This is a genomic window from Melghirimyces thermohalophilus, from assembly GCF_900102685.1.
Taxonomy (GTDB): Bacteria; Bacillota; Bacilli; order Thermoactinomycetales; family DSM-45169; genus Melghirimyces; species Melghirimyces thermohalophilus.
This window is the reverse complement of sequence record NZ_FMZA01000014.1, coordinates 1-57149: the sequence shown is the minus strand read 5'-3', so window position 1 is coordinate 57149 and position 57149 is coordinate 1. Positions and strand designations below refer to the sequence as shown.

60 protein-coding genes and 1 pseudogene (1 of these 61 running past the window's edge) are annotated in these 57149 nt (G+C 52.4%); 45 read left to right on the top strand and 16 right to left on the bottom strand.

Features of this window, described 5'->3' with window-relative positions:
- A protein-coding gene (gene shc / locus BLP91_RS11275; RefSeq protein ID WP_245662242.1) for a squalene--hopene cyclase crosses the window boundary here: on the top strand, positions 1-1910 show its 3' portion. Its footprint begins 4 nt before the window's first position; 1910 of the gene's 1914 nt are visible here — the last part of the coding sequence; its start codon lies beyond the left edge, outside the window; it ends in the stop codon at positions 1908-1910.
- A 146-nt stretch (positions 1911-2056) separates the two neighbouring features.
- Here shc and BLP91_RS11270 read toward each other — a convergent pair whose 3' ends face one another.
- Positions 2057-2401 (bottom strand): catalase-related domain-containing protein, encoded by a 345-nt coding sequence (locus BLP91_RS11270; protein ID WP_176757948.1) that lies wholly within the window; start codon positions 2399-2401, stop codon positions 2057-2059.
- A 487-nt stretch (positions 2402-2888) separates the two neighbouring features.
- Here BLP91_RS11270 and BLP91_RS11265 point away from each other — a divergent pair, with 487 nt between their 5' ends.
- The 5 genes and pseudogenes from BLP91_RS11265 (at position 2889) to BLP91_RS11250 (ending at position 6505) form a co-directional block, all read left to right on the top strand.
- Positions 2889-4013 (top strand): zinc-dependent alcohol dehydrogenase family protein, encoded by a 1125-nt coding sequence (locus tag BLP91_RS11265; RefSeq protein ID WP_091570991.1) that lies wholly within the window; start codon positions 2889-2891, stop codon positions 4011-4013.
- Between the two features lie 190 nt (positions 4014-4203).
- Positions 4204-4665, top strand: coding sequence for a hypothetical protein (locus BLP91_RS11260; RefSeq protein WP_091570989.1), 462 nt, complete (start codon positions 4204-4206; stop codon positions 4663-4665).
- 216 nt (positions 4666-4881) lie between these two features.
- Positions 4882-5007, top strand: a pseudogene (locus tag BLP91_RS17300) (mandelate racemase/muconate lactonizing enzyme family protein); the annotation flags it as partial.
- Between the two features lie 98 nt (positions 5008-5105).
- Positions 5106-5291, top strand: coding sequence for a type Z 30S ribosomal protein S14 (locus BLP91_RS11255; protein WP_091570986.1), 186 nt, complete (start codon positions 5106-5108; stop codon positions 5289-5291).
- Positions 5292-5437: 146 nt separating this feature from the next.
- Complete coding sequence (locus tag BLP91_RS11250; RefSeq protein WP_091570983.1) at positions 5438-6505, top strand: class I SAM-dependent methyltransferase; 1068 nt, start codon at positions 5438-5440, stop codon at positions 6503-6505.
- Between the two features lie 300 nt (positions 6506-6805).
- Here BLP91_RS11250 and BLP91_RS11245 read toward each other — a convergent pair whose 3' ends face one another.
- The 9 genes from BLP91_RS11245 to BLP91_RS11205 all read right to left on the bottom strand — a co-directional run bounded on the left by BLP91_RS11245 (position 6806) and on the right by BLP91_RS11205 (position 15801).
- The gene (locus BLP91_RS11245) at positions 6806-8263 is read right to left on the bottom strand and encodes a serine hydrolase domain-containing protein (RefSeq protein WP_091570980.1); all 1458 of its coding nucleotides are present in this window, start codon (positions 8261-8263) and stop codon (positions 6806-6808) included.
- 294 nt (positions 8264-8557) lie between these two features.
- Complete coding sequence (gene hxlB / locus BLP91_RS11240; RefSeq protein WP_091570978.1) at positions 8558-9115, bottom strand: 6-phospho-3-hexuloisomerase; 558 nt, start codon at positions 9113-9115, stop codon at positions 8558-8560.
- The gene (gene hxlA, locus BLP91_RS11235; RefSeq protein ID WP_245662241.1) at positions 9099-9758 is read right to left on the bottom strand and encodes a 3-hexulose-6-phosphate synthase; all 660 of its coding nucleotides are present in this window, start codon (positions 9756-9758) and stop codon (positions 9099-9101) included. Before hxlA ends, hxlB begins: the two co-directional genes overlap by 17 nt.
- Positions 9755-10705 carry a sugar kinase gene (locus tag BLP91_RS11230; protein WP_091570975.1) on the bottom strand — a complete coding sequence of 317 codons (951 nt, stop codon included), beginning with the start codon at positions 10703-10705 and terminating at the stop codon, positions 9755-9757. The genes hxlA and BLP91_RS11230 overlap by 4 nt, the downstream gene beginning before the upstream one ends.
- Before the next feature lie 27 nt (positions 10706-10732).
- Entirely contained in the window at positions 10733-12025 is a 1293-nt protein-coding gene (locus BLP91_RS11225) for a TRAP transporter large permease (protein ID WP_342670296.1), read from the bottom strand.
- Positions 12022-12516, bottom strand: a complete 495-nt coding sequence (locus tag BLP91_RS11220; protein ID WP_091570972.1) for a TRAP transporter small permease — start codon at positions 12514-12516, stop codon at positions 12022-12024. Before BLP91_RS11220 ends, BLP91_RS11225 begins: the two co-directional genes overlap by 4 nt.
- A gap of 40 nt (positions 12517-12556) precedes the next feature.
- Positions 12557-13552: a TRAP transporter substrate-binding protein gene (locus BLP91_RS11215; RefSeq protein ID WP_245662246.1), complete on the bottom strand. Its 996-nt coding sequence runs from the start codon at positions 13550-13552 to the stop codon at positions 12557-12559.
- A 5-nt stretch (positions 13553-13557) separates the two neighbouring features.
- Entirely contained in the window at positions 13558-14553 is a 996-nt protein-coding gene (locus tag BLP91_RS11210; protein ID WP_091570967.1) for a LacI family DNA-binding transcriptional regulator, read from the bottom strand.
- A gap of 366 nt (positions 14554-14919) precedes the next feature.
- Positions 14920-15801: a LysR family transcriptional regulator gene (locus BLP91_RS11205; protein ID WP_091570965.1), complete on the bottom strand. Its 882-nt coding sequence runs from the start codon at positions 15799-15801 to the stop codon at positions 14920-14922.
- Positions 15802-15975: 174 nt separating this feature from the next.
- Between BLP91_RS11205 and BLP91_RS17385 the strand changes: the two genes are divergently transcribed.
- The 21 genes from BLP91_RS17385 (at position 15976) to BLP91_RS11105 (ending at position 38047) form a co-directional block, all read left to right on the top strand.
- On the top strand, positions 15976-16095 hold the full coding sequence (locus tag BLP91_RS17385) for a symporter small accessory protein (protein ID WP_342670295.1): 120 nt from the start codon (positions 15976-15978) through the stop codon (positions 16093-16095).
- Positions 16092-17666: a sodium:solute symporter family protein gene (locus BLP91_RS11200; RefSeq protein ID WP_091570962.1), complete on the top strand. Its 1575-nt coding sequence runs from the start codon at positions 16092-16094 to the stop codon at positions 17664-17666. Before BLP91_RS17385 ends, BLP91_RS11200 begins: the two co-directional genes overlap by 4 nt.
- 110 nt (positions 17667-17776) lie before the next feature.
- Positions 17777-18697 (top strand): 2,4-dihydroxyhept-2-ene-1,7-dioic acid aldolase, encoded by a 921-nt coding sequence (gene hpaI, locus BLP91_RS11195; protein WP_091570959.1) that lies wholly within the window; start codon positions 17777-17779, stop codon positions 18695-18697.
- Between the two features lie 280 nt (positions 18698-18977).
- Positions 18978-20495 (top strand): 5-carboxymethyl-2-hydroxymuconate semialdehyde dehydrogenase, encoded by a 1518-nt coding sequence (hpaE, locus tag BLP91_RS11190; protein ID WP_425412216.1) that lies wholly within the window; start codon positions 18978-18980, stop codon positions 20493-20495.
- A gap of 24 nt (positions 20496-20519) precedes the next feature.
- Positions 20520-21995 (top strand): 4-hydroxyphenylacetate 3-monooxygenase, oxygenase component, encoded by a 1476-nt coding sequence (gene hpaB / locus BLP91_RS11185; protein WP_091570953.1) that lies wholly within the window; start codon positions 20520-20522, stop codon positions 21993-21995.
- A 12-nt stretch (positions 21996-22007) separates the two neighbouring features.
- Positions 22008-22994: a 3,4-dihydroxyphenylacetate 2,3-dioxygenase gene (hpaD, locus tag BLP91_RS11180; RefSeq protein ID WP_091570951.1), complete on the top strand. Its 987-nt coding sequence runs from the start codon at positions 22008-22010 to the stop codon at positions 22992-22994.
- A 78-nt stretch (positions 22995-23072) separates the two neighbouring features.
- Positions 23073-23252 carry a hypothetical protein gene (locus BLP91_RS11175; RefSeq protein WP_091570948.1) on the top strand — a complete coding sequence of 60 codons (180 nt, stop codon included), beginning with the start codon at positions 23073-23075 and terminating at the stop codon, positions 23250-23252.
- A gap of 184 nt (positions 23253-23436) precedes the next feature.
- Positions 23437-23907, top strand: coding sequence for a flavin reductase family protein (locus BLP91_RS11170; RefSeq protein WP_091570945.1), 471 nt, complete (start codon positions 23437-23439; stop codon positions 23905-23907).
- Positions 23908-23944: 37 nt separating this feature from the next.
- A complete protein-coding gene (locus BLP91_RS11165) occupies positions 23945-24736 on the top strand; it encodes a fumarylacetoacetate hydrolase family protein (protein WP_091570943.1) in 792 nt (263 codons plus the stop codon).
- A complete protein-coding gene (locus BLP91_RS11160) occupies positions 24736-25497 on the top strand; it encodes a fumarylacetoacetate hydrolase family protein (protein WP_091571090.1) in 762 nt (253 codons plus the stop codon). The genes BLP91_RS11165 and BLP91_RS11160 overlap by 1 nt, the downstream gene beginning before the upstream one ends.
- A gap of 20 nt (positions 25498-25517) precedes the next feature.
- Positions 25518-25901, top strand: a complete 384-nt coding sequence (locus BLP91_RS11155; RefSeq protein WP_091570940.1) for a 5-carboxymethyl-2-hydroxymuconate Delta-isomerase — start codon at positions 25518-25520, stop codon at positions 25899-25901.
- 14 nt (positions 25902-25915) lie between these two features.
- On the top strand, positions 25916-27346 hold the full coding sequence (locus BLP91_RS11150) for an NAD-dependent succinate-semialdehyde dehydrogenase (protein ID WP_091570937.1): 1431 nt from the start codon (positions 25916-25918) through the stop codon (positions 27344-27346).
- A gap of 373 nt (positions 27347-27719) precedes the next feature.
- A complete protein-coding gene (locus BLP91_RS11145) occupies positions 27720-28856 on the top strand; it encodes a glycerate kinase (protein ID WP_091570935.1) in 1137 nt (378 codons plus the stop codon).
- Positions 28857-28876: 20 nt separating this feature from the next.
- A complete protein-coding gene (locus BLP91_RS11140; RefSeq protein WP_091570932.1) occupies positions 28877-30223 on the top strand; it encodes a GntP family permease in 1347 nt (448 codons plus the stop codon).
- A 207-nt stretch (positions 30224-30430) separates the two neighbouring features.
- Positions 30431-32104, top strand: a complete 1674-nt coding sequence (locus BLP91_RS11135) for a spore germination protein (protein WP_091570929.1) — start codon at positions 30431-30433, stop codon at positions 32102-32104.
- On the top strand, positions 32101-33222 hold the full coding sequence (locus tag BLP91_RS11130; RefSeq protein ID WP_091570925.1) for a GerAB/ArcD/ProY family transporter: 1122 nt from the start codon (positions 32101-32103) through the stop codon (positions 33220-33222). Before BLP91_RS11135 ends, BLP91_RS11130 begins: the two co-directional genes overlap by 4 nt.
- Complete coding sequence (locus BLP91_RS11125; RefSeq protein ID WP_091570922.1) at positions 33191-34462, top strand: Ger(x)C family spore germination protein; 1272 nt, start codon at positions 33191-33193, stop codon at positions 34460-34462. Before BLP91_RS11130 ends, BLP91_RS11125 begins: the two co-directional genes overlap by 32 nt.
- 27 nt (positions 34463-34489) lie before the next feature.
- A complete protein-coding gene (locus BLP91_RS11120; RefSeq protein WP_091570919.1) occupies positions 34490-35743 on the top strand; it encodes a Ger(x)C family spore germination protein in 1254 nt (417 codons plus the stop codon).
- A 10-nt stretch (positions 35744-35753) separates the two neighbouring features.
- Entirely contained in the window at positions 35754-35969 is a 216-nt protein-coding gene (locus BLP91_RS11115) for a CLC_0170 family protein (RefSeq protein ID WP_091570917.1), read from the top strand.
- Between the two features lie 157 nt (positions 35970-36126).
- A complete protein-coding gene (locus tag BLP91_RS11110; protein WP_091570914.1) occupies positions 36127-36609 on the top strand; it encodes a hypothetical protein in 483 nt (160 codons plus the stop codon).
- A gap of 118 nt (positions 36610-36727) precedes the next feature.
- A complete protein-coding gene (locus BLP91_RS11105; RefSeq protein WP_342670294.1) occupies positions 36728-38047 on the top strand; it encodes a dicarboxylate/amino acid:cation symporter in 1320 nt (439 codons plus the stop codon).
- A gap of 47 nt (positions 38048-38094) precedes the next feature.
- Here BLP91_RS11105 and BLP91_RS11100 read toward each other — a convergent pair whose 3' ends face one another.
- Entirely contained in the window at positions 38095-38658 is a 564-nt protein-coding gene (locus BLP91_RS11100) for a C40 family peptidase (RefSeq protein ID WP_245662240.1), read from the bottom strand.
- 158 nt (positions 38659-38816) lie between these two features.
- Between BLP91_RS11100 and BLP91_RS11095 the strand changes: the two genes are divergently transcribed.
- The 4 genes from BLP91_RS11095 (at position 38817) to BLP91_RS11080 (ending at position 42255) form a co-directional block, all read left to right on the top strand.
- Positions 38817-39080, top strand: coding sequence for a hypothetical protein (locus tag BLP91_RS11095; protein ID WP_091570912.1), 264 nt, complete (start codon positions 38817-38819; stop codon positions 39078-39080).
- A 141-nt stretch (positions 39081-39221) separates the two neighbouring features.
- A complete protein-coding gene (locus BLP91_RS11090; RefSeq protein ID WP_245662239.1) occupies positions 39222-40919 on the top strand; it encodes a carbon starvation CstA family protein in 1698 nt (565 codons plus the stop codon).
- Between the two features lie 68 nt (positions 40920-40987).
- Positions 40988-41266 carry a cory-CC-star protein gene (locus BLP91_RS11085; RefSeq protein ID WP_176757947.1) on the top strand — a complete coding sequence of 93 codons (279 nt, stop codon included), beginning with the start codon at positions 40988-40990 and terminating at the stop codon, positions 41264-41266.
- Entirely contained in the window at positions 41257-42255 is a 999-nt protein-coding gene (locus BLP91_RS11080; RefSeq protein WP_091570909.1) for an ArsA family ATPase, read from the top strand. Before BLP91_RS11085 ends, BLP91_RS11080 begins: the two co-directional genes overlap by 10 nt.
- 270 nt (positions 42256-42525) lie before the next feature.
- Here the strand turns inward: BLP91_RS11080 and BLP91_RS11075 are convergent, their stop codons facing one another.
- A complete protein-coding gene (locus tag BLP91_RS11075; RefSeq protein ID WP_176757946.1) occupies positions 42526-43323 on the bottom strand; it encodes a ZIP family metal transporter in 798 nt (265 codons plus the stop codon).
- A gap of 190 nt (positions 43324-43513) precedes the next feature.
- On the opposite strand from BLP91_RS11075, the gene BLP91_RS11070 reads away from it, so the two are divergent.
- The 6 genes from BLP91_RS11070 to BLP91_RS11050 all read left to right on the top strand — a co-directional run bounded on the left by BLP91_RS11070 (position 43514) and on the right by BLP91_RS11050 (position 47004).
- Positions 43514-44098, top strand: coding sequence for a DeoR family transcriptional regulator (locus BLP91_RS11070; RefSeq protein WP_176757945.1), 585 nt, complete (start codon positions 43514-43516; stop codon positions 44096-44098).
- Entirely contained in the window at positions 44083-44544 is a 462-nt protein-coding gene (locus tag BLP91_RS11065) for a FixH family protein (RefSeq protein ID WP_091570903.1), read from the top strand. Before BLP91_RS11070 ends, BLP91_RS11065 begins: the two co-directional genes overlap by 16 nt.
- A gap of 5 nt (positions 44545-44549) precedes the next feature.
- On the top strand, positions 44550-45188 hold the full coding sequence (locus BLP91_RS11060) for an SCO family protein (protein ID WP_245662238.1): 639 nt from the start codon (positions 44550-44552) through the stop codon (positions 45186-45188).
- 167 nt (positions 45189-45355) lie between these two features.
- Positions 45356-45523: a hypothetical protein gene (locus BLP91_RS16775; protein ID WP_176757944.1), complete on the top strand. Its 168-nt coding sequence runs from the start codon at positions 45356-45358 to the stop codon at positions 45521-45523.
- 192 nt (positions 45524-45715) lie between these two features.
- On the top strand, positions 45716-46663 hold the full coding sequence (coaA, locus tag BLP91_RS11055) for a type I pantothenate kinase (protein ID WP_091570901.1): 948 nt from the start codon (positions 45716-45718) through the stop codon (positions 46661-46663).
- A gap of 116 nt (positions 46664-46779) precedes the next feature.
- Positions 46780-47004 (top strand): hypothetical protein, encoded by a 225-nt coding sequence (locus tag BLP91_RS11050; protein WP_091570898.1) that lies wholly within the window; start codon positions 46780-46782, stop codon positions 47002-47004.
- Positions 47005-47090: 86 nt separating this feature from the next.
- Here BLP91_RS11050 and BLP91_RS11045 read toward each other — a convergent pair whose 3' ends face one another.
- Positions 47091-48251, bottom strand: coding sequence for a S8 family peptidase (locus tag BLP91_RS11045; RefSeq protein WP_091570896.1), 1161 nt, complete (start codon positions 48249-48251; stop codon positions 47091-47093).
- Between the two features lie 522 nt (positions 48252-48773).
- Between BLP91_RS11045 and BLP91_RS11040 the strand changes: the two genes are divergently transcribed.
- From BLP91_RS11040 to BLP91_RS17295, 6 genes are all read left to right on the top strand, one after another.
- Positions 48774-49838 carry a type III polyketide synthase gene (locus BLP91_RS11040; RefSeq protein ID WP_091570893.1) on the top strand — a complete coding sequence of 355 codons (1065 nt, stop codon included), beginning with the start codon at positions 48774-48776 and terminating at the stop codon, positions 49836-49838.
- A 6-nt stretch (positions 49839-49844) separates the two neighbouring features.
- The gene (locus BLP91_RS11035; protein WP_245662237.1) at positions 49845-50423 is read left to right on the top strand and encodes an isoprenylcysteine carboxyl methyltransferase family protein; all 579 of its coding nucleotides are present in this window, start codon (positions 49845-49847) and stop codon (positions 50421-50423) included.
- A 148-nt stretch (positions 50424-50571) separates the two neighbouring features.
- On the top strand, positions 50572-50796 hold the full coding sequence (locus BLP91_RS11030) for a ChaB family protein (protein WP_091570888.1): 225 nt from the start codon (positions 50572-50574) through the stop codon (positions 50794-50796).
- Positions 50797-50869: 73 nt separating this feature from the next.
- The gene (locus tag BLP91_RS11025; RefSeq protein ID WP_091570885.1) at positions 50870-51571 is read left to right on the top strand and encodes an AzlC family ABC transporter permease; all 702 of its coding nucleotides are present in this window, start codon (positions 50870-50872) and stop codon (positions 51569-51571) included.
- Positions 51568-51870 carry an AzlD domain-containing protein gene (locus BLP91_RS11020; protein WP_091570882.1) on the top strand — a complete coding sequence of 101 codons (303 nt, stop codon included), beginning with the start codon at positions 51568-51570 and terminating at the stop codon, positions 51868-51870. Before BLP91_RS11025 ends, BLP91_RS11020 begins: the two co-directional genes overlap by 4 nt.
- A gap of 274 nt (positions 51871-52144) precedes the next feature.
- Positions 52145-52267: a hypothetical protein gene (locus tag BLP91_RS17295; RefSeq protein ID WP_281220560.1), complete on the top strand. Its 123-nt coding sequence runs from the start codon at positions 52145-52147 to the stop codon at positions 52265-52267.
- A 414-nt stretch (positions 52268-52681) separates the two neighbouring features.
- Here BLP91_RS17295 and BLP91_RS11015 read toward each other — a convergent pair whose 3' ends face one another.
- Positions 52682-54046 carry a M28 family peptidase gene (locus BLP91_RS11015; protein WP_091570880.1) on the bottom strand — a complete coding sequence of 455 codons (1365 nt, stop codon included), beginning with the start codon at positions 54044-54046 and terminating at the stop codon, positions 52682-52684.
- A 100-nt stretch (positions 54047-54146) separates the two neighbouring features.
- Positions 54147-54662 (bottom strand): isoaspartyl peptidase/L-asparaginase, encoded by a 516-nt coding sequence (locus tag BLP91_RS11010; protein ID WP_245662236.1) that lies wholly within the window; start codon positions 54660-54662, stop codon positions 54147-54149.
- Positions 54663-54731: 69 nt separating this feature from the next.
- Here BLP91_RS11010 and BLP91_RS11005 point away from each other — a divergent pair, with 69 nt between their 5' ends.
- On the top strand, positions 54732-55349 hold the full coding sequence (locus BLP91_RS11005) for a hypothetical protein (RefSeq protein WP_091570876.1): 618 nt from the start codon (positions 54732-54734) through the stop codon (positions 55347-55349).
- A gap of 260 nt (positions 55350-55609) precedes the next feature.
- Positions 55610-56668 carry an acyltransferase gene (locus BLP91_RS11000; protein ID WP_143003535.1) on the top strand — a complete coding sequence of 353 codons (1059 nt, stop codon included), beginning with the start codon at positions 55610-55612 and terminating at the stop codon, positions 56666-56668.
- Positions 56669-56850: 182 nt separating this feature from the next.
- On the opposite strand, the gene BLP91_RS10995 is transcribed toward BLP91_RS11000, so the two are convergent.
- On the bottom strand, positions 56851-57149 hold a 299-nt coding region (locus BLP91_RS10995), incomplete at its 5' end, for an IS3 family transposase (RefSeq protein ID WP_143003534.1).

Below are 57149 nucleotides of genomic sequence, written 5' to 3'. Positions count from 1 at the left end.
TGATGGGTCAACATCGGGATGGGGTGGAGAGGGAAGTGGATCGGCTCACCCGGTTGTTGCTATCTCGACAGGGCGGGGACGGTCGCTGGTCCTTCTGCTTTGAAAGCGGTCCGATGACCGATGCCTATATGATTTTGCTGTATCGCTTATACGGAAAAGAGCCGGAAGCCCTTCAACAGATGGCGGAACGGATCCGTTCCATCGGCAACGGCGACGGTACGTGGAAACTGTTCCATGATGAAAAAGAGGGGAATTTGTCCGCCACGATCGAGTCGATCGTAGGCTTGCTCTATGCTGGGGTGGTGCAACCGAATGACCCGATCGTCAACAATGCGCGTCAGTTTGTTCGCTCCAGAGGAGGGATTCATCAGGCCGGCTCCCTGACCAAGGTGATGCTCACCTTGATCAACCACTATGACTGGTCGCATCACCCGGGTGTTCCGGCGGAGTTCTTGCTGCTCCCATGGTGGTTTCCGATCAACTTCTTCGATTTTGTCGGGTTTACCCGGGTTCATGTTGCTCCCATTTTATTAGCCTCCAACCGCCGTTTTTCGGTGGATCTTCCGGGTCCGTCTCTCGACTTCTCCGATTGGATGGGGGAGAAAGCATCCCGTTCCTCGGCGATCAAGGGGATGGAAGATTTTCAGCGGGAGATCGATCTGGGGTTGGCTCGGCTGCGGGAGCGGGAGGGTCTGCTGAAAAAAAGAGCGCTTCAGCGAGGGGAACGTTTTTTATTACACCGGCGGGAGACGGACGGAACCTTGTACAGTTATTTCAGCACCACCTTTTTGATGATGTTTGGTCTGATGGGGATGGGTTACTCCAAAAATCACCCCGTCCTGCGGCAGGCGATGGGGGGACTGGAGAGCTTCCTCTACCCGGTGAAGCACGGTTGGCATCTGCAAGAGACCACATCCAACTTGTGGGATACGGCGTTGACCACCTATGCGTTGCAACAGGCGGGGTGTGGGCCGCAACATCCCGCGATCCGACAGGGACTCGGTTATCTCCTTCAGCGCCAGCATACCCGTCTGGCCGACTGGTCTTTGCGAAATCCGGGTGTGCCCCCTGGAGGCTGGGGGTTTTCCGATATCAATACTATGAATCCCGATTTGGACGATACCGCCGCCGTCCTCCGAGCCATGGCCCCCTCCTATCGTTGTCACCCCGCCGCATGGGGCGGAAGTTGGTCTCGGGGAGTCGGATGGTTGTTGTCCATGCAAAATCGGGACGGAGGCTGGTCCGCCTTTGAAAAAAATACCGATAAAGCTTGGCCCCGCCGTCTCTTGCCCTTTGATGATGCTCACACCGTATGGACTGATCCCTCTACCAATGATTTGACGAGCCGTTGTTTGGCATTTGTCGGTACGGAATTGGGTTGGAAATGGAATCATCCAACGGTGGCTCGCGCCGTTCGCTTTTTGGAACGGAACCAGGAGCAGGAAGGTTGCTGGTTCGGCCGATGGGGAGTCACCTACATCTACGGAACTTGGGCTGCTTTAACCGGGCTGGCCGCTGCTGGCATCCCCCGCTCATACCCCGCCGTGCAAAAAGGGATTCAGTGGCTGCAATCGGTTCAAAACGAAGACGGGGGTTGGGGTGAGTCGTGCCGGAGTGATATCGAGCGTACTTACATTCCCTTAAAAGCCAGTACCCCCTCTCAAACAGCCTGGGCCTTGGATGCCTTGATCACTTGGCACGATCAGCCTACTCCGGAAATCGAGGCTGGTGTGGGGGCTCTCCTGGGGATGGCGGACAAACAGGATTGGCGGATGCGGTATCCCACCGGAGCCGGTTTGGCCGGCCAATTCTATATTCATTATCACAGCTACCGCTATGTGTGGCCGTTAGTCGCTCTTTCCCACTATCGCAACAAATATGTGAACCATTATAAATCGCATATCCTTTAGCCTCTCCGGGCAATCTATCGAAAGAGCAGGAAAGAATCGGCTCTTCCTCCCGCCTTAAATTTCCTGCTCACCTTTTCCCAGTTCAAGTCACTGCCCCATCACCCCCTGATGGGGTTATTTTTTGCATCAAAACACCCCCCTTGCTGTTATTCAAGGGGGTATAGGTGTTTGTCAGTAAGGCTGGGAAGGGTGACCCATTCACTCCGCATCCTCCACGGCACCGCTTGAATCCGTGTTGCCGATGGTTCCCCGGATGGAGGCGGTTTTTCCGGTTGCTCGATGGATGCCCAAACCTTCGGCCACCCGACGGCCGTAATCAGGATCACACTCAGGAACGGATGATCGATCATCCGTTCCTGAGTGTGTCGCCGGTATCCCTTCAAACCGTTGACCCGGTTTTCAATCAGATCGATCCGTTCCCAATCATCCAGGGCACGGTAGGTCATGCCCGCCTGCTTGTAATCGCTACGTCGCTCGATGCTTTGGCGCACGAGGTGGCCCTGGACTAAGGGGGGTATGTTCCTCTCCGGAGGGTTGCGCTTCTTTTAGCTCGTCCAACGAGGAGGGCTCGTAATGGACATGGGGATTTTGGCCGGGAGCCAGATCGACGTGATCGGCCATCTGGGCGCTCCGTTGACGAAGTCTTCCTGCGAAAGAGTCCGACCTCAAACTCCGGGCAGGCAGCACGTTACTGAAGCGTTTTAAGAGAACCGATCCCCCCGGTCGGCACAAAGGAGGCGATGTTCCCGGGTACCCCGTATGGCGGAAGATGGGGATTTCCCACGCGTAAGAGGTTGACCCGAGCGAAGAGAGGCTCACGCCCGATCTTATCCAGAAACCGGCTACCTCCCGAGGCGGCTTCCACGAGCTCAGTCTCCCCTCTTTGCAGGTCTCGGCGGTATAAAAAACGGGGTTTCTTGTCTCAATAGTGTGGAAAACGTGATACGCTATACGAGATATCAGTTAGGAGGTGGATGGATGAAGACACGTGCAGCTGTTCTTTACGAGATGGCACTGCCGGCTCCCTACAGCGAGAGCCGGCCCTTGAGGGTCGAAGAGTTGGAATTGGCTCCGCCGGGCCCGGGAGAGGTGTTGGTTCGGATTCGGGCCGCCGGGCTCTGCCACTCCGATCTATCAGTGATTAACGGGAGCCGGCCCCGTCCCACTCCGATGGCCATCGGTCATGAGGCTGCTGGGGAGGTGGTGGAGACAGGGAACGGCGTATCAGGATTGGAACCGGGTGACCACGTGGTTTGTGCCTTTGTTCCCAGCTGCGGCGATTGTGCCCCCTGTCGGGAGGGTCGTCCCGCCTTATGTGAACCCGGAGCGGAGGCCAATAACCAAGGGGTGCTTCTCAGCGGAGCACGCCGACTGAAAAAGGACGGGACGGTGATAAACCATCACCTTGGGGTGTCCGGCTTTGCTGACTACGCGGTGATCGATCAGCACTCCCTGATCCCGGTGGATCGGGAGATCCCTTTTCCCCAGGTGGCTCTTTTCGGCTGCGCGGTGATGACCGGAGTGGGAGCGGTCATCAATACCGCCCGGGTTCCGGCCGGCAGCAGTGTGGCAATCGTAGGCCTGGGAGGCGTGGGCCTCAGCGCCCTTTTGGGAGCGGTGGTGGCCGGCGCCCGGCAAATCGTCGCCGTCGATGTTAACCCGAGCAAGTTGGAGCTGGCCAAATCCCTGGGAGCAACGGATGGGGTGAATGCCGCTGAGGCGGATGCGGTGCAACAGATCCGTTCCGTCACCGAGGGCGGAGTAGAGTACGCCTTTGAAACAGCGGGGGTGGTTCCGGCAATGCAAACCGCCTACCGGATCACCCGTCGAGGCGGGATGACGGTCACTTCCGGGCTGCCTCATCCCAAGGACGAGTTTTCGATTCCCCAGGTGACGTTGGCTGCCGAGGAACGGACGATCAAGGGTTCCTATATCGGAAGTTGTATCCCCAAACGGGACTTGCCCCGTATGATTCAGTTGTATAAGCAGGGACGGCTGCCGGTGGATCGGTTGTTAACTGATACCCTGCCCCTGGAAGCGATCAACGAAGGATTTGACCGGCTGGCCCGCGGAGAAGCGGCCCGCCTGGTAGTGACAATGTAGTGCACAAAAACGTCGTCTTCCCGGAGAAAAAGGAAGGCGGCGTTCCCTATGCCGGAATCATGATGTAATCTTGCGAACGCAAAATTGCATCATTTCCAATGGCAATAGTTGATAAAGCGCTTTCACAAAAAATATGTCATAATGGTTACAGAGAAAGTGGGTAGGGGGAAAAGGAGGATATCCAATTGGGATGACAGAGAAACAGGAAGAACAGTTTCGGTTGCTGACGGTATTAAAAGGTGTGAACGCTTCCATGCAACAGATCGCCTGGCTGCTGGATGACCCCCAATACGATAAAGAGTATCGGATGCTCCGACAAACCCTGATCGACGGGAGTCGAATGATGGGGTGGCTGCTGGAACGTCTCAAGCAGGAAACGGGAAGATCAGGAGAGGATCACCGCCTAGGGGAAGTGGATCAGACGGAGAAGCAGCGCATCTTGCTGGAAGCCCTGGAGGAACAAGTTAGCTCCTACAGTTGGTTGTTAGGTATGTTAGATGAGGAAATGGGGTTAAAAGAAGAGAAAGACGAGTTGAGATGGTTAAAGACCCAAATGCGGCGGCACCTACGAAGGGCGGAACAGAAGCTGCCAAATCCGGTGGACTCTTTTTTGGATCATGTCCTAAATGTGAACGGAAAATATAAATATTGATGGGTGTAACGACCGGCCTCGGGCCGGTCGTTTTTGGTCAAGGTATAGGGGAGCGGTATTAGGAGAGGATACGTTGAGATAGATCGACCGTTAAAGGACCATCTCGTCCGTTTCCACTGAGTTGGCACTGAAGCATGAAAGATATGAGCTGGCTGGAGCGAAGGGCCTAAGATTGCAAAGAAAGCGAATGATTCGCGTGTGGAAGAAGGGACGATCATGCAGGTGAGCCATATAGAGACATTTCCATTGTTTTATCAGCTGCCGGAACCTTACGGTGATGCCAACGGGTATAAAACCTATCGCAGCTGTTATCTCCTCTGCATTCGGACCCAATCGGGGATCTCTTGATTTTCCCCTATTTATGTTATACAATAATTAAATTAAATGTAAAAATAAAGTCTCATTGATATAAAAAAGTAGATCAGAAAGGAGGAAACCTGTTGGCCAAAAAATCACAGGTTGTGAAAGCCAATCGTCGACCGAAATTTCGAGTGCGTCAGGTCAACCGTTGCAAACGGTGCGGGCGCCCACACGGCGTGTACCGGAAGTTTGCCCTGTGTCGGATCTGCCTCCGTGAGTTGGCTCACCAAGGGAGGATTCCGGGGCTGAAAAAAGCGAGCTGGTAATCATATGGACGGGATCATGAAGCGGGAGAGAGGCCTCTCCCGCTTTTTTGTATGGCCCATGACCATATCTCACTTAAATGGAAGGGAAAGAAGGAGGGTTTACAGAATAAACTGATAAAGAAACCGTGAGAAAGGAGCATCAATCGATGCCGGTAAGCCTGGAACCTTCTCTCGATCGCGAAACGGAAACCAAATTTCCCTATACGGAGGCGGATATTGGGAGGACGGAATTGACTCCCAGTTACCGGGTGGAACTGCGTAACCCCCATCCCGCGGAACTGGATCGTTTTATCGAGGTGGATCAGGTGAAAGACTGGTCTTTGCTTCAATGGAAAGAGATCGGCAAACCTTATCAGGTGGACGATATGGCAAAAGGATGGAAGAGGTGGAAAGCGGAGGCCGGTCAGGAGATGTCGGTCAAAACTTCATGGGAGCACTTCAACCGTTCCTTTCACGAGTGGTTCGTCAAGGATGTTCCCCATGAACTCAGAGAAACCAAACACAGCCTGAAGCAACACCTGGCCCGATTCCGCTGGTCGGAGGTTAAAACGGGATTGAGCGATTATCTGAAATTGTCCCTGTGGAATTACGTCCAGCGGGTGGAAGACGGAGTCTGGGATCCGCGGGGGAAGCGGGCGTTGTTTCAGGGCTTGGATCTGGAAAAGCCGCGTATTCTGTTTCTGGGAGCAGCGGAAGGATATGAGGCGATGCAGCTTTCCGCCATGTATCCCGGCGGGGAGGTTGTGCTTGTCGATTACGATGCCTTTTGTAAGACGGACCGGTACGGAAGCTTCCCGGAAACTTATCCGTTTTTGGGGAGCAATCCGAGCACCGGCGGGCCTGGTGTCTGGTATAAGGAGCAGATGAACATCCACTATATCGTCGATGATATTCGCAATCTCTCCTTTGGCCAAGAGTTTGATGTGGTTCTCAGTGTGGGTCTATTGGAACATTTCCCCGATAAACACAAACCGGAAGCGATCGACTGGCATCGCCGGTTTTTGAAACCGGGCGGGTACGCCATTCTGACGACACCGCGGGATCAGCTGAAATCCCGTCTCTATTACAAGATCATGGCCGATGTGATGAACTACACCTATCGCGAACTGATGAATATCCGGCAGATGGGTCTGTATCTCTACGAAAACGGATTTGACATTTTGCGTCATGGCATCATCAAGGTTCACAACGGGATCGTGGCCCAACCCAGGTGATGTTTTCACTGAACGAAGTACGGATCGCGGGGCAGTGGGGTCTCATCAGCCGGTCGAATTCGAGAAGAGGGGAACCGGAGTTTCCCAGCGGCTCCGGGATGCCCCGATGTGGATACGATGAATGGGCTTTAAATCAAAGGTGTTATTCCATATTAGGTCTTCACCTTTGGTCCAAATGAAGTCATATCTCATTTTAGTATCCTCCATTTTACTTACTGATTTTCAATACTAGTTGCAGCAAATTCGCTTTCACATTCGTCCCGCGATGCACTCAAACATGTTGAATGGTCTTTCTACGTTTCAATTTCTATTTAACATTATTCGGTAATAGACCCTCATAATCACAATAACAATTCCAATAATGAAAATAATTGCCAATAAGAGCATCGCAGCTGGGAAAATACCAAATGCGTCTTTAATCGTAGAGCTATTATTCTGCAGTGTCGGAACAACGAAGAATAGCCATCCGATTCCCACGACTGGAATCAATTGCGGAAGTAACTTTAGACAGAATCTCCAGGCGGAATGATATTTACGTTTGTTCGACCATTTTTTACTTCGGATGATTCCCCTGATTCCTAAAATCAAGTAAATCACTGTCATAAGACCAAGTGTACAATCAACGATTGTGGGTACAGGAGCTTTAATTTCTGGTTCATTTCCTTCAGTCAATTGGAGGATTCCCGAACTAATCTCATATGCATGTTCAAATGTAGGGGTAAAACTATTGAGTAAAACCGCAACTGCATAGCCACTACTTGGAATGATATCTTGTTGAGATTGGAAAGTAGATATTGAACCGCTATGAGAAATAGACGCTGGTTTAATATTTGGAGAGCTAAGCGACCAGCCAAGCCCATATTTTTCACTTCCAGGTTGTGGCGAATAAGACTCTTTCAGTAGTTCTTGGGATAATATTTGTTCTCCTTTTTCATTTTCCCCCTCGTTGGTATGCATAGAAAGCCATTTTCCCATATCACTGGCTGTCGTAAAGATACTTCCTGCACCACTGAACATTTGTTCCATCTCTGTCCATGGCATTGCTGTACCATATAACGTGACATATCCTCGAGGTATACCAAATTCTTTTACCGTATCTCCAGAGTTAACTGCTGAGATGGAGTCATTCATTCCGAGTGGTAAAAATACCTTTTGTGTTAGGTAGTCATTAAACTTCATACCACTAACTCGTTCTACCAAATAAGCTAAAATCCAGTAGTTTGCATTACTATAAAAATGTTTTTTTCCAGGATTAGATTGTAGTTTCCAACCATGAAGGCGTTCTACACCTTCTTTTAGCGTATTGGCTGGGGCTACAATGGTAGGATTCGGTAGCCCGGATGTGTGACTCAACAGTTGACGTACAGTCACCTGTTTCCACCGTACATCATCCAGTGTTAGTTCCGGAAGATAATTTACAATAGGGTTGTCCAGTTCAATTTTTCCTTCATCAACCAGTTGTAGAACAGCGAATGCAGTAAATGGCTTTGTACCAGAAGCTATACCGAGTTTAGACTTTTCCGTCAGTGGTTTTCCGTTAGAATCATGACCAAATCCTTTTTCATATAGCACTTTCCCATCCTTTACGACTACAATGGCTGCTCCAGGCAGTCCGTTTGTTTCGATATAATTCGTAACATATTCATCAACATCTTCTGTATCAAAGGATTCAGCAGCCTGAGCTGATAGAGGTACATTCCATCGTTGAACCAAAATAATGATCATTAGTAGAAAAATAAAACCTATTTTTTTACACATGATATTACTCCATTCTAATGTTATTGATTTCTTAGCGGTTTCCCGTTCGCAGATAATAGACAGTGGTCCATCATGTGAATCTGGCTCATCGTTTTTCTTCCTTCAAGATTTCCAGCTGTATACCTTTTTCGTTTCATATCTTTAATATCTCCTTTTTTTGTGTCTAAAATCTTGGGTTCATTTTACTTGCTCTCACACAAGCCTCACTCTAACCGTACGACACATCAGCAAGAAGTAAACCCACCGTGTGCGTGTGCATGCGGTGGGTTTTACGAACTGAACCAGCCTTTTAAGTTATTTCAGGTTGCCATGGCGTTGGACCATGTCGCTGTTGGTCTGTCGGTCGCCGATGGCGTAGATGATCAGAGCGTCCAATAGGAGGTGGAGGCTTTGGTCAAATTGATTGCCCAGGGGTTGGATGGTGTCGGGTTCCTCTTTGCGACGATATTTGGTCGTCGCCGGAACCGTCAGTGTTCCATCGCTGATGCGGCCAATTTTCGAATCAGGCTGGGTGGTGATCGATAACAGGTTGGCCCCGGCTTTTTTTCCCTTTTCTGCCGCCTCGAAGACGGAAGAGGTATTACCTGAGCCCGACAGTGCGATCAACAAATCACCGGGCTTGATCGAGGGGGTGATGGTCTCACCAACCACATAAACGGTCCATCCGGCGTGCATCAGGCGCATAGCAAAAGCTTTTCCCATTAGCCCGGATCGTCCCTCGCCCAGAACAAAGATACGTTCCGCTCTTAGCAGTTCGCGAGCAAATGTTTCTGCCTCATGGCGATCGATCCGGTTGAGAACGGTGGAAACCTCCCCGACCACCTGAGCGATCAGCTTATCTATGGTTGGCATCTTTTAACCTCCTTTTGATTTCCGCTGCCGCCTGCGCAGGATTTTCGGAACCGGTGATCCCGCTCCCCACGATGACGGTGTCAGGGTGATGGGGGATGACGGCGTGAAGATTTCCCACATGAAGCCCCCCGGCGACGGCCACCCGGATGTTTGTCAGTCCATCGAGCAGATGAAAAGAGGTGGCGTCCGCCGTCTCCCCTTGTGATTGTTGATCTTTTCCCCGGTGGAGTGACACCGATGTGACGCCCTGTTGGACCATATCCTTTACCCGATGCGAATCCTTCACTTCGAGCAGGTCGACCATTACCTCCCGGTTCATTTTCGCGGCCACATCCAAGGCTTGGAGTAGGGTGGAATTCGAGGCGAAGGCCATTACGGTGGTCACATCGGCGCCGGCATCGAGAGCTTGTCGGGTTTCATGGGCGCCGGCATCACAGGTTTTCATATCGGCGACCAGCACCTTGTCGGGAAAGCGTCGTTTCATCTCACGAAGGATCGGCATGCCGTACTCTTTGATCACCCCGGTACCGATCTCAATCCGGTGGATAGCATCAAAAGTTTGTTCAACCAGGGTAAAACAGGTATCCCAATCGAGCCGATCCAGGGCGAGCTGCAGTTGAATCTCCTGGTTTTTGTAGCTCACCGTTGGATCACCTCCCGTTTTCCCAAGCGGGTTTGAACTTCCTCCATGACCGGCAGCCCTTCGTTGTCGCCCATGACGCTGACGACCATGGCTCCTACTGTATTGGCGAAGGCGAGGGTCTGTTTTAGCGGCCATTCGTTTAAGATACCCAGGATAAAGCCGGCGTTAAAGCCATCCCCGGCGCCGACAGTATCGACCACTTTGCCTGGATCCGCCGGGGGCATCTCCAACTGTTCGTTTCCATCCACACCGAGGGACCCATTCGCTCCCTTTTTAATGGCGATGGTCTCGATACCGTAGCCCTGGAAGGCGCGGATCATCGCCTGCTCTTCCTCTTCCCCTGTCAAGAGAGCGGCCTCCTCTTTCCCGGTCAAGAGAAGGTCCACATCGGGCAAAAAGGAGGTCAACACCTCCCGGGCCCGCTCGGCGCTCCATAATTTCAAACGGATGTTGGGGTCCAGTGAGATAAGGGTGCCCGCTTCCTTGGCCAGTCGGATCCCTTGCCGGATGATGTCGATGTTATTAGGTGCAATCGCCGGAAACACCCCCGTGATATGAAAGAGCCGGGTTTGTTCAAACATTTCCGGAGCGAGGGACTCCGGTGTCAGGGTGGAGGTGGGTGAATCCTGGCGGTAATAAAAGGTGCGACCGGCTCCTGTTTCGAGAATCTCTTTAAAATTGACCGATGTGGGATACTCATCGACGAGTTGGACATGGGTCATGTCCACTCCCTCGCCTCGCACTGTGTTGAAGAGATGACGTCCAAATTCGTCGTTGCCGAGGCGGCTGATCCATCCGGTCCGAAGTCCGAGGCGAGCGCAGCCGATTAAGGTATTTAACTCCGCCCCGCCGATTTTTCGTTCAAATTCATGGACAAAGCGCAAGGGTCCTTTGGTTTTGGGATTCATGGTGATCATGCCATCACCGATGGTCAGTATATCCAGCATCCTATCGCCTCCAAATCGATGGTTACATTATTGCGAAGCGTTTCCGAAGGTGTCTGGGATCCACATCGCGATCGATGGGATGTAGGCGACCAGCAGGATGATGAACAAAATCACCAACAAGTAGGGAATCAGCGCCCGGAAGGAACGGCCCACCGACAACTTGGCGATGGAACTGGCCAACAACAGACACAACCCATAAGGCGGGGTGATCAGGCCTACAGCCAGACAGAGCATAATCACAATCCCAAAATGGATCGGATCGATGCCGAACGCCGTCGCCGTCGGCAGCACAATCGGTACAAAAAGGATAATCGCAGGGACGGTGTCCATGTACATGCCGACGAACAAAAACAAAAGGATCACAGCCAACAGGAACAGCCAGGGGTAGGGAAAGAAAGTGTCAAAAAACACCCCTACCTTTTGTGGTACGTTATAGTAACTGATCAATCGACCCAAGGCAGTCGCCGTCGACAGGGCGATCAGGGTGAGGGAGCTCAACTTCAGCGTGTCGAAAAGAATTTCTGGCAGATCCCGCAGTCGGATCGACCGATAAACTAAAAAGGAGAGAAGGAAAGCGTAAATACAGGCCAAGATGGCCGCCTCGGTCGGTGTGACGAAGCCGCCCATGATTCCGCCGATGATGATCACCGGGGTGAACAGGGGAGGCAAGCTCTTAACCCCCTCTGCCAACACTTTCTTCACCTTCACCCGATCATGACGTGGATACTCGTGGCGGTGGGCGAAGAACCATACCAGAATCATCAGACCCAGGCCGAGGGCTAGTCCCGGCACGATCCCAGCCAGAAACATCTTGCCGACAGAGACGCTGACCAGGCTGCCGTAGATGACCATCGGAATGCTGGGCGGGATGATCATGCCCATAGTGGAGGAGGATGCGGTTACCGCCACGGCGGTCTCTTTGCTGTATTTTTCCTTGACCATGCTGGGGATCAAAATTTTGCCGACACCAGCCGTATCCGCTGTCGAGGAGCCGGAGATTCCGCCAAAGAACATGGAAACCACGATATTGGCCTGGGCCAATCCGCCGCGGATGTGGCCGACCAGCATGATGGCGAAGCGGATGAGGCGCTCAGAAATTTCCCCCTGGTTCATCAGGTTGGCAGCCAGAATAAACAAAGGGACGGCAAGCAGCACGAAGGAATCCAGCCCGGCGAACATCGATTGCACCATAGTGGTCACCGGGATGTTGCCGATCATGACGATGCCGACATAAGCGACGATACCGATGACAAAGGCGATCGGTACCCCCAAAAGCAGCAGCAGCACAAACAGGCCGATCAGAAGCAAACCTTCCATCATGGGGTTAACTCACCTTCCTTTCGTTTATAGTCATGAATATCATCCCGGATATTGGCGATCGCGTAGATCATCATCGTTATTCCCGACACAGGTATCGCCAGCCACACGTATCCTTGTTTGACCTGTGGCAAGCTGTTGAGAGACCAGGCCCAAAATTGCTGGGTCAAGGTGGTACCATCACCAAACAACACAAATCCGAAAGCGAGGATCGTCATGTGAATGACGATCCGAGCGACCAGCTGACTGCGTCCCTTCAGACGGTTGACCAGCATGTCGAAACGAAAATGTTCCTGGCGACGAACCATGATGGCGGCTCCCATAAAAATGGTCCAGATGAAGGCGTACGTCGCCACTTCCGGTGCCCACAAAACGGTGACCCCGGGCAGATAACGGGAGGCTACCTGCAAGATGACGCACCCGATAAAAAGGAGAAAGAAACCGGCAGCCATTCGCAGCTGTATCCATTCCAATCGGTCGATCCAACGCTTCATAAAGTCGCCCTCCTTCCATTTTCATTCGGCCGGTCTTCGCTCATTTCAGTTCCTGAACCTTTTGGTACAGGGCTTCCATCCCCAGCTGTTGAACGGCTTTTTCTCGCACAGGTTCCGTTTTTTCCACAAAGGGTTGGGTATCGACTTTGTTGATCTTCACTCCGGCCTTTTTCAGCTTTTGCTTCGATTCTTCCGCCAGTTGATCATCCGCTTTTCGAGCCGCCTCGGTTGCTGCTTTCGCTGCTTTCATGAAAGCCTGTTGCTGTTTCTCGTCTAAAGCGTCAAAGGTTTGCTGCGAGGTGAAAAAGAGACGGGTCGTGTAATCATGCTGGGTGAGGGAGATATATTTGGCCGTTTCATGATGGCTAGCCTGATAGATGTTGGTGAAATCATTTTCCGCTGCGTCCACTACCTGGTTTTGCAACGCTTGGTACATCTCGTTCCAGGCCACACTGGTCGGCTGCGCCCCTAAGGCTTTCCACGCATCCCGAACCGTCGGGGAGTCCTGGGACCGAATTTTGATCCCTTTCAAATCTTCTGGCTCTTCAATCGGTTGAAATCCGTAATAATTGCGAACCCCTGCACTCCAATAACCGAGGATTTTAAAGTCGGTTTTTTGTTCTACCATTTTAGTCACGGTATGGCCGACTTCCCCATCAACGGCTTTTTTCCAGTGATCCCGGCTTTCAAACAAGTAAGGCAGGGCGAAAAAATCGACCTCCTTCACTGCCTGGGCCATAAATCCAGGGGAGGCGACCACCAGGTCGACAGAGCCAGACTGCAGATTTTGGACCAGTTCATCCTCATTGCCCCCCAAATCGCCATTGGTGTGGACTTCCACTGTCACCGTTCCATCAGACTCTTTTTCCACGACTTTCTTAAATTCCCTGAACCCTTCCGCGAAAGCACTTTTAGAATCCAACTGAGTGGCGGCGATCAATTTTACTTTTCCCCCTCTGTCTGACCCGGCTTGAAACATGCTGCAACCGGATAACAAACCGATCATCAGGATGGAGGCGAGCAAGGTGATGCCCATTTTTTTCACAGTAGGTTCCCCCTTTTGAAACGACTGGATTGACGAATACAAAGGGTAGCGTCAAAGACAGTCTGTAACGGAATATCTGCCTGTTGTCCGCGGATTTGTCGCAACAGAATTTCTGTCGCTCTCCGGCCCATTTCCATGGCGGGCTGCTCAATGGTGGTGATCGGCGGGTCCATCAATGGCGCCAGTTCCATTTCGTCGAAGCTTATCAAGGCCAAGGTTTCCGGGATGCTAATCCCCTTTTCTTTTAAATAAGGAAGCGCTTCCATCAAAACGCGGTCATTGCCGGTCACCAGGGCTGTGGGAGGATCGGTTTGCAGCATGTGGTCCAATCGCTGCCGGATTTGATCGAGCTCCACACTGACCACATAGCGGGTCGACAGGCCATGATCCCGCAGCGACTGGCAGAAACCCGCCTGTCGTTCATTACGGGAACTAACCCCCAGTGGGGGTGTCATCAAACTGATTTTTTCGTGGCCCTGTTGGATCAGGTGCTGCGCTGCCATACGAGCGATTTCCCGGTTGTTCAGAGTGACGGAGGGTACGGATAACCCGGCTACTTTTCGGTCGAGAAAGACGAGCGGGTACCCGTTTTGGATCAACTTTTCGTATAAATCGGTATTGTCCTGGGTCGGGATGACGAGGATGCCGTCTACCTGCTTGGCCCGCAACATGTCGATATATTTTCGCTCTTTTTCCGGATTGTCGTCGGCATTACAGATGATAGCGTGGTAATCCTGTTCATGACAGGTATCCTCTACCGCCCGGCAAACCAGTGTGGAGAAGCGGTGCAAAATATTGGCGACGATCAATCCGATGGTAGACGTTCGCTTCTGCTTCAAACTTTTGGCCACTTGGTTGGGGCGGTACCCCAAGGCTTCAATGGCGGTTTGGATCCGCTTTTTCGTCTCTGCGCTCATGTACTCAAAGCGACCGTTCAAATATTGGGAAACGGTGCTCTTGGAAACGCCGGCTTTTTCCGCTACATCCTGCATGGTTACACGCTTTATAAATCATCACCTCCTTATAAACCGGTTTAGTAAATCGGTTTACGACAGTGTAATGGAAGCGCATTCACGTTTCAAGGGGTCTTTTTCCTTTTTGTAACCGGTATCATTTGGAAGTAATAAAGAATCGAAGAATTCTACATAGGTTGAGAAGAGGGAATAGAGCCTCCTTCGGAGGCGGAAGAGTCATGTGAGGTCTCAGTGTTTGTGGCGGAACCATTTCTGTGCTGATAAATAAGAGATTGCAAGCAAACCGTGCTTCTTCATAGAATGACCGTGCTATCATTGGCATAGTAACGTAGTTTGGCTTTTTATCAGTAAATTTTCGGTTTACGCGTCAGGATGTTACCGCTTTCAAGATGGTTGAAATGTTTCTATAAATCGGATAGCACTTTTTGACAGATAGCGATCTTTCAACCATACCACTGCTGCTTCAGACGTGATTTCTGTCTGCCCGATCTCCAATACTTTCACCCCTTGGGCGGGAAGGGTAAACAAGGTTGATTTGGGTAGTAACGTGGCACCGACGCCAGCGCTCACTAGAGATAAAAGCATAGTTGCATCGGGGCATTCACATACCACATGGGGTTTCAAACCGTGTTTTTTAAATTCATTCATGATGATCTCATATTGTCCGACCCCGCTGATTCTGTGGAGCAACAGCAGGGGCAGGCCGGCCAAGTCTTCCATCAGGATGTGGGTTTGCGTAGGGGCCTTGACCCAATGTGCGGGGAGGACGGCGACATACACCTCATTTGGCAAAGGAAGGTAAGCGAAGTTTTTATGGTCCAGAGGAAGTCGGACAACGGCGATTTCAATATCCCTGTTTTCCAGGTATTCAGCCAGTTGAAACGAATCGCCTTCCCTCAATTCGAAGGTGACATCGGGATATTCTTTTCTAAAGAATTGAACTCGTTCTGGAATATAGGCAAAACACGACTTGACACATCCGATGGACAACATCCCCCTAAGACCTTTACCGGTTTCCTTCACTTCTACGATGGTCTCATCGAATTGCCGCAAGAGTGCTTGTGCTTTTCGATACAGGATTCTTCCCGCTTCGGTCAATTCCATCTTTCTCCTGTTTCGTTCCAATAAAGGAACCCCAAGTTCCTGTTCCAGCATTTTCAGCGATTGACTCAGTGGTGGTTGAGCCATATGAAGCTTATTGGCTGCGCGAGTGATCTGTCCTTCTTGGGCGATGGTGACAAAATAGCGCAATTGTTTTAAATCCATGCTCACCCTCCTATTACTAAGATCATATTTTTTGAATATATAGAATAAATGCAACAAATATTTTTCAGATATTATAGCACATGATAGACTTCTAAGTGATATTGAAAGACTGTAAATTTGTGTCTAACAAGCACGATGTTTTTTCAGAATGAACTGCATAAAAGGGGGAGTATCATGCTGGGGATGGAAGATCCGGTGATTGCCTTGGTTTGGATTGGTACCGTATTGTCGGCTGTCGGGTGTGCCCTTTTTGGATGGGTGAACTGGAATAAAGGAGGAGATGATTCAAAGTGAATCTGCCCGTTTTGGTTTCGATTTTGGTTGTCTATTTTGTGATTATGTCAGGGCTTGCTTACTACGGATATAAGAAGACGCAGACAGAATCCGATTATTTATTGGCCGGACGCAATATCCACCCGATTGTGATGGCCCTTTCCTACGGAGCGACTTTTATCAGTACCTCTTCATTGATCGGTTTTGGCGGGGTGGCTTCACAATACGGTTTCTCGCTATTGTGGCTGGCTTTTTTAAACATTGTTTTGGGTATCTTTGTTGCCTTTGCTGTATTGGGTACGAGAATTCGGAGGCTTTCCGCTGACATGGATGTCTACACCTTCTCCTCCTTTTTGGGAAAACGATATGATTCATCATTTATCACAGTGTTTTCAGGGGCCATGATCTTTCTGTTCATGCCGGCCTATACCAGTATTGTTTTGATCGGTGGAGGCCGGTTTTTGCAGGAAGCATTGGGAATCGATTTTAACAGTGCCCTATTAATATTGGCTTTTATCGTCGGCTTCTATGTGATCAGCGGAGGACTGAAAGCGGTGATGTATACCGATGCATTTGCAGCGCTGATCATGCTGGTGATGATGATCATGCTTTTGTTTGGGACCTATCAGCATGTGGGTGGGGTGATCGATGGGCACAGCAGTTTAACAGAGTTGAAACCTCTCATTCCTGAGGAGCTCGTGGAACAGGGTCATCGGGGTTGGACCGCGATGCCGGAATCAGGCTCTCCGTTGTGGTGGACGTTAGTAAGTACGTTGATCATGGGGGTTGGTATCGGCGTATTGGCCCAGCCGCAACTGGTGATGAGGTCGATGACAGTGAAGGATGATCGTTCTCTATATCGATCCGTGTTGGTCGGGGGCCTTTTTATCTTTTTTATGACGGGGGCCGCTTATATGATCGGTCCGCTCAGCAATCTGTATTTTTTTGAGACACAGGGTGAGATCGCCATGGAGGCTGTCGGGGGAAACGTGGACCTGGTGATTCCGACATTGATCAATCACATGATGCCGGTCTGGTTTGTCTATCTGTTTACACTGACGGCGTTGTCGGCGGTCATTTCAACAGTCAGTTCCTTAATTCATGTCCAAGCCGCCTCCTTCAGCGAAGACATCTTGAAAACATGGGGCATACGGAGTAGCAAGGTCAGTCTGTCGCGGCTCGGCGTGGTGATCGGGATGGTTGCCGCCGTGATTTTGGCCTATATCCTGCCGGGGGGTGTGATCGCCCAATCCACGGCATTCTGGTTTGGGATTTGTGCAGCCGGATTTCTCCCAGCTTTGATCGGGGGACTCTATTGGAAAAAGGCATCCAGGGCCGGCGCCAATGCGAGCATGGTAGTCGGTTTTTCCGTAAGCGTAATCGGATTCTTGTTTTTCCATGAAAAGGAGGCGGAAGCGATCGGGTTGTCCGATGCGCTTTTTGGGAAGGACACCTTGCTCGGGTTTCCCATATCCCATATCGACCCTCTGTTTTACGCATTACCCCTGTCAACGATTGTCTTCATCCTGGTGAGTCTCGCAACGGGTGTCAACGTGAAGCGGAACAAAGAGAAGACTTCTGTTGTGCAATAACATATTTTTTTGATATACAAAGACAATAAAATAGATATTTCAAATATATACGAATCATCTGTTAAATTGGAATTGGCAGATAAAAAATCGTGCTAGGGAGTGTGAATGGCTTGAATATCCAAGAAGTGAAACAACGTCTCCGCGGTTCGGTGGCACCGATTGTCACCCCCTTTGATGAAAGCGGATCCATTGACTTTAGCACCTTGGAATCTTTGATCAACTGGCACATAGAAAGCGGAAGCCACGGGATTTCCGTGACGGGGACCACCGGAGAACCGAGTTCGCTGACCCTGGACGAACGGGTTCAAGTGATGGACACCGCTGCAAAAGCAGTGAACGGACGAGTGCCTTTCGTTCCGGGAACCGGTTCAACCAACCATGCCGAAACTCTTTATCTGACCAAAAAGGCACAAGAGATCGGGGCTGATGCGGCGCTTGTGATTGTTCCCTATTACAACAAACCATCCCAGCATGCCCTCTACAAACATTTTAAAACGGTGGCTGACTCGGTAGATATTCCGCTTATCGTCTACAACATTCCCGGTCGTACGGCGGTCAATATGGAAGTGAAAACCCTCGCCCGATTGAATGAGGATTGTCCCAATATCATCGGCGTCAAGGAATCCTATAAAGATTTTGAACACGTCAACCGTGTTCTGTTGAATTGCGGACGGGATTTTCTTCTGTTTTCCGGGATTGAGCTTTTGTGTTACCCGATGCTGACCATCGGTGGTTCGGGGTCGATCTGTGCCACGGCCAATGTCGTACCCGGAAAAGTTGCCGAAATGCACGATGCTTGGTTCAAGGGAGATGTCAAACGAGCTCAGGACCTTCACTACGAACTGATGCCCCTCAATGACGTTCTCTTTAAGGATACAAATCCAGCACCGTTGAAAGCAGCCATGGGGATGATCGGAAAAATCAATCCGACATTGCGCCTGCCGATGGATTTGCCGACGAAGGAACTGCAAGAAGAGATTCGCGACGTGTTGAAAAATTATAGCGAGGTTACGGTGAAGGCGGGCATCTAGAAGCGTTGTGAAATATGAGCGGCGGCCTTTACCCGAAGTCGCTCCGACTGCTGTCCTGCAGAGAAGGTTGGACTGTCCGCTCCGAATCATCATGCTTCGGGCAGGGGCAAAGCCGGGACGGAAGTCAATTCGAAGATGTTAGTTGCCCCTAAACGCCCTTGCATGCTGATTCTCCGCTGGGTAGGACAGCAAAGTCGCTCTTTTGGGTAAACGCTTCCTCTCTTATCGACCCTGCCATTAATCACAACGCTTCTAGTACATTCGAAAAGGAGTGAAAATGATGGCACAACGGGTAGAAGAAATGCGAAATCAGGTGATCCGCCAGCACACAAAGGATATCAAGCATTATATCAACGGAAACTTTGTGGACGCTGAATCGGAGAAATCCTTCGAAAATACGAACCCCTTTACCAACGAAAGGATCAATCGGGTCTCCGAAGGCGACAAACCGGAGATCGACCGGGCGGTTGCAGCCGCCAAAGAAGCCTTTCAACAGGGCCCCTGGGGCAAGATGAAGGTGAGCGAGCGGCTGTCTTACATTCACAAAATCGCCGACGTCATCGATGAGCACATCGAGGAGATCGCCCCTCTCGAATCCTATGATACGGGTCTTCCCATCAGCCAAACCAAAAAAATGGTGGCCCGCGCTGCTCACAACTTCCGCTTTTACGCGGAGATGGTCAACAGCCGCATGGTTGGCGAAGCGTATCAGGTGGATGATGAATTTCTCAACTACACGATCCATAAGCCGGTCGGTGTGGCCGGGCTCATCACCCCATGGAACGCGCCCTTTATGTTGGAAACATGGAAGATCGCACCGGCGCTCGCCACGGGAAACACTGTGGTGTTGAAGCCAGCGGAGTGGTCTCCGCTAACTGCCAACCGACTAGCGGAAATTATCGATCAAGCGGGGCTGCCGGAAGGTGTATTTAATGTGGTGCACGGCTTCGGTGAAACAGCGGGGGCCGCGCTCGTGGCTCATCCCGATGTCCAGTTGATCTCCTTTACGGGGGAGACGGCGACTGGTTCGGAGATCATCAAAAACGGCGCCGACACCTTGAAACGGGTTTCGATGGAACTGGGCGGTAAGTCGCCGATCATCGTCTTTGATGATGCAGATTTTGACCGTGCCTTGGATGCCTGCACCTGGGGGATCTTCTCCTTTAATGGTGAACGCTGTACCGCCAACTCCAGATTGTTTATTCATGAGAATATTCAGGAGCGTTTTATTGAAGCATTGAAGGAGCGTGTCCAAAACATCGTGGTCGGTGATCCCATGGACGAAGGCACTCAGGTGGGGCCGCTGATTCATCGGACACACTATGAAAATGTGAAACGTTACCTGGAGATTGCCAAGGAAGAAGGAGCCGAAATCGTGAGCGGCCATGTGCCGGAGGCATATCGACGGGGCAACTTTGTGCCGCCCACCCTGATATTAAACATTACCAACGACAAGACAGCTGCCCAGGAAGAGATCTTCGGTCCGGTGTTGACAGTGATGACCTTCAGAGAAGAAGAAGAAGTGATCGAGGTAGCCAATGATGTCAAATACGGACTTGCCGGTTATGTCTGGACCAAGGATATTCAACGGGCGCACCGCGTAGCGCAAGCGGTTGATTCGGGCATGTTTTGGATCAACTCACAAAACGTCCGCGACCTTCGAACACCCTTCGGCGGCTCCAAAGCGAGCGGTATTGGAAGAGAGGGAGGTCATTACGCCTTTGACTTTTACACCGAAACCCAGATCATCCATGTAGCTCTCGGGGAGCACCGCATTCCTCAGTTTGGAAAAAAGTGAATCGAACATAAGGGGGGACATGTTATGCCTGCGAAGACGGGGAAAGAATATATCGAACGTTTGAAAAAGGCGAACAACAACGTCTATATTCACGGTGAGCGAGTGGACGATGTGACGGAACACCCGGCATTTAAAAATGTGGTGGGTTCCATGGCCAAATTATATGACCTGCAGTATGAAAAACCGGAAAAGATGCTCTATTCATCGCCGACAACGGGGCATAAGGTAGGTAAAACCTTTATGCAACCGACGACCATTGAAGAGTTGATCCAGCGTCGCGAGGCGATGATGGAGTGGCAGAGTTTCACCCATGGGTTGATGGGGCGCTCTCCCGATTACCTGAACGCCGATGTGATGGCGATGGGTGCGGCACATGAGTTTTTTGCCGAAGGCGACCCCATGTTTGGAGAGAATGCAAAAAAGTATGCGGAGTACGCCCGTGAAAACGACCTGAGCTTGACACACACGTTGATTCACCCGCAAGTCAACCGGGCGAAGGCACAACATGAACAAAAAGATGCCAACGTCGCCCTCCATGTTGTGGAAAAAAACGATGACGGAGTCGTCGTCGACGGTATCCGTCTGCTGGCTACCCAGGCGGGGATTACCGATGAGATCATCGTCTTTCCGTCAACGGTAAAAAGGGCCGGCGAAAAAGATGACCCTTATTCCCTTGCCTTTGCCATTCCCAATAATACACCCGGATTAAAGTTTTTCAGCCGTGAATCTTTTGCCTACAGCCAGAATGAATATGATCATCCCTTAAGTTCCCGTTTTGAGGAAGGAGATGCGATTGTCTCATTTGACCATGTGCTCGTTCCCTGGGACCGTATCTTTGTTCTCGAGGATTCCTCGATCTGTAATCGCGCCTTCCGGGAAACCAATGCCGTTGTTCATATGTCACATCAGGTAGTAGCCAAGGATATCGCCAAAACGGAATTTCTGCTCGGTGTGGTTCTGAGTGTGATGGATTCAATCGGGATTGATGGGTTCCAGCATGTCAAAGATAAGGGCACGGAAATCATGTTGATTTTGGAGACGATGAAATCTCATCTGTTTAAGGCGGAGCATAATGCTCGATTGGACCGATGGGGAATGATGACCCCCGATTTCGCAGCCCTTGATGCTGCCCGCAATTGGTTTCCCCGCGTATACCCGCGTATGGCGGAAATCCTTCGCGTACTCGGTGCGTCGGGAATGATGGGCATTCCCACTCAAGCCGACTTTGAAAACGAAGAGATTGGACCGATTCTGCATCGGGCCACTCAAGGAAAAAATGTGGAGGGCTACGAACGGGTACAGCTCTTCCGCCTCGCCTGGGATCTGACCATGAGCGCCTTCGGCAGCCGGCAAACCCATTATGAATACTACTTTTTCGGTGATCCGATCAAAATGGGTATGGCTTATTTTGACGCATATGATAAAGAGCCTTACAAGGCAAAAGTGCGTGAATTACTGAAAAATACTAGGAAATGGAAATATCATACGATTCAAACATAAGGAGGGGGAAAAATGGGGTTTAACATTCTTCGCGCGGCTCGAGCGATCGTCCGTGTCTCGGATTTAGACGCCGCCCGCAACTTTTATGTCGACGGGCTGGGATTTATTGAAACGGAAGCGAACGATGAGTGGATCTATTTACGGGGATTGGAAGAACATTCTCATCACAGTTATGTCCTAAAAAAAGCGGCACGTCCCGGGGTGGAAGTGATCAGTTACCGAGTGGCACACGAGTCGGATCTGGAAGGTCTCGCCGCCTTTTTTGAAGAGAGAGGGTTGGCGACGAAATGGTTGGAAGCGGGCAGTCAGCATGCAGTCGGGCGTGCACTCCGAGTACAGGATGTTTCCGGCATCCCCGTTGAATTCTTCTTCCAAATGGAGACCGTGGAGCGCAAGCTGCAGCGATACGATCTGTACAAAGGTTCCCGTATGCAACGGATCGACCATTTTAACTGTATGGTGCCGGATGTGGAGAAAGCCCATGATTTTTATATCAAGGAGCTTGGATTCCGATGCTCGGAATATACGGAAACAGAGGATGAGCGCATCTGGGCGGCTTGGTTGCACCGCAAACCGACGGTTCACGATGTGGCCTTTATGAACGGGAAAGGCCCTCGACTCCATCATGTCGGCTTTTGGCTCAGTGACCCGATGAGTGTGATTCACACCTGTGATGTGCTCGCTTCTCTCGGTTATGCATCCAATATTGAACGCGGCCCGGGCCGGCACGGATTATCCAATGCCTTTTTCCTTTACCTGCGGGACCCTGACGGCAACCGTGTGGAGCTGTACACTGGCGATTACTTTACGGGAGATCCCGACTTTCAACCGATCCGGTGGGACCTGGATGATCCGCGCCGCGCCACCTTCTGGGGTCATGAACCGCCGGACTGCTGGTTTTATGAAGCGACCCCGTTTATCGAATTGAACAACAGTGAACAGGAAGTCGCTATGAGCGAGGCGGCCCTGGAGCAGAGGAAACCCAACTTTGTTACCTGATCACCGGCTGTGACTCTTGAAAGCCTCGTAAACGAATACATCCTGGGTATTCACGCCAGGCATGTGGGGTAGTCGGTTTTGATTTTACTTTTGGTCACCAAGCGATGGGTAACGCCTCCTAACGGAAAAGTGGATCAGGTCCCCAACGATTTGGGGGACCATGATCGAATCGATATGGAAGGGGTTCAACAGATGGATGCCGGCTTCATCAAAATCCGGATTCGGGATCCATATGTGATGCCCAAGTCCGGTTCATAGCAGGTGGAAGTGAGCGACGGAAGTAACGTGAGTCACGGGATTTTACACTGTTTCTCCTCTGCGGATCAAGAGGATGAACTGATCTTATTCGGATCCGTACAGGAAACAGTGTCCCGTCTATCCATCAGCAGCATCCATTCAGACCGTCTCGGTTTAAAACCATGGATAAAGGAGGTTCAACTTTATGGATGATCGACTCTTTCGAAACGCAATGGGCCGTTTTACAACCGGTGTTACCGTAATTACGACAAAGATAGATGATGAAGTGCACGGAATGACGGCCAATGCCTTTATGTCCGTTTCGCTGAATCCAAAATTGATCACTGTCTCTGTCGATCACAAAGCGCAAATGCATGAGAAGTTGAGAGAATCGGAGCGATTTGCCGTGAGCATTTTATCCGAAGAGCAACAGAACATTTCCAAGCATTTTGCCGGTCAAAAACAAGCGGAGAAAGGGATCGATTTTGACTTCATCGAGGGTGTACCTGTGATTCCGGATGCCTTAGCCGCCATTGTCTGCAAGGGTTACAGCTCCCATCCCATCGGTGATCACACCTTATATGTCGGTGAAGTGATCGATATCGGTTTGAAAGAAGGGGATCCGCTCACATTTTTTGCGGGCAAGTACGGATCCCTGGCCAAGCAGATCATCTGAAAATAACAACGTGGTGATTATGGAGGAGTGGAGCGGCATGAGCAAGGCAGAGATCAAATTCCACCGGGTGCCCTCCGTCGAGGAAGCGGAGGTCGATCCGTCGGAGGGGATCATCGTGTCAAAAGGCACCCGGTATGAACTCAACAAGCTGTCTTTGGGCGCCCCGGTCTCAGGAACGGTCTACGGTACATTGTTAAATTACAGAGGGGGACTGGCGGAACTGGGGGAAGCGGTGCATGAGCCCCCTTATCAGGAGCCGCCAAAAGCCCCTGTTCTCTACATCAAACCGCGAAACACATTGTCAGGACATGGTCTGCCGATCCCTCTGCCCGAAGATGTTTCCCAACTGGAGGTAGGTGCGTCTCTGGGGGTCGTCATCGGTCGCAGGGCCACCCGAGTGAAGGAGGCGGATGCCCTGGATTATGTTGCGGGGTACACAGTGGTCAACGATGTAAGTATCCCCCATGACCGTCTCCATCGTCCGGCGGTCAAGCAAAAGGCCCGTGACGGTTTTTGCCCGATCGGCCCATGGGTGATCCAGTGTGATGCCGTAGTGGATCCGGATGCATTGGGCGTGCGCGTCTATGTAAACGGGGAGCTTCGCCAGGAGAATTCAACCACTAACCTGATTCGCTCGGTGGCACGCTTGCTCGCCGATGTGACGGAGTTTATGACACTCAACCCAGGGGATGCGTTGTTGGTTGGCGTGCCGGAAGGCGCTCCGCTGGTGAGGGTGGATGACCGGATCCGGATTGAAATCGATCAGGTGGGCATCCTGGAAAATCCCATTGTGAATGCGATGGATGGGGTGCCGGGAGGGGGTGCATGATGAAAAAAGCGCGTGTCGCCTTTGGAGGAGCAATCCATGACGCTTTCGATGTGAATGGCAGCATCCAACTGGATGACGGTCGTTTTGTGGAGGAGCATGAGGTGGTCTGGTTGCCTCCGGTTGAGCCGCGCACTGCATTTGCCCTGGGTTTAAATTATGCGGATCACGCCAAGGAGCTTTCCTTCAACGCACCTAAGGAGCCGCTTGTCTTTTTGAAGGGCCCCAACACCTTTGTGGGACACCGCGCCCAGACCCGTCGTCCAGCCGATGTCACCTTTATGCATTATGAATGTGAATTGGTTGTCGTCATGGGCCGTACCGCCAGGAATGTGAAAGAGAAAGATGCGTATGACTATGTGGCCGGATATACGGTGGCCAACGATTATGCTATCCGAGATTACCTTGAAAACTATTACCGCCCCAATTTAAGAGTAAAAAACCGTGACGCCTGCACGCCGATCGGTCCGTGGCTGGTCGATGCTAAAGAGGTACCCGACCCGATGAAGCTCACCTTGCGCACCTATGTCAACGGGGAGTTGACCCAGGAAGGGACGACGAGCGATATGATTTTCAGTATTCCTCGCTTGATCGAGTACCTGAGCCGTTTTATGACGCTTAACCCGGGGGATATGATTTTGACCGGAACGCCGAAGGGGTCGGTGGATACGGCGGTCGGAGATGAAGTGGTGACCGAAATCGAAGGCATCGGACGGTTGGTCAACACCATCGTGGGCGATGAACACTTTTCAATACGGGCTTAAAAGTCGCAAGGAGGGAAAGGATGCCTCATTTCATCGTTGAGTATACGGATAATATCAAGGATGAGGCGGATATCGCCGGACTTTTGAAGAAGGTGCATGATGTCCTGATTTCCCGAAGTGATCTGTTTCCGGTCGGCGGTATCCGTTCCAGAGCGATCGAGCTTCATGATTATCGCATCGCCGACGGAGCGGAAGACGATGCCTTCGTCCATGCCACCTTGAAAATCGGCTCCGGCCGTTCACCGGATGAAAAGAAAGAGGCCTGTGATCAATTGTTCACTGTAATGGAGGAGCATTTTGCCGATCTTTTCAACATGCGTTACTTGGCTCTGTCGATGGAACTGTACGAATTCCCCGAGGCCACTTATAAGCGGAACAATATCCATGTCCGTTTCAAAAAATAATGGAGGGACGGAGGATGCAGCCAGTTTACGAGATGTATATCGATGGTCAGTGGACAGGCCAAGAGCTGGATCGAATCCAGGTTGTCAACCCGGCGACTGATGAGGGGATCGCATCGGTGCCGAAAGGGGGAGAAAAGGAGGCCAAACGGGCGGTGGATGCCGCCTACCGGGCCTTTCCAACCTGGTCCAAGAAAACGGCGGACGAGCGCAGCCGCTTTTTGTCCACATGGCACCGGCTGATTGATGAGAAGAGGGAAGCGATCGGGGAACTGATGACACAGGAACAAGGAAAGCCGTTAAAAGAGGCGATCGGGGAGGTGGATTACGCCAACGGTTTTATCTCCTGGTATGCGGAAGAGGGGAAGCGGATCTACGGAGAAACGATTCCCGCATCTCATCCCAATAAGCGCATCCTGGTACAGAAGCAACCCGTCGGCGTGGTGGCTGCGATCACACCGTGGAACTTTCCCGCTGCGATGATCACACGGAAAGTGGCTCCCGCCCTTGCCGCAGGGTGTACCGTGGTGATTAAACCGGCGACCCAGACGCCGCTCACCGCTCTGAAACTAGCTGAGCTCGCGGAAAAAGCAGGCATTCCAAAAGGGGTCATTAATGTGGTGACAGGCCGTTCGGGCCCCATCGGTGAAGCGTGGCTGAAGGATGAACGGGTGCGAAAACTGACTTTTACCGGGTCGACGGAAGTGGGTAAACTGCTCATGCGGGGGGCGGCGGACACCGTGAAAAAGATCTCCCTGGAGCTGGGGGGCCACGCACCGTTTATCGTGATGGACGATGCGGATCTGGACAAAGCTGTTGCAGGGGTGATCGCCTCCAAATTCCGTAATGCGGGACAGACTTGTATCTGTGCCAATCGGATATATGTACAGGAATCAGTGGTGCAAACCTTTACGGAAAAACTCTCAGCCGCTGTCGCCCGCTTGCGGATCGGTGATGGATTGTCAGAGGGGACCGAGATTGGACCGCTCATCGATCAGCAAGCCTTAAGGAAAGTTCAGGATCATGTGGAAGATGCCAAGAACAAAGGGGGACGGGTTTCCGTCGGCGGTAACATTCACGATTCGGAACGAGGACATTATTTTGTGCCCACCGTTATCTCCGGTGCGACGGATGACATGCTGTGCATGAATGAGGAGACCTTTGGACCCTTGGCACCTGTGGCCTCATTTAAGGAAGAAGCTGAAGTGATTGAGCGGGCCAATCATACTCCCTATGGACTGGCGGCCTATGTGTTTACGGAAAACCTCAGCAAGGCAATCCGAATCAGCGAATCACTGGAATACGGGATTATCGGTCTGAACGACGGAGCTCCTTCTGCTCCACAGGCCCCATTCGGCGGGTTTAAAGAAAGTGGATTAGGCAGAGAGGGCGGCCGCCACGGGATTGAGGAGTTTTTAGAAACCAAATATCTCTCGATTTCCATTTGATTGGGGGAGGAGTGTAACCTCCCGTCTTCTTTTTTTATGAAATGAAGTGGTGACCCATCATATGGACCAAGTACTTGGAAGGCGTATGCTATTCTTAATACATGATAGAATACATGATCGATTTATGAGTGAAAAAACAGAATTCGTCAACGTATTCGCCCTAGGGATGATCTGTTTAAATGGAAGTTAGATAGAGGGTATCCATTTACCATGCGGCTTTCTAAAGTCGCATGTTTTTTTGTGGCCCGTCTTGCTTTATGCTAAGTATATGGATGGCGGACAAGATGCGGGTCAGGGGATGGATTTTGCGTGTGGAATACGGATGATCCCCGACCTGCGTAAATATTTAATATTCAGCAAAGAGGGTTGATTCATGAAAATCGTGATTGCGCCGGATTCCTTTAAGGGGAGTTTGTCGGCGAAAGAGGCAGGCACGATCATTTTGCGAGCGCTTTCCTCGGAGATGGAGGGGCTGGAGGCATCTGTTGTACCGATGGCTGACGGCGGGGAAGGCACCCTGGAAGCTCTTGTCTTCGCTACCGGAGGGAAAACGGTGGAGGTGGAGGTGCAAGGTCCTTTACTGAAGAGGGTTCGCACCTGTTATGGGGTGCTGGGCGACCGACAGACAGCGGTGATCGAAACGGCGAACACTGCCGGGTTGACCATGGTACACGAAGAGGAACGAAACCCGCTTTACACTTCCAGCCGCGGGGTGGGGGAAGCGATCCGGCATGCCCTGGATGCCGGTTACCGGCGGTTGATCGTCGGATTGGGCGGCAGTGCGACCAATGACGGCGGGATGGGCATGTTGCAAGCCTTAGGCGCTGTCTTTGAGGACTCTTCAGGTCGGCCGGTGGCGCCGGTTGGCGGCAGGTTGAAGTTGATCGATCAGGTGCGGCTCGATTCTCTCGATCCGCGATTGTCCGAAGTTACCTTGCTCGCAGCCAGCGATGTGACCAATCCCCTCTGCGGGGAACAGGGAAGTTCGGCGGTCTTCGGCCCGCAAAAAGGGGCAACGGCGGAACAGGTGCAGGAACTGGACCGAGGCCTGGACCACTATGCTCGGTTGATAGAAGAGTGTCTGGGGCGTTCCCTCAAGGATCAACCCGGAGCGGGGGCGGCTGGTGGGCTGGGCTTCGGTTTGCTGGTTCTGGGCGGTCGGATTCAAAACGGCGCGCAGATCGTCGCTGACGCTTCCGGACTGGAGGAAGTCATTCGCGAGGCGGACTGGGTCATCACCGGTGAGGGGCAAACCGATTTTCAAACCGGCTATGGAAAGGTACCGATGTATGTGGCTCAATTGGCCCAAAAGCACGGTGCTAAACCTGTCCTGATTTCCGGGAGTCTAGGCGAGGGAGTGGACTCGCTTTATGACCCCTTTGTCAGCCTGCAATCGATCCTGTGCCGGCCGATGTCGGTACAGGAGGCGATGCGTGAGGCGGAACCGCTCTTGTACCAAGCGGCTCGAGATTGGGCCCGGCTGCTCCAAGCATCAAGGTCCAACAACTGAGAAGAAATGGGGGAAGACGGATGCTTCACGGACCGTTACTGATCCTTGTCTTGTTGCTGTCAATCGGTTTTGTGGTGATCGCGACAGCTAAATGGCGGTTGCATCCCTTTTTCAGCCTGCTTTTTGCCGCCTTCGGCTTGGGCATGTTCGCCGGGATGCCGCTTCCGGAAGTGGTGAAAACCATCAATGAAGGCTTCGGTGAGCTGATGGGAAGCATCGGCTTGGTGATCGTGGCCGGCACCGTCATCGGACACATCTTGGAAAAATCGGGGGCCGCCCTCAGGATGGCGGAAGTCGTGTTGCGCCGAGTAGGGGAGAAAAGGCCGCAACTGGCGATGTCCCTGATCGGTTCCATCGTGAGCGTCCCGGTCTTTTGCGATTCGGGATATGTGATCTTGTCCAGTCTGAAAAAATCCCTGGCGAAGCGGGCGAAGGTGCCCCTCGCCTCCATGGCGATCGCCTTGGCGACGGGTCTCTTCGCTACCCACACACTGATTCCGCCCACCCCGGGTCCGATCGCTGCCGCCGGCAATATCGGCGCCAGCGGCTATCTTGGTACGGTGATATGGGTCGGACTGATCGTCGCCGTACCGACGGTTTGGGTGGGTTACCTGTGGGCAACTCGAGTGGCCTGTCGCATCCATATCCAAGGGGAAGAAGAGGGAGAGGTGGATGACATGGCTTGGGGGGAAATGCCTTCCACTGCCATGTCCTTCGCTCCTATCCTGATACCGATTCTCCTGATCGCCCAGGGGTCCGTGGTCAGCTTTCTCCAGTGGGAGGGGGCGCTGGCCGATGGGCTCTTGTTTTTGGGGTCGCCGGTGGTCGCTCTGTTGATCGGAGTGTTGACCGCTTTTTTCCTGTTGCCGAAATGGGATGAGGAACGTTTGACCGGCTGGGTGGGTGAGGCCATCATCGACGCCGCCCCGATCCTGTTGATTACCGGTGCCGGGGGCGCCTTCGGATCCGTGATTCAGGCGACGCCGGTCGCCGATTTGATCAAGGGAGTAGCTCAAGGAGGCGCCTTCAGCGGGCTGCTTTTTGTACTGATTCCCTTCGCTATCGCGGCAGCGCTAAAAACCGCTCAAGGATCTTCCACGGCGTCCTTGGTGATCACCTCCGCCCTGATTGCGCCGATGCTGTCGGAAGTGGGGATCAGCGGCGCCTTGCCCCTCGCTCTGGTTGTGATGGCGATCGGTGCCGGGGCGATGACGGTCAGCCATGTCAATGATAGCTATTTTTGGGTCGTCACCCAGTTCAGCGGTATGAAGGTGGCCCAAGCCTACAAAGCCCACACCGCCGCCACCCTGCTCCAGGGAGTGACCGCCTTGGTTATGACCCTAATCCTATGGGCGCTCCTGGTGTGAAGAAAGGTTGATTTCCTGTGGGATCTATTGAAATGGGGATGGATCTTTCCCTTTCTTTTTACAGCGATGCGATATTCTTTTTATTCTCATGGACTGAGGCATATCCGGCCCCTGCTGTTATGGCGGGGTTTTTTTTATGGGGTCCACCCATGTATAAACAGGGGGCCTTGCTCAAAGGATAGGAGGAAAAGTTATGAGGAGCCGATTATGTCAATCTTTCAACGTTGGTTTGGGAAAGTCAAAAAGAGAAAGCAATCCAACTCGTCTCCCTATTACATACCCAGCAAAGAACTGGAACGACGGGATATTCATCTCTCCGGGGATTTGAAAAAAACCATCGAACAGATCCTGAATATGATCGGGGAGAACGACGACCTGGTGATCCGCCGTTTTCACGTGTTTGGCGATTATCCTGCTATTCTCATCTATTTCTCCAACATTATTAAACAGACATCGATCAACGAGGATATCCTGAAGCCGACCATGTACAAACCCTTTCACCTGCAAGGGGAAAAGATTCGCAAGGATCAACTGCGGGATGTTCTTTACAACGACACCCTTTTCCACGCCGATGCCAAGATTGAGAACAGTTTCAACAAAATGTTGAATGCTGTTCTGCGCGGAGAGAGCGCCATCATTATCGATGGGATCAAAGAAGCGTTGGTGATCGACACCCGCAATGTGGAAGCGCGCAGTGTGACGGATCCAGAAACAGAGCGGGTGGTGCGAGGGCCCCGGGAAGGGTTTATCGAGCTGTTGAAAACCAACATCGCCCTGCTCCGTTATCGCCTGCCCAGCCCGGACTTTCGGGTGAAAAAAATGGAGGTGGGGCGAGTCACCAAGGCCACCCTTGCGGTCTGTTACATCAAGGGGATCGCCAATCCCGCCTTGGTGGACGAAGTGATCCGCCGGTTACAGAAAATCGACCAGGATAACATCTATGAGACGGGGCAGATCGAGCAATATATCCAGGATCACCACCTTACGGTGTTTCCCCAGGCCCAAAGCACCGAACGCCCGGACAAAACCGCTTCTGCCCTGATGGAGGGGCGGGTGGCGCTTATTATAGACGGGTCCCCCATGGTGTTGATCGTACCGGCGGTATTTTCCCAGTTCTACCAAACCGTCGATGATTACACCGAGCGATTTACCAGCGGCAGCTTTTTCCGGATGATCCGGCTGGTCGCCTTGATCTTTTCGCTCATCTTCCCGTCTCTGTATGTGGCGGTCATCTCCTTCAATCCGGAACTGATTCCGACGGAATTTGCGGTGGCGGCGGCGGGGGCACGGGCTGGGGTTCCCTTCCCCGCGGTGGTGGAGGTACTGTTTATCGAAATCGCCATGGAGGTTCTGCGGGAGGCGACCATCCGCATGCCCTCTATTGTCGGAGGGGCGCTGTCTATCGTCGGGGTTCTGATCATCGGGGAGGCGGCAGTCAACGCCGGTTTTGCCAGCCCGATCACCGTCGTGGCCATCGCTCTAACCACCATCGGCTCCTTCGCGACGCCAGCTTACAACGCCGCCCTCGCCTTGCGCATAGTGCGTTTTCCGCTTTTAATCCTCTCGGGGATTTTCGGGCTGTACGGGGTGATGATCGGGCTGATTCTGATCACCAATCACCTATTGTCCCTGAAATCTTTCGGAGAACCCTACCTCAGCCCGCTGATCCCGGGAAATTGGGAAGGGATGAAGGATGCGATAATCCGGGCTCCCTATTGGCTCCATACCAAGCGGCCCCAGGATCTGTACCCGCTCAATCCGGACCGGGTAGGGGACCAGGTGCAGGAGAAGTTAAACGAGTCTCCGCATAACCCGCTCTCCCCGCGTCAATCCGAGCAATCCGTCTCCAAATCGAAGAAGGGAAAGGAGGATGACCGATGAATCGACCCCGTCGAATCACTCTGTTGCAGGCGACTGCCGTCCTAATCAGTACCGTGATTGGGGTGGGTGTGTTGGCTCTGCCCCGATTTACTGCCCAATCGATGGATACAGGAGCTCCGCTTCTCACCCTGCTAGGCCTCGGTGTCGGATTCCTGGGGTTGATCTTGCTCACCCTGCTCGGCATGCGGTTTCCACAACAGACCATCCTGGAGTACAGCGAGGCGATTCTGGGCAAGTTTCTGGGGCGATTGGGCACGTTGATCCTCGTCCTGTTTTTTGCTCTGTTAACCGCCTTAATCGCGCGGGAATTCGGGCAGGTGGTGGTGGCCTCGGTGCTGAGGAAGACCCCGCTGGAGGTGACTGTCCTGGTGATGCTATTGCTGGCCGCCATACCGAGCCGTAACGGCATCGACGTTTTCGCTTACATCCATCAGTTTTACCTCCCGTTTATTCTGGCCCCAGCTTTGGTGATCGTCGCCCTTTCCTTAAAAAACGCCGACCCTCTCTTTCTCCAGCCGATCCTGGGTAACCAACCAGCGGGGATGTTTCCAGGGATGCTGACGGTGGCCGCTCTGTTTCAGGGGTCCTTCGTCCACACCCTGATCATTCCGTCGATGCGACGACCTCAAAAAGCGTGGGTGGCTGCCTTGTGGGGCCTCGGCATCTCCGGCGCCTTATATGTGGTGATTGCGATGGCCACCTTATCGGTGTTCGGCCCGGAGCTGACCAAGCAGTTTTTCTGGCCCACACTGGAGTTGGCCAAAGCCACCTCGCTGCCAGGTGCTGTGCTGGAGCGCCTGGATGCTCCCTTCTTGATCCTCTGGGTGATGGCGGTGTTTACCACCCTGTTGTCCAGTTACTATGTGACCGCCTACGGGATGAGCCGCTTGTTCAACCTTCAGGATCACCGCTTGTTTTCCTGGTTTATCCTGCCCTTTGTGTTTGTGCTGGCGATGCTGCCAGGCAATATCCATGTCTTATACGATTCGATCCAATGGGTGGGGAGGGCCGGTTTGGTCCCGACCATCTTGTATCCGCTGCTGTTGCTGTTGGTAGCAGCTCTGCGCGGGAAGAGGGGGGCTTCCGGTGGACAACAAACGACGGGGCAAAGCTCTTAAGTGCCTCTGTATCCTGCTCTTGATCACCCCTTGGCTCACCGGGTGCTGGGATCGTACCGAGATGGAAGAGCGAGGGATCATCCTGGGGCTCGGGATTGATACAGCGCCTCCCGAAGCGGAGAAACACGAGGATCAGATCACGGAAACCAACGATCCAGCCGGTTTTCCTCCGCCGGGGGAAGAGATGATCAAGGTGACCGCCCAGGTCGCGGTGCCGGGGCGGGTTCCCCTGGGGCCGGGACAGGGTGGGTCCCAGGGTGGCGGCGGTGGCGGAAGTCAGAAGCCGGTCTGGGCGATCCAGGTGATGGGTCACACCCTGGAGGATGCCCTGCAGAATCTGCAGCAGCAGGTGGCCCAACAGCTGTATCTGGGGCATCTCAGGATCGTGGTCGTCAGTGAGGAGCTGGCCAAACGGGGGTTGAAGGAGAACCTCGATCTGTTGATGCGGGATCCGGAGATCCGCAAGTCTTCCTATCTTTTGGTGTCCAGAGGTCCGGCCTCCAAAGCGCTGGCGGTGGCCCCTCCCTTGGAGCGGGTACCCACGTTGTATTTATCGGGACTCATGGATCATGCGGTCCAGACGGGTAGATTCCCCCAAAGCTTTATCGGCAACTTCTTTACCGCCTACGCAGCCAAAGGAAAGGAGGGCTATCTTCCCTATGTTCAACCCAAAGGCGGAAATAAACCGGATTCCGAGATCGATATTGAGATCGACGGGTTAGCCTACTTTGTAGGAGACAAAATGGTGGGACATACAGAGCCGGTGGAAGTGGCTCGGTTCATGGAGGTGATCGGGATCGGTGCGGCGGGATACAGCGTGTCGGTGCCTGTTCCCGGCCAACAGGGAAATGTGATGATCCGAAAGACGGAACGGGCGCAGAAACCCTTTGTTGAGATCCGACGGGGAAAACCGTTGGTCCACGTATTTATTCACGTGGAAGGCGAGTTGGATGCAAAATCGAATCAACAGATCAAAATCAACTCCACCCAAACCTTGCAATCAGTGAGAAAGGGGCTGTCCCGTCGGTTGCAACGGATCAATGCGCAATTTGTGCAAGATCTGCAGAAAGAGGGCTCGGATATATTCGGTTTTGGGGAACAGGTGCGAGCCCAAGAACCAGAGTATTGGAATCGGCACGTTCGGACGAGGGAAAAGTGGCGTCAGGTCTTTAAAAACGAGCTTCAGGTCAAGGTGACGGTCACAAGCAGCATTCGTCGAACGGGGATGAGGGAGAGATGATCGATCGGTCGATGAGGAGGAGTCGGCATGCATCCCAGCGGGGTGAAAACCATTAAGTGGTTTTGTGTCTTGCTGCTGATCGCTCCCTGGCTCACCGGGTGCTGGGATCGCACCGAATTGGAGGAGCGGGGCATCATCCTGGGGCTGGGAATCGATACCGTCCCGCCGGAAGCGGCGAAACACGAGGATCAAATTACGGAGACGAACCGGAAAGATGGTTTTCCACCACCGGGAGAAGAGATGATCAAGGTGACCGCCCAGATCGCGGTGCCGGGGCGGGTGCCCCTGGGACCGGGGCAGGGAGGAGGATCCCAGGGTGGTGGCGGTCAGAAATCGGTTTGGGTGATCCAAGTGATGGGTCACACCCTGGATGATGCGATACAAAACCTGCAGCAACAGGTGTCTCAGGAGCTGTATCTGGGTCATTTCCGGGTGGTGATCGTCAGTGAACAATTGGAAAAGCGAGGATTAAAAAAGACCCTCGACCTGCTGATGCGTGATCCGGAAATCCGCAAGTCCTCCTACTTGTTGGTTTCCCGCAGCTCCGCTGATAAGGCATTGACCGTGGCACCTCCCTTGGAACGGGTGCCCACCCTGTATCTGACCGATATGATGGAGCAGGCGGTTTGGATGGGGAAGTTTCCCCAGAGTTTCATCGGCAACTTTTTTACCGCCTACGCGGCGAAAGGAAGGGAAGGGTATCTGCCCTATATCCAGCCCAAAGGTGGAAAAAAACAGGAGTTCCATATTGAAATCGACGGGATCGCCCTTTTTGTAGAAGATAAAATGGTCGGGAAAACGGAGCCGCTGGAAATTGCCAGCTACTTGGAAATTATGGGGGTTGAACAGGCGGGAAACTCCATAACGGTACCCATTCCGGAAGGAAAAGGCCATGTCAGGTTCACCGCTTTCAGCCGCGAGACAAAAAAATGGGTCGAGATGAAGAAAGGGCGCCCCCATTTGAAGGTGTCCATCTATGTGGAAACGGAAATTGACGAAAAATCAAACCTGCTTCAGCATGTAGACTCGACCCAGGTGATCAAAAGGATCGATAAAGAAATCGAAGAGCGTCTCGAACAGGTGAGTCTCCAATTGGTGAAAAAAACCCAGAAAAAAGGTTCCGACATCTTCGGTTTTGGGGAACGGGTGCGGGCGAAAGAGCCTGTGTACTGGAACCGGCACATCCGGACCAATCGGAAATGGCGGCAGGTATATCGCACTTTGCCCGTCGACATCCAGGTGAAACATATCACCCGTCGGACCGGGATGAGGGAGCGATAGGAGGGATTATATGGATCACACCATGGTTTACATCGGATACCTGCATTATCTGGTCGTCCTGTTTTTGGTGACCGGAGCACTGCTGTTGCGTGTTGATATGCGGATGTATCAACTGATGAAGCTGCCCAAGGAGCAAAAAGTGACCCGCTGGCTGGGCTGGATCAATCTCACCTTCGGGCTGGTGATCTGGATCGGAAAATGGTTGTTGGGTCGATGGATCTTTTAGAATTGCACGTCAGGTGGGAACACCTGGGATGACTTGCTTGAAACCGTATTGCTTCACAGTTGGTGCCCTGTATATACTTCTTATGAAACGTATCCTTGGAAGCGTTGTGAATGGGTGCGTCCGATCATCACGCTTCCAAGCATGAGGAGGAAAGGGATTGGCGGAAACAGCGGGTGGACGCTTTCAAAAGATGGAAAAATATTTGATCGGGTTATTGCAAGAGTTGCAAGCCCTTGAGGCAGAATTTCCGGAATACCGCTATGAGATCGACAGTATCAACATGAAGACCCATGAGGTGCAACGCAATATTAAGCAGCTGCGGCGCCGGATGGGTCCTCCGAAACAAAACGAGGAGTCGACGGAGCGGCAATCGGCAGGAGAGATGGCACGGGAGATCCATCGGGTTCTAACCCAATGCAAGGTGTACATGGAGCAGATGGAACAGGCGGATCCCTCCTTCGCCGAGTCACGGATGGAGATCGATGAGTTGTTGGACCGAGCCCGAGATCGGCTCCAACATTATTGGGAAGGGGAAAAGACGGAACGGCCCTCGGAATCCGCCGCCCCACGCCTGCAGGAGGAAACCGTCGGCCCCCAGATTCCCGCTTTTATGATGCAAAAAAGGTGGGGAAAGGCGTAAACCAGGATGGGTCCATCGTCGTCCTGGTTTTTTGATTGACAACATCTTCTGTTCCATTTAGTATTAAAAACATATTAACCCGATATGGATTATTGAAAAAGAATGGGATGAGAAATATATGATGCTTGTCAGTTTGCTCGTTTCCTTGATAGTCATCGGCTTTCTTCTTTTTCTAAAGCGGAAAAAAGTCAGCTTCGGCCTGCGGGTGATGATCGCCATGCTGGTCGGGGTCGCCGTCGGAGCGGTTTTGGGGAACGAGGCGGAAATCGTCGGCCTGTTGGGCGATGCCTATATCCATTTGATTAAAATGCTGGTGATTCCCCTGGTGGTGACAGCGATCATCTCCAGCATCACTTCCCTCAAGGATCCGGCCCAGCTTCGCAAGCTGGGGCTGAAGACGATCGGGCTCTTCTTGTTGACAGCTGTTATCGCCAGCGCCATCGGTATCTTGGTGGGAAATGCTTTGCAGGTGGGTGTCGGTATGGATATGGCGCCGGATCCCTCTGCCGAACCGCGGGAGATTCCGCCTGTGACTGAGGTTCTCCTGGATATGATTCCGGATAATCCTGTCGCTGAAGCGGCGGAAGGTCAGATTTTGCCGGTCATCTTCTTTGCCATGTTCATCGGAGTTGCCATCACAATCGAATCCCAACGGAATCCGGATTCGGTGGAACCGGTGAAGCGGTTGGTCCAATCCTTTTCTAAGGTCATGTTCCGAGTGACTAAGATCGTCCTGAAGCTGACACCCTATGGGGTTTACGGGCTGTTGGTCCGAGTGGCCGCCACCCATGGCCTCTCCACGTTGCTGCCGTTGATGGAAGTGGTGGTGGCTGTTTATCTCGCTTGCTTGATCCATCTGCTCTTCACTTACGGCAGTCTAGTCGGTTTTGTGGCGAAGGTGAACCCGATCCGGTTTTTGAAAAAAATCTGGCCGGTGATGGTGGTGGCCTTTTCCACCCGGAGCAGCTACGGCACCTTGCCCGTCACCTTGAAAACCTTGACGAGCCGGGTGAAAGTTTCCGAAAAGGTGTCTAGCTTTGTCGCGCCCTTGGGTGCCACTATGAACATGGATGCCTGTGGAGGATTGTATCCTGCGATCGTGGCGATTTTTGTGGCCAACGTCTTTCATATGGATTTGGGAATGGTCGATTACCTGATCCTTGTGACGACGGCAACCTTAGCCTCCATCGGTACCGCCGGCGTTCCCGGTACCGCCTCTATCATGACCACCGTTGTCCTGACTGGGATGGGCCTTCCCCTGGAAGGGATGGCGATGGTGCTCGGCATCGATGCCCTTCTCGATATGGGTCGAACCGCCGTCAACGTCACTGGTGATACAGTCGCCTCCCTCGTGATCGCCGACTCCGAGGATGAATTTGATCGCGAGGCCTTTAATCGGGATGAGGAGGATGAATTGGAGTTGAATGAAGCGATATGATCAGGCAAAAACCGGGACCATATGTCCCGGTTTTTGATATTGGGATGTTATTGATTAGGACGGACCCGGGTAGCACCGAGATAGCCCCATTGGAGCCAGTCTTGATCGAGGTCGTCGATCCGAACCCCACCTTCACCGTAGGTGTGCAAAATTTTTCCGTTTCCGGCATAGATACCTACGTGTTCAATCCCTTTATTGGGTTTGCTCTTCAGTTTGAAAAACAACAGATCCCCTTTTTGCAATTGGTCCTTGGAGACACGGGTCCCTTTTTGGGCTTGAGGTTCCGCCCGTCGGGGCAAATCTACGCCGTTTTTCTTAAATACGTACTGGGTGAAAGAGGAGCAATCAAATCGTCCGCTCGTTTCGTATTCTCCTCCGAATAGGTACGGTGTGCCCAAATATTTTTTCCCGGTTTGGACGACTTTATCCCCAAAAGCATCTTGCTGGTTGACTTGATTATTTCCGTCCCGAGCCGGTTGGACAATCCGTTGCGGCTGTTCGCCGTTTTGCTGTCTGCCCTGCTGACCCTGGTTATTCGTCGCACAGCCCATCGAGGTAAATACCAAGGCGGCGGAGGTCACCAGAGTGAAGGCTTTCAACCCTTTTCGCACAAGAACTTCCCTCCTTTTATCCGGGTTGCTGCTTTTAGTATCCGAAGCTCCACATAAAATATAAAAGGAAAAATATGCGGAATGAAAAAAGTGCCGGGCATAAAGAAGCGGCAACCGGTACAGGATACCAGTGACTGTTGTAAGGGGAGGGAAGGAAAATGCAGGAGAATCGACAGGAGTTTCAACTCACCAGCGTCGATCAAGCGTTGATGGACGAACTGGCGGGTCGGGTGCGAGAGTGTTACCGAGAGATGACGGAGATCGCCATGCGGGCGATGAATGAAGAATCGATTGGGGACGAGTCGGGAGCCGATGGTAAAAACCCCTTTCACGACGAGGAGATCCGGTGGTGGATGGGGCCTGGACGGGAATTGTGTTACCGAAAAGATGGCGGTAAAGTGGAAGTGCGGCCGGCTCGATAACAGTTGGGAGGGTTTCCTGTTGGTGGAAACCCTCCGCTTTCGATGGACGAATAATCCGTTTTCCTTTAAAATAAACAAAAAACAGTATGGGCTTATCATTTTGACTATTTGATATATCACAGAAAAAGGGGGAGGCTCATTTTGACTCAGCCGTTGTTGATGACGATTTGTGCTTTGGTTTTATTCTTTTTTGGTTACCGCTTTTATTCAAAATATTTGGCAGAAAAGGTATTCCAGGTCGATCCGAAGTTTCGGACGCCAGCCCATGAATTTCGGGATGGAGTGGACCACCTGCCCACTAACAAATTTGTGCTGTGGGGACACCATTTCAGTTCCGTTGCCGGGGCGGCTCCGATTGTCGGGCCAGCCATCGCGGTGATCTGGGGCTGGGGGCCGGCGTTGCTGTGGGTAGTGTTAGGCACGATCTTCTTCGCCGGCATGCACGACTTCGGCACCCTGTGGGCATCTGTGCGGAATAAAGGGAAGTCGGTCGGAGTGATCACCCATTCCGTCATCGGTCCCCGGGCCAAGGGCTTGTTCCTGTTGATCATCTTTTTCCTGTTGTTGTTGGTCAATGCCGTGTTCGCCGTGGTGATCGCCAATCTGTTTACGCAGTTTCCGGAAAGCGTGTTACCCTATTGGTTGCAGTTGCCGGTAGCGATGGCTATCGGGTTTCTGGTGTATAAGCGGGGTATCAGGCTCTTTTGGCCCTCGATTATCGGCCTTGTGCTGCTGTACCTCTTCATCTTCATCGGGGCGGGGGCTCCCATCCATATGCCGGAGACGGTTTTGGGTATCCCCTCCACCGGATTTTGGGTGATCGTGATGCTGCTGTACGGGGCGATCGCTTCCCGGCTGCCGGTGTGGCTTCTGCTGCAACCTCGGGATTACATCAACTCCCATATGTTGTTTTTGGGACTGGGTATCCTGTATCTGGGGCTGTTTATCACCCAACCGGAGTTTAACGCCCCTTTCTTTAACACCGATGTGCCAGAGGACACCCCCAATCTGGTTCCGCTTCTGTTTGTCACCGTCGCCTGTGGAGCCATCTCCGGCTTTCACGGGTTGGTCGGCTCCGGAACCTCTTCCAAGCAACTGGACAAAGAGCCGGATGCCCGTTTTGTCGGCTACTTCGGGGCGATGGGGGAAGGGCTGCTGGCTTTGATCGCTATTATGGCCGCCGCCGCTGGCTTCGCTTCCATGGACCAATGGAGCCAACATTACGCCTCCTGGGAGAGCGCCAGTTCCAGCGGTGTCGGTGCCTTCGTCACCGGAGCCGGAAACTTCCTGGCCAGTATGGGAATCCCGACGGTGATCGGGACCACTTTTGTCTCCATCATGATCGTCGCCTTCGCCGCCACCACCTTGGATACGTCGATGCGGTTGCAGCGATTTATCCTGTCAGAGATCGGGGAGCAGTATCAGGTGAACGCGCTGAAAAGCCTCAACACCAGCACCGTCATCGCCTTCCTCTCCTGTGTCGCGCTGGCTTTTCTGGCGGACCCGTCCAATCCGGGAGCGGGAGGCATGGTGTTGTGGCCGCTATTTGGAACGACCAACCAGCTGACGGCGGGCCTGTCGCTGATCGTGATCACCCTGCTCCTGTGGAAATGGGGACGGAATTACATGGTGGCTTTGATCCCGTTGGTCTTTGTGGTGGTGATGACCGCTTGGAGCATGGCGCAGAGCATCTTCGGCTACGTGGATCAAGGACAATGGCATCTGGTTGTGGTCGGGGTGATCATTCTGGCCCTCAACGCCTGGTTGGTCCTGGAAGGTATCGCTGCTGCGATGCGGCAACGCCGCAGCATCAGCGGTGGGCCTGGAGCCAACGCTTGATCGATGGCAAAGAACCCGCGGCGGACGCGGGTTTCTTTTTACACACGGATGAAAGGCAGGGGAGATCGATGGCGTTTAGAACGGAAAAAGCTCGAGCCTTGTGGGATCAGATCAAACAATTTTACGATGAGATGTACTTTGCCCCTTACCGCCGCACCATGCTGAAGGAGATCCGCAATGAAGAGGACGTGTTTAAATTGCTTGCCTTCTCGGAGGCCCTGGGAATTCCCAATCCCGTCTCCTACTATACCTTGGAACTGATGCCCTTTATGTTGGAAGACTTCCATGAGTGGCATCAACGGATGGGCATGGAAAAGTCGCCGTTGGATGGGTTCAAATGTTGCTGAGCCGGTTGGGAGGGAAGACAGGGCGTCGGCAAGCTGAACACAGGGGAGAGAAAATCGCCTTTTTTGGGGGAAAGGGCGGAGTGGGGAAAACCACTTGTTCCGCAGCCTATGCCGTGGCGCTGGCCAGTCAGGGGTACCGGACGCTTTTGGTCTCCACCGATCCCGCTCACTCGGTGGGGGATTTGTTGGAGGTGAAGGCGGAAGCCGACCCGGTGCAGGTTAGGGAACAGCTGTGGGTGCGGGAGATTGATCCAGAGAAAGCTTCTCGCCGATACATCGGGGAGGTAAAGGGGAACCTGAAAGGATTGGCTGACCCTGGGCTGTGGAAAGAGGTGGAACGGCAGATGGATTTTGCCGCCGCTTCCCCCGGAGCAGATGAAGCGGCCCTCTTCGACGAAATGGTCTCTGTGATTCTGTCGGCGGAATCCCAGTTTGACCGAATTGTCTTTGATACCGCCCCAACGGGTCACACGTTACGCCTTTTGTCCCTGCCGGAGCTAATGGGTGTCTGGGTGGAAGGAATGCTGGCCCGGCGCAAGAAAACGAGAGAATTACACCGGATGCTTCACAATGTGGCTGGGGTGTCCGAAGAGCCAAAGGATCAGGTGCAAGAGCTTTTGGAGCGGCGAAAAAACCGGTTTGCCTCGGCGAGGGAGCGGCTGCTCAACCCTGAGGTCACTTCCTTCTACTTTGTGCTCAATCCGGAACGACTCTCCATTTTGGAGTCCGCTAAGGCGATGGCGTTGTTAGAAAAATACGAGGTTCCTGTTGGTGGCGTCATCGTCAACCGCGTGTTGCCCAGAGAAGCGGACGGTGATTTCCTGGCCAGACGGAGGCAAGGGGAGAAAATCTATTTGGAAGAGATCGCTCGACGTTTTGCCGACCTTCCCCGGACGCAAATTCCCCTGCAGCCGGAGGACATCCGGGGGCTGCCTGGGGTGAAGGCGATTGCCGATCGATTGGTGAGAAACCGATTCGGTGGGCTGTGAGGAGGCCTGTCAACGAGACGGTGTTGAGGAGGAAGTGCCTGTAGGGGAAATAGTCGCTATCTTCTGCTCCCGTCTCTTTTACAATGTCCTCTTCCAGCGGGTCGGTGACCGGTGCGGAGGAGAGCGTCGTCTAAACCCTCTAATCCTGAATGAGTCGGCTTCAAGTGACATTGTGGTTCGGTCATCTATCCACACAGAAATATCCCGGGAGAGTGCCCGGGATGTTTCTTTTCTGTTATTTCATTAAAACCGAGGATCGCTGAATAGGATTCAATAGGTTTTCATGGATATCGATCGCTCAACGTTGGAGGCTTCATGGGGGTGCGAGTGGGGGTGGGAATCTTGGCTGTGGCCTGGAAACAGGTAGTGGCTGCCCCAGCCTAGCACCCCATAAATCAAGACGCCAGCCAGGACCCAAGCGATGTTTTTTCGCCCCCCTCCCTCGTTTACTTTAGGCCATAATTCTGTACCGGAGATATAGATCAGAATGCCCGCGGAGAAAAGAAGGGGAATGCCGGTTCCGATTTGGGTCAATCCTGTCATCAATCCGGCAGCTAGGGTCCCGAGGGCGGTACAAGCCCCCAGTAAGAGAGCGGAACCTAATGCCTGTTTTCGGTTTCCCCATCGGGCGATGGCTAAGGAAGCCATTGCCATTCCTTCAGGAATTTTATGTAGGACCAATCCCGCCAACACCGCCACGCCCAAGCGAATGTCAGTCAAAAATCCGGCGGCTAAGGCCACTCCTTCAAAAAAAGCATGAATCCCCATTCCCGTCAGTACACTCCATACCATGTGGGAGTTCCTTCTTTCCTCGGTGTCGGCTCCTCTGAACCCCTGTTGAAACAGAAAAGCGATCAGCAACCCGGCCAACACCCATACCGATGGTGTGGAGACTTCGCTCCAACCGTGGGGCAGCATCCCAGCGATCGCAACCGCTGTCAATAAACCGGTGCTGATCGCCAACCAGATGTCCAACCCGCGACGAGACCACTTCTTTTTCCATCCGACGGCACTGGCGCCGATCACATATCCGATTACAGCGACGAGGGTCCATTCCCATACCGTCATCATCCATGCCCCCTCATTGATTCATCTGTTGTGGGTTTATGTGATCGATTGAGAAATGATAACCTCAGTCATCGGATTGTCACAATTCTTTTAAGGGGGATGACTGATGAACCCTTGCCGATAACGGTATACTACCATGAGTAGGAGCTTGTGGTTTTTTGTTGATTGTTTCACATCAGGGGGGATGAATATGTTGCCTGCGAAACGGCGAGAACGGATTCAGCAAATGGTTCAGGAGCAACGCCATGTAAAGGTTTCTGATCTCAGCCGAGCATTGAAGGTTTCGGAAATGACCATTTACCGGGACCTGAAACCCCTGTTGGAAGAGGGGAAAATCATCAAGGTGCACGGTGGGGTGATTTGGGCAGAGGAATCTGTTTCTTCTTCGCCGGCTAATGAGTGTGTTTTATGCGGCAGCCAGACGGATGTACGTTTAGCTTACCGTCTTTTGTTACCAAACCAACAGATGGAGACGGCTTGTTGCCCGCACTGCGGATTGATTCGTCACCGTCAATTGCAGGAGAGGGTGGTGCAGGCGATGTGTCAGGACTTTTTTACACAAACCACGATTCCTGCGGCACAGGCGTGGTATGTGCTGGGTACTGAGGTGGATCTCCGTTGTTGTCAACCTCAGGTGTTGGTTTTTGAACGTCGGGATCATGCAGATAAGTTTGTCAGAGGATTTGGTGGAAAGGTTCTTCCCTTTGCGGCTGCGATGGATGCCATTCACCACCAGATGGAACAGGGAGCGGATGGTTCATGTGCAAAATCATAAGAGAAGCGAACTTCGACGGATGGGTTCGGTGGCTTCTGATTCTGCTGGTGGCGGGTTTGGCCGCCTGTGGCCAAGCGCCGGAGGAACAACAGAAAACTAGCCCCCCGAAGGAGTCCTCACAAACCCAGACACCCCCCAAGGTGGAATTTGCTCTACCCGATTCGGCTATTGCAGGAGTAGCGACCCCCCTGGAGGTGACCGTCACCCAAGGCGGGAAGCCGGTGAGTGATGCTGACGATGTGCAATTTGAAGTGTGGAAAAAGGGCGCCGACCAGAAGGAGCATGAACAACTGCCCGCGAAACATGTGGGCCAAGGGGTTTACCAGGCGAAAAAGACCTTTGCCGAACCGGGAACCTACCAGGTGATGTATCATGTGACCGCCCGTGGCAGTCATGTGATGAAGCCGGCCCGAACCTTGGATGTGGAAGCGGATGGGAAGGAGTGAAAGCGATGCAGCCAAAACGATTGTTGTGGGGATTGGGGCTTTTGGGAATGGGTCTCTTCATCGGGATCCTCTTCCTGTTGGTACAAGCCAACGCGCCGGAGTCGACCCCCGATGAGAACACTTCTACGGAAAAACAGCCCCTTAACTGGAAGGTGGAGGATTTTACATATACGGACCAAAACGGTGAACCCTTCACCCGCTCCGATTTGGAAGGGAAAGTATGGATCGCCGATCTGATTTTCACCAACTGTAACACGGTTTGTCCGCCGATGACCGCCAACATGGCTCGGTTACAGAAAAAAATGAAAGAAGCGGGTGTTGAGGCGGAAATCGTCTCCTTCAGTATCGACCCAGAGCGGGATACACCCAAGGCGTTAAAACGTTTTGGCGAGAAGCATGGTGCGGATTTTTCCAATTGGCACTTTTTAACCGGCTACTCTTTTGAGGAAATACAACAGTTTGCCGATGCCTCTTTCCATATGAACCTTCAGCACAACCCGGACAACGATCAAGTGATCCATGGAACCGGTTTTTATCTGGTGAGTCCTAAAGGTCGAGTTTTGTACCAGTATAATGGAATGAAGCCGGACCTGGAGGAGATCATCAGGGATATCCAGGATCTTCACGAGACAAAAGGAGAATGACAGGAAGAGAGGGATGCCGCCGGTATTCCTCTTTTTCGTATTCCTGTTTATTTTTGTGGCGAAAAATGTCGATCAAAATCGCGTGAGCACGTTTGGTTACGGTGCGTGATGGGTAAAAGTTAAAAAATCTGGATCTTTATCACGTCGATTGGCATGGGAGGATGCAAATGATTCGTTGTCCGCTGTGTGGAAGCCGGCAGATGATGCATGCATACGATGGGTATATGGATTGCATCAGTTGTCACTGGCATACGATAAAACCCCCGGTGAAGATTGTGTTTACCTACCAAGGGAATCGCGTCAACAAGCGGATCGAATACATAAAAGCCCGTTGACCAGCGCAATCGACACAGTGAGGAGCCCTTCGGCTTTCTTTCCATAGAGATCAAGCCTTGTTTGGAGAGGATTGGGTGTGGAAAAGCCCTGGTGATTGTGTCATAGTAAATAAATGAGATATTTTCGTTCGGATTGGTTTTATTCGAAAGCGGTTCTACCCGGTGGCCGCAAACAAAGGAGTGACAGAAACCATGGCAACCACGGAATATTTTTCCCCTTATATCACTTTTGACCGGGATCAGTGGAAGCGTTTGCGGGCTTCAGTGCCGTTGCCGCTGACGGAAACAGAGCTGGAAAACCTCCGGGGAATCAATGAAAACCTCTCCCTGGAGGAGGCATCGGAAATTTATCTTCCTCTGTCCCGCCTGTTAAATTTGTTGGCTACCGGTAACCGCGAGGTGTATGAGACAACCGGTGTTTTTCTCGGGGAGTTTTACCCCAAGGTCCCCTTTATTATTGGTGTGTCCGGCAGTGTTGCTGTGGGCAAGAGCACCACGGCTCGAGTGCTGCAGGCTTTGTTGCGCCGCTGGCCGGGTCATCCGCGGGTCGATCTGGTGACGACCGATGGCTTTCTATATCCCAATTGGGTGTTAGAAGAACGGGGATTGATGAAACGAAAGGGGTTTCCTGAGAGTTATGATCTTCGTCGCCTGATCCGTTTTCTCGCCGATGTAAAGGCCGGCCGGGACGAGGTGACGGCTCCCCTATATTCCCATCTGGTCTACGATGTCCTACCGGACCGACAACAAGTGGTCCGTCGCCCTGATATCCTGATAGTGGAAGGGTTAAATATCCTACAAAATACTCCTGTGGACAATATGTCTTCCCCCTGTGTGTTTGTTTCCGATTTTATCGATTTTTCGATTTATGTGGATGCAGAGGAAGAAGATATTGCCCGCTGGTATGTGGAACGGTTCCAGGTTCTCCGAAAAACCGCCTTCCGCAACCCGGCTTCTTATTTTCACCGTTATGCGGAATTGAGCGAAGCGGAAGCGGAGCAAAAAGCTTTATCCATCTGGCAGGAAATCAATCGGGTCAATCTCAGGGAAAACATTATTCCTACCCGGGAGCGAGCCCGCCTGATTATGACCAAGGGCCCAGATCATTCCGTGCAACAGGTACGGTTACGAAGGATGTAAACTGGATCCATCGACTCTTCATGTGAAAAATATGGAAGATATTACAAAAAACAGACAGAAATGGGGATGCTGTTACGAAATATTTTTATAAGTAGATATTGAGGAGATGAAGTCGATTGGATATGGTTGCGAATCGGCGCATGGTGGAGATTCGGTCGATGATGCGAACAAAGACCCGCTTCTGTGTCAAATTTGAATGGGATGAAGAGCGGCTCGTACTGGAAAAAGCCGTGTTGTTGCACGTCAACCCGAAATCTCGGCAAATCCTGGTAGAAGATCAGCTGAAGCGGTGTTATCATTTGCTGCCCTTCGGCTGCATGTTGGATATCCAACTCATATAACCTCTGGATCTCATTTTTGATGACGGAATCATGTGACTCTTATTATAAAGAGCCGGGCTTTCGCCCGGCTCTTTGGTGACATGCGTTTAATAGTTGACAGCTTGGTTGGCGTTGATCCGCCCGTTTTCCCAGTAGGTCCCCGTGCCCGAAATCGGGTCGGCTGTCTGCTCGATGGCGGAGCGGACTTCCGAAGCGCTTCTTTCTTGGGAGGCGAGCAGCCCCGCCAATCCCGCTACATGGGGAGTGGCCATCGAGGTGCCGCTGAGGCTTTGATAGTCGCCGCCTGGATAGGTGGACAGGATGTCCACACCTGGCGCGGCGATATCGACCCAGCTGCCGTAGTTGGAAAAACTGGCCTTGGAGTCGTTGGAGTCGGTGGCAGCGACGGCGATCGCATCACTGTAGTAGGCGGGATAGCTGGGGGTCGGTAGTCCGGAGTTGCCGGCGGCGGCAACGACGACTGATCCTTTATCGGCAGCGTACTGCACCGCTTCCTCCAAAGTTTGAGCACCGGTGGGGGCTCCCAAGCTGAGGCTGATCACTTCCGAGCCGTTGTCCGCGGCATCGATGATACCCTCAGCGACGGCATCCAATGAGCCGCTCCCGTTGGCATCCAATACACGAACAGCGTAAATGCTCACATTGGGCGCCATACCAGCGATGCCGACCCCGTTATTGGTGGAAGCGGCGGCGATGCCGGCACAGTGGGTGCCATGCCCGTTTTCATCCATCGGATCTCCATCGTTGTCCACGAAGTCCCCGCCTTTGATCACTTTGCCGGAAAGGTCAGGGTGGTCGTAGTCGACCCCGGTATCCACAATGGCAACCTCAACTTGGTCGCTGCCTTTGGTGACGTCCCAAGCGGCAGGGGCTTCCACCTGTTGCGGACCCCATTGCTGGTCGAACATCGGGTCATTCGGCGTTTCATAGGTGTGGAAGGTGATGTTGGGTTCTGCATACTCCACATCGTTGTTTTGTTCATAAATGTCGATCGCTTGCTCCAGGGAGGCATCCTCCACTTTGACGACCTCAAAGCCCAATTGCGCATTCCGGTTTAAGACCTCGGCATCCGCTTTTTTGTGGAGGGCGGACATGGCAGCCGAAGGAAGACCTTCTTTGTACTTGACAATAATTTCATCGGTGTCAGTAGTCCCCGGCTGCGCCGCGCCAACAGAGGGAATGGACAGAGAAACGGCCAGCATGAAGGCGAACAGAATGGACAGGTAACGCTTTTGTCTGATTGTCATTCACTCCTTATACTGATTTTGCACTAGTTTTTAGCGCGATTATAATATTCGATCTATTTTTCCGATTCCCTCTTTTTCTGCAAAAATTTTTTCTTTTTATAGGAATAAAAATAAGTATGTAAGGAATTTAAAGCTATAAAATGGTAAAACGTCAATCTCTTTTTCAGAAAAAAGTTGGAGCTTTCTTATGGGAAATGGTATAATATTCCCCGAACTCACTCAAAACCATCTGCCAACTCCTTTCGAACGTTACGTTCGCTGAGGGGAAGCCGTACGCCTTCGAGCCGTACGGTTTTTCCATTTTATAGACATCTTCAACAAAGCATCGATTTCCACCTTCATTTGGGATTTACGAAAGTAGGGTGCTTGCGGGAAGTGGGTTTCAAATGGGACCACTGGCTGGATGTCTGTTACTTTCAGTTACACTTGTCCACCGTGGATGCTTCTAAACCGATGGCGCATGTTACCAGCGAGAAGGGACAAACTATCGGATAGTACCCGTTGATGGAGCGGAGGATAGCCATGCCGCGGATATTGTCCATAGGGACTGCGGTCCCGGAATACACCTTGGAACAGGAAGAGGCGAAAGATTTTGCTGGTCGCCTGTTTCGGGATTCATTTCAGAATATCGATCGCTATCTGCCGATCTTTGAACACGCCCGAATTCGGAGTCGGCGCTTAAGCCGACCTCGGGAGTGGTTTGATAAGAAGCGGGGATTGGCTGAACGGAATCAAGTGTACATGGAGACCGCCTGCCAGCTGGGGGATGAAGCTGTACGCCGTTGCTTGGCTCAGGTTGGACTTTCCCCGAAGCAGGTGGACCATCTCTTTTTTGTATCCACCTCCGGCTTGGCCACCCCTAGCATCGATGCCCGCATGGTCCATCGACTGGGGTTGGATTTTCATGTGAAGCGGACACCGATCTGGGGATTGGGCTGTGCCGGTGGAGCCTCCGGACTGGCTCGTGCGTACGAATATACCCGTGCTTTTCCAGATAGTTTGGTGGTGATGCTGGCAGTTGAGTTGTGCAGCCTCACCTTTCGTCCCAATGACCGATCCAAGAGCAACTTTGTGGCTACCTCCCTGTTTGCCGATGGAGCGGCTGCGGTTTTACTGGCCGGAGATGAGGTAGCTCTTCCCAAGGATATGGAGAGTCAACCGCAGGTGGTAGACACGATGACCACCACTTGGCCCGATTCTCTGGATGTGATGGGTTGGGACGTGACTGATGACGGGTTGAAAGTGATATTTTCCAGGGATATTCCCGGGATCGTCCGAAAAGAGGTGCGGCCGGTGTTTCGGGAGTTTCTGGAACGGACGGGGGTGTCTCAGGAGCAGATTAGCCGCTACATCACCCATCCCGGTGGGGTGAAAGTGCTGAACGCTTACCAAGAAGCCCTGGGATTGCCGCAGGAAGCGTTGGTCCACTCCCGTGGAGTGCTTCGTGATTATGGCAACATGTCTTCAGCTACGGTTCTGTTTGTGTTGGAGCGGGAGTTGAAGGATCCGCACGACCCCGGGGAGTACGGGGTGATCACAGCCCTGGGACCTGGATTTAGCTCGGAATTGATGTTGATTCGGTGGTGATGGGAGATGGGCATGGAGAACGGCTGGTTTTATATCGCGATGGCGGGGTTGCTGCTGCAAAGGGGTGCGGAACTGATCCTTGCCCGTAGACATGCAGACTGGATTCGGCAACAAGGCGGATACGAAGTGGGTCGGTCCCATTATCCCTTGTTGGTGGGAGTCCATCTCCTGTTTATCGCCGCACTGTTTCTAGAGGTGACGCAAGGGAGAGCCGAACCCCCGCACTGGTGGCCAGTCCCCTTTGCGCTGTTTATGATGGCCCAGGTCCTCCGCATCTGGTCGATCCACTCCCTGGGCCCTTACTGGAATACCCGAATCCTGGTGGTGCCAGGCCGCTCACCAGTGGTCAGCGGCCCGTACCGATATCTCCGCCATCCCAATTACCTGGTGGTCGTAGTGGAATTATTAACCCTTCCCACAGCCTTTGGTGCCTATTTCACCGCCATCTTTCTGTCCGTGCTCAACCTGTTTGTCCTTTTAAAATTTCGTATTCCTGCCGAAGAACAGGTGTTGATGACCGAAACTCCTTACGGGGAGGAGATGGAGGGTCGAAAACGCTGGCTGCCGCGCTTACGGCAAAAATGATCGTGGTTCGCCCTCCTTGAAGGAGGGTTTTTTGCTCAAGAGCAGACCGTTTCATATACGTCTTGTCTTTATTGAACGGATTCGGTTTAATAAAAGGAGTGAATCGATTTCTGTTCGATGAGAGAGCAGAGATTATAGGAGTGAAACGATGTCGCAGGATACCGAAGAGTTGAAACTGCACAATCATGTGACGGCTCATCTGTCCAAACGGGCGGCGGCTATTTATTCCTGGGCTTATCAACTGATCTGGGTTCATATGACCGATGAGCTGGCTGAACGGGAAACCATCGCCCATCAAGTGGCTTGGGATCGCTTAAAGGATGAATATCTGAACCGGTCCAGCCGGCTATCCAACTTGAAATCCGGTTTATAGATGGGACGTGTTTTCACCGGTTGTTGGTAGAGACCCCTTAAGGGGGTTTTTTGTATTCAGGGGAGGGAGATATATGTGCACGAAAAGAGAGAGGCCGGAGGGGTTAAAGGGCGTGATCGCTGCGGTTCCGATCATGGTCGGATACTTGCCGATCGCCATCGCCTTCGGCGTGATCGCGCAACAGACGGGAATCCCCTTGATGCCGACGCTTTTGATGTCGATGTTGGTGTATGCCGGGGCCAGCCAATTGATGGCCGCCAATATGTTGGCAGCAGGGGCGGGCGGATTGGAGGTGGTGTTGGCTACTTTTGTGCTCAATTTTCGCCATTTTGTGATGGGATTATCTTTGATGAACCTGCTGCAGCGTTTTCCTTTACGATGGAAGATCGGATTGTCCTCAGGTATCACCGATGAGACCTTTGCGATGACTTCCCTGCGGATTCGTACCGGGGAGAAGCTCACGCCCCGGTTTACAGCGGGTCTGATGTTGGGTGCCTGGTCCACTTGGGTGGTGGGTTCCTTTCTGGGATATTCCCTCTCCCAAGTGATCCCTCCCACCATCAGCGAGAGCATGTCGATCGCCCTTTATGCCATGTTTATCGGGCTATTGGTTCCGGCGGTGCGGGAAGAGTGGCGAGCGGGAGGCGTGGCGTTGGCCAGCATGGGTCTCTGTTGGGGTTTCAGCCAAATGATGGCGAGTGGCTGGGCGATTATTTTAGCTACGGTGTGCGGGGGATTGTTGGGGGCCTTTTGGATGAAGGAGGAAGTGGAATGACAGTATTTTGGATCGTGATCGGAATGAGCCTAGCGACGATGGTTCCCCGCTGGCTGTCGGCCTGGGTCGTGGGGAGGCTGCGACTTCCCGCCTGGGTCCGACGCTGGCTGAACAGCATCCCTTTCGCCGCCCTCGGGGCTCTGGTTTTTCCGGGAATTCTGTCCGTGGAACCAAAGGAGCCCGCCGTCGGCTTGATCGGAGGAATCGTAGCGGCCATCCTGGCCGGTTTCCGGCTGCCCATCCTGTTTATTATCATGGGAGCGATTTTGACGGTGATGGGAATGAAAACGTGGCTATAAGGATCCCAACAGGGGTTGGCCACTCGCTCTTTCTTCGGTGGGGTCTTCTCGTTATCTTTATTAAAACATGCCACACCGAAACCCGATCGCCCATGACCATCCGCGGGTCCGTTTTCAGGCAAGGGGCATCCCCTGTACCTCATACCTTTAGCCTCCGTTATAAATAGGCGGGGGCTTTTGTGTGAATAAGCGTCCAGTTGGTCCACGTGTCCAAACGGATCACCGGCAACAGGCGTAAGGTAAGAAGGAATCATTTGGGAAAGGAGGATGATTGATGAGCTGGTATGGCGGAAGTTCTGGATACGGATTTGGGCTGCGTCGGCTTCTCCTTTATCTGCTGGTGATTGCCACCATTTTCGCCCTGGTGAGTGCCGGATTTGGCGGCGGTGAAGGATAATTGAACGACACGGATGTGTGCCCTCGACGAATCTGGTTTTTCATGGATCTTGCGCGGAAGGAGGGCGTTTGTGGTTTCACGTCTGCTTCAATTTCTGAAACGACCTTGGGTGAAACAGATCCTTTCCTTCTGGAAATTGGCAAGGTCTATCATAGGTAGAGGGTCTTCCCTTTATCGCCTGTTTCGACCTTTGTTTGCCGCGAGAAAGCAGTTTGGATTTTGAGCGTGATCATGACTTTATCGGGAAAAGAGGCTCGCGTACCCATTGTACGCAGGCCTTTTTTTTTGATGCCAGCCTCCTTCGCCATCCGGATTGAAAAATTGTTTGCACGGTCGCATGGGGAAGAAGGTGAGCGGGATCACTTACAACAATAAAATCCCCCCCGGGAAAAGGTTCCCGTCAGGGGGATGCTTTTATTTATGTTGGTATTCCGGGTTGTGGTAACGCTTCTTTTGGGCCATTTCTGCAACCGGGTTGTTTTTGGGCAGCTGGTGGCTGTTGGCCAGGTCGTAAGTGAGGGAGGTGACCAGTGTTCCCATGTGATCCAGGTTGTCGATCTGGATTTTATCCAACGTATCCTCGTCGGTATGGTAGTTGGGGTCCTCGTGGTAATTGAGGAAGGCGACGGGGATCCCCGCATCTTCAAAGGGAACATGGTCGCTCCGGGTGGAGGTGGACCGCTCATAGGGTTCACCGATAGAGCGGACGTAGTTCTCCGCTTGATCCGCCACAAAACTGTCGGCATCCTCAGAGCCGGTCATAATCCCGATGGTTTCGCCAACGCCGACCATATCCAGATTGATCATGGCTGCCGTATCAGCCCGCTGTTGTTCACTGAGGGAGTCCACATAGCGATGGGAGCCGACCAACCCCACTTCTTCCGCACCGAAAAAAATCACTTTCACATGGTGGTGCAGTTTCTGATCCGCCAACACTCGGGCCAATTCCAACAGGGTGGCGGTTCCGGAGGCGTTGTCGTTGGCGGCAGGGGTATCCACTCCATCATAGTGGGCACCGACCACAATTGTCTTCGCCTGTTCCTTGGCGCCCTTTGCAGCGGGGATGGTGCCGATCACGTTTTGGGAGTAGCTGTCCTTCATGTCTACATCGGCCACCATCGTTACCTGGACAGAGTCTTCGGTCTGTACGAGATCCAGGAGACTCTTCCCTTCCTCTTGAGACAGGGAGACGGTGGGAATGTCTGTCGGCTCACCGAGGGTGCCGTTCAGTTCCCCTTCGGTGTTGTTAAAGATGATGGCGCCGGTGGCTCCATTGCCGGCAGCATTTTGCACCTTTTCGTAGAAGTCGATCTCTCCCCGTTGTATCAGGGCGATTTTGCCGTCCACGTCGGCTTGCTCAAAATCCTCGTAACGACCCAGACCGGCATCAGCCAGCTCTCCGCTTAAACCTTCCTCCGGAGTGGGTGGGGTCATGGTGAAGGTGTCGGGATTGAGGTTCTCTTCAATGGGAGAATTTACTGTCAGTTCTGCTCCGTGGCTCAGAAAGGCAGTGATCGGGAATGATTGGCGTTCCACCTTGAGACCGTACTTGTCCAGTTCCTTGGCAATGTAGTCAGCCGCGCGGTGTTCTCCTTCAAAGCCCGTGACCCGGGCGTTGTCCCGGTCTGCCAGCTGCGCGATATGGTAATAAATGCGGTGTTCGGAGACTTTCCGGTCAAAGCCCTCCGTCTGCAGCGGAGCGGCGTAACCGGAGGTGGTAAAGGCGAGTACCATGGTGAGAGCGATTGCGATCATCCAGCCCGGTCGTTTCTTTATCAAAGGATCCCCTCCTTGCGATACAAACAATATTTTCCCCCCCAATCCGTATATTAGAGGAAATCAAAATATTGTCAACATATGGGTGGAAGGAATTTGAAAACTATTTCTCATCTCCCGGGGAGAGGACCACCTTGTAATCTCCCTGTTTATTGATGGTTCCGTAAAACATCGTCGGGGTGGAGTAGGGAGCGGCGAAGTGGCCCTTGGCGTCCAGTGCGATCACCCCGCCGGTACCGCCGAGGGAAGGAAGCTTCTCCTTTACCACTTTACGGGCCGCTAGGGATACCGGCATGTTTTGATACTGTACGAGGGCGGGAATATCTGCTGCTGCGGTTCCCCGGATAAAAACTTCGCCTTTGCCGGTGGCGGAAACGGCGACGCTGCGGTTATTGGCATAGGTTCCGGCGCCGATGATGGGCGAATCCCCCACCCGGCCGACAGCTTTGTTGGTCAAGCCGCCGGTAGAGGTGGCGGCAGCCAGGTTCCCCTCCTGATCGAGGGCGACGGCTCCCACCGTCCCAAAGCCGGTGGCTCCCGCCTTTTTCTTTTTGGCCTCTAACCCCGTAATCGGAACCGTGATGTCCGACCCATTTACCGTATTTTTTAATACATACAAATATTTGACATGATATGATTATTTCTGTATAGTGGCTTTGTATTACAAACAGAATAGGGAGATGATCTGATGATCAGGAAAGCCGCGATTCTTTTTTTTGCCTTGGTGTTGACACCATTGTCAGTTCCTGTTTCTGCTGCTGATCAGACGCTTTCAGAGGAGGCTATACAGGAAAGGTTTGAACAGATCGGTCAATCCTATGATCTCTATGAACCGTTAAACAAAGAAGATGCCGCTTTTGTTAAGAAATATGCAAAGTTTCATAATAACAGGGATGAAGTGGAATCACAGATGACCTTTGAAAAAGAGTTTAGTAAACAGGGTAAAAATACCGAAGAGAGTCTCTGGTTATGGATTACTGGGGAGCTTTATGCTGAACACGATTGGTTTAACAATGTTTTCGGAAAGAGGAATTATGCCTATATCACTTGGAATGATTCGGATGTGAACGTGAGTCGTTTGGATCTGGAAATCAATCACCAGGCTTTCGGTGTAATCGGCTCGGGTGGTATCGGTAAAGTTTACGATGGCACTTTGACATCCCATTGTGAGGGATCTGAGGTTAAATTCTGCGCCCTTGATGGAATGAAGGATTATGCGGCGTATGTCATTTACTCCTATACTTCGGCTTCGGCCACGGCGACCTATAATGACGGGAGAACATTAACTGTGACGGCCGCACAGTGAAGGTTCGACGATGAGTTGAAATTACGTTTTGACCGTCACGATCGGTCCATTTTTTAATGTTAAGACTAGCTAAGTGGAAGCAGCATTGTCTCAGGACACCTTTTGAATCGGTTCGATGTTCAAGAGTGATTCTTCTGAAGACACCTGGTTGATGTTGTTAAGGTAACATTTGTTTGTTTAAGTTTGTATGAAACCCCCGGGTTGAGAGCGAGGGATATGCTATCTTGGTTGCAAAAGAGCGAATCCGGGGGTTTTTCGTGATGGGTACGACCCGTTTTGTTTCTGAAATCAATTTTGTGCGGGCGTTAGCGTGTCTGGCTGTGTTGGCGGTTCATGTGTCGGCAGGGGTGTTTTATGCGGAGGGTTCCTGGGACCCCTTTGCTGCTCTGATCAATCAGATCGGGCGCTTCGGGACACCGGTCTTTGCCGTGATCAGCGGTTTTCTACTCTTCAACCAGGTGAAAAACAAGGGATTCTCCTTGCGCCGATTTATCCGTTCCCGGACGACAAAAATTCTGATCCCCTATCTAATCTGGAGCACGGTTTATCTGTTGATTTTGAAGTATGTTTACCATGTGGACCATTTTGCCTCCCTGAAGCAGGGGTTATATATTCTCTTTACCGGGGGCGCCTTTTATCATCTCTACTTTGTATCTACGGTCATTCAGTTTTATCTCGTGTTTCCGCTTCTGCAGCGGGTGCTCCGCACCGGAAGGGCCTGGTGGATCGGAACCACCGTCGCGTTGGTCGTCAATGTCGCCTTTTTGGTCCCTGAGGTGACCGACTGGCCCGGTTGGATCGGCACGATTCTATCCCATAAGGCGTTTTTGCCTTCCTGGATCTTCTACTTTCTGTTGGGCGGCTTGTTGGCCCATCATTGGACGGGTTTGACGCGCTTTTTCCGGAACCGCACGGGTATGCTGTTTTCTTTTCTCACAGGTGTTCTGGTGACAGCGGGAGCCGTGGTCGAATACCATTGGGCAGGGATGTACGGCTCCCGTCGGTTGGCCAATCTGATCAATATCCCTCTGTTAATTCTGACCGCTTCCGTCCTGTACACTTCTGTGTTCCATCGGCTCCGGATCCGGGAATGGTTTCAAGCTCTCGGCAATCTGGGCTTTGGCATTTACCTGGTCCACCCGCTGGTCATCCTGGTGCTGGTGCAGCTGCTTCCTAGCACCTGGTGGAATCCGTCATCGTTGCCTCTTTTGTTCCTGTTCGTGTTGCTGCTGTCTGTGGGTCTAGTGCAAGTGATCCGATTGCTTCCCTTTCATCAGTACCTATTGACCGTGCCTAGCCGGAGAGCCCGTCCAAACTAGCTATATGGTGATGATCGAGCTGTACTCGTTCGAAAAAGCGTCCCCCCTTCAGGCGGCAGCTGGTGTCCTGTGGAAAGAGTCGTCAGTTGCATGGATCATAGCGTCTTACATCGAAATGCAAAAAACCACCCCCTGTGCACTGGTCAAGCCCCCATTTTGTAGACTCTTGGAAAAAACCCGGGTTAAGCGACAAGTTGGCGTCTGTATTCCACAGGCGTCAACTTTTTTAATCTCCGTTGAATCCGTTGTTCATTGTAAAATTGAATGTACTCCTCAATACACCTTTGCGTTTCAGTAATATCTTGGATACCATGGAGGTACAGAGCTTCTGCTTTCAAGTGGGAAAAGAAGCTCTCGATGCAGGCATTGTCAAAGCAATTGCCTCTCCGCGACATACTGGGTGTTAGGTCCACCCGGTCAAGCATGTCGTGGTACGCTCGGGATGTGTACTGGAATCCTCGGTCGCTATGGAGGATGGTTC

Coding starts and splice junctions, on each gene's coding strand:
- BLP91_RS11265 (WP_091570991.1), top strand. CDS start 2,889: ATGAAGACACGTGCAGCTGTTCTTTACGAGATGGCACTGCCGGCTCCC.
- BLP91_RS11260 (WP_091570989.1), top strand. CDS start 4,204: ATGACAGAGAAACAGGAAGAACAGTTTCGGTTGCTGACGGTATTAAAA.
- BLP91_RS11250 (WP_091570983.1), top strand. CDS start 5,438: ATGCCGGTAAGCCTGGAACCTTCTCTCGATCGCGAAACGGAAACCAAA.
- BLP91_RS11245 (WP_091570980.1), bottom strand. CDS start 8,263: ATGTGTAAAAAAATAGGTTTTATTTTTCTACTAATGATCATTATTTTG.
- hxlB (WP_091570978.1), bottom strand. CDS start 9,115: ATGCCAACCATAGATAAGCTGATCGCTCAGGTGGTCGGGGAGGTTTCC.
- BLP91_RS11230 (WP_091570975.1), bottom strand. CDS start 10,705: ATGCTGGATATACTGACCATCGGTGATGGCATGATCACCATGAATCCC.
- BLP91_RS11225 (WP_342670296.1), bottom strand. CDS start 12,025: ATGATGGAAGGTTTGCTTCTGATCGGCCTGTTTGTGCTGCTGCTGCTT.
- BLP91_RS11220 (WP_091570972.1), bottom strand. CDS start 12,516: ATGAAGCGTTGGATCGACCGATTGGAATGGATACAGCTGCGAATGGCT.
- BLP91_RS11215 (WP_245662246.1), bottom strand. CDS start 13,552: ATGGGCATCACCTTGCTCGCCTCCATCCTGATGATCGGTTTGTTATCC.
- BLP91_RS11210 (WP_091570967.1), bottom strand. CDS start 14,553: ATGCAGGATGTAGCGGAAAAAGCCGGCGTTTCCAAGAGCACCGTTTCC.
- BLP91_RS11205 (WP_091570965.1), bottom strand. CDS start 15,801: ATGGATTTAAAACAATTGCGCTATTTTGTCACCATCGCCCAAGAAGGA.
- BLP91_RS17385 (WP_342670295.1), top strand. CDS start 15,976: ATGCTGGGGATGGAAGATCCGGTGATTGCCTTGGTTTGGATTGGTACC.
- hpaE (WP_425412216.1), top strand. CDS start 18,978: ATGGCACAACGGGTAGAAGAAATGCGAAATCAGGTGATCCGCCAGCAC.
- hpaB (WP_091570953.1), top strand. CDS start 20,520: ATGCCTGCGAAGACGGGGAAAGAATATATCGAACGTTTGAAAAAGGCG.
- hpaD (WP_091570951.1), top strand. CDS start 22,008: ATGGGGTTTAACATTCTTCGCGCGGCTCGAGCGATCGTCCGTGTCTCG.
- BLP91_RS11170 (WP_091570945.1), top strand. CDS start 23,437: ATGGATGATCGACTCTTTCGAAACGCAATGGGCCGTTTTACAACCGGT.
- BLP91_RS11165 (WP_091570943.1), top strand. CDS start 23,945: ATGAGCAAGGCAGAGATCAAATTCCACCGGGTGCCCTCCGTCGAGGAA.
- BLP91_RS11160 (WP_091571090.1), top strand. CDS start 24,736: ATGAAAAAAGCGCGTGTCGCCTTTGGAGGAGCAATCCATGACGCTTTC.
- BLP91_RS11155 (WP_091570940.1), top strand. CDS start 25,518: ATGCCTCATTTCATCGTTGAGTATACGGATAATATCAAGGATGAGGCG.
- BLP91_RS11150 (WP_091570937.1), top strand. CDS start 25,916: ATGCAGCCAGTTTACGAGATGTATATCGATGGTCAGTGGACAGGCCAA.
- BLP91_RS11145 (WP_091570935.1), top strand. CDS start 27,720: ATGAAAATCGTGATTGCGCCGGATTCCTTTAAGGGGAGTTTGTCGGCG.
- BLP91_RS11140 (WP_091570932.1), top strand. CDS start 28,877: ATGCTTCACGGACCGTTACTGATCCTTGTCTTGTTGCTGTCAATCGGT.
- BLP91_RS11135 (WP_091570929.1), top strand. CDS start 30,431: ATGTCAATCTTTCAACGTTGGTTTGGGAAAGTCAAAAAGAGAAAGCAA.
- BLP91_RS11130 (WP_091570925.1), top strand. CDS start 32,101: ATGAATCGACCCCGTCGAATCACTCTGTTGCAGGCGACTGCCGTCCTA.
- BLP91_RS11120 (WP_091570919.1), top strand. CDS start 34,490: ATGCATCCCAGCGGGGTGAAAACCATTAAGTGGTTTTGTGTCTTGCTG.
- BLP91_RS11115 (WP_091570917.1), top strand. CDS start 35,754: ATGGATCACACCATGGTTTACATCGGATACCTGCATTATCTGGTCGTC.
- BLP91_RS11105 (WP_342670294.1), top strand. CDS start 36,728: ATGATGCTTGTCAGTTTGCTCGTTTCCTTGATAGTCATCGGCTTTCTT.
- BLP91_RS11095 (WP_091570912.1), top strand. CDS start 38,817: ATGCAGGAGAATCGACAGGAGTTTCAACTCACCAGCGTCGATCAAGCG.
- BLP91_RS11085 (WP_176757947.1), top strand. CDS start 40,988: ATGGCGTTTAGAACGGAAAAAGCTCGAGCCTTGTGGGATCAGATCAAA.
- BLP91_RS11080 (WP_091570909.1), top strand. CDS start 41,257: ATGTTGCTGAGCCGGTTGGGAGGGAAGACAGGGCGTCGGCAAGCTGAA.
- BLP91_RS11075 (WP_176757946.1), bottom strand. CDS start 43,323: ATGACGGTATGGGAATGGACCCTCGTCGCTGTAATCGGATATGTGATC.
- BLP91_RS11070 (WP_176757945.1), top strand. CDS start 43,514: ATGTTGCCTGCGAAACGGCGAGAACGGATTCAGCAAATGGTTCAGGAG.
- BLP91_RS11065 (WP_091570903.1), top strand. CDS start 44,083: ATGTGCAAAATCATAAGAGAAGCGAACTTCGACGGATGGGTTCGGTGG.
- BLP91_RS11060 (WP_245662238.1), top strand. CDS start 44,550: ATGCAGCCAAAACGATTGTTGTGGGGATTGGGGCTTTTGGGAATGGGT.
- BLP91_RS16775 (WP_176757944.1), top strand. CDS start 45,356: ATGATTCGTTGTCCGCTGTGTGGAAGCCGGCAGATGATGCATGCATAC.
- coaA (WP_091570901.1), top strand. CDS start 45,716: ATGGCAACCACGGAATATTTTTCCCCTTATATCACTTTTGACCGGGAT.
- BLP91_RS11045 (WP_091570896.1), bottom strand. CDS start 48,251: ATGACAATCAGACAAAAGCGTTACCTGTCCATTCTGTTCGCCTTCATG.
- BLP91_RS11040 (WP_091570893.1), top strand. CDS start 48,774: ATGCCGCGGATATTGTCCATAGGGACTGCGGTCCCGGAATACACCTTG.
- BLP91_RS11035 (WP_245662237.1), top strand. CDS start 49,845: ATGGGCATGGAGAACGGCTGGTTTTATATCGCGATGGCGGGGTTGCTG.
- BLP91_RS11030 (WP_091570888.1), top strand. CDS start 50,572: ATGTCGCAGGATACCGAAGAGTTGAAACTGCACAATCATGTGACGGCT.
- BLP91_RS11025 (WP_091570885.1), top strand. CDS start 50,870: ATGTGCACGAAAAGAGAGAGGCCGGAGGGGTTAAAGGGCGTGATCGCT.
- BLP91_RS11020 (WP_091570882.1), top strand. CDS start 51,568: ATGACAGTATTTTGGATCGTGATCGGAATGAGCCTAGCGACGATGGTT.
- BLP91_RS17295 (WP_281220560.1), top strand. CDS start 52,145: ATGAGCTGGTATGGCGGAAGTTCTGGATACGGATTTGGGCTGCGTCGG.
- BLP91_RS11005 (WP_091570876.1), top strand. CDS start 54,732: ATGATCAGGAAAGCCGCGATTCTTTTTTTTGCCTTGGTGTTGACACCA.
- BLP91_RS11000 (WP_143003535.1), top strand. CDS start 55,610: ATGGGTACGACCCGTTTTGTTTCTGAAATCAATTTTGTGCGGGCGTTA.